Below are 47,953 nucleotides of genomic sequence, written 5' to 3'. Positions count from 1 at the left end.
AGTGAAGAAGCGCATACGGTGGATGCCTTGGCAGTCAGAGGCGATGAAAGACGTGGTAGCCTGCGAAAAGCTTTGGGGAGTCGGCAAACAGACTGTGATCCAGAGATCTCTGAATGGGGGAACCCAGCCAGCACAAGCTGGTTATCTTGTACTGAATACATAGGTGCAAGAGGCGAACCAGGGGAACTGAAACATCTAAGTACCCTGAGGAAAAGAAATCAACCGAGATTCCCTTAGTAGTGGCGAGCGAACGGGGACCAGCCCTTAAGTTGGTTTGAGATTAGTGGAACGCTCTGGAAAGTGCGGCCATAGTGGGTGATAGCCCCGTACACGAAAATCTCTTTCCAATGAAATCGAGTAGGACGGAGCACGAGAAACTTTGTCTGAACATGGGGGGACCATCCTCCAAGGCTAAATACTACTGACTGACCGATAGTGAACCAGTACCGTGAGGGAAAGGCGAAAAGAACCCCGGAGAGGGGAGTGAAATAGAACCTGAAACCGTATGCGTACAAGCAGTGGGAGCCTACTTTGTTAGGTGACTGCGTACCTTTTGTATAATGGGTCAGCGACTTATATTCAGTGGCGAGCTTAACCGAATAGGGGAGGCGTAGCGAAAGCGAGTCTTAATAGGGCGCTTTAGTCGCTGGGTATAGACCCGAAACCGGGCGATCTATCCATGGGCAGGTTGAAGGTTAGGTAACACTGACTGGAGGACCGAACCGACTACCGTTGAAAAGTTAGCGGATGACCTGTGGATCGGAGTGAAAGGCTAATCAAGCTCGGAGATAGCTGGTTCTCCTCGAAAGCTATTTAGGTAGCGCCTCATGTATCACTGCTGGGGGTAGAGCACTGTTTCGGCTAGGGGGTCATCCCGACTTACCAAACCGATGCAAACTCCGAATACCAGCAAGTGCCGAGCATGGGAGACACACGGCGGGTGCTAACGTCCGTCGTGAAAAGGGAAACAACCCAGACCGTCAGCTAAGGTCCCAAAGTCATGGTTAAGTGGGAAACGATGTGGGAAGGCTTAGACAGCTAGGAGGTTGGCTTAGAAGCAGCCACCCTTTAAAGAAAGCGTAATAGCTCACTAGTCGAGTCGGCCTGCGCGGAAGATGTAACGGGGCTCAAACCATGCACCGAAGCTACGGGTATCACCTCTGGTGATGCGGTAGAGGAGCGTTCTGTAAGCCTGTGAAGGTGAGTTGAGAAGCTTGCTGGAGGTATCAGAAGTGCGAATGCTGACATGAGTAACGACAATGCGAGTGAAAAACTCGCACGCCGAAAGACCAAGGTTTCCTGCGCAACGTTAATCGACGCAGGGTTAGTCGGTCCCTAAGGCGAGGCTGAAAAGCGTAGTCGATGGAAAACAGGTTAATATTCCTGTACTTCCAGTTATTGCGATGGAGGGACGGAGAAGGCTAGGCCAGCTTGGCGTTGGTTGTCCAAGTTTAAGGTGGTAGGCTGAGATCTTAGGCAAATCCGGGATCTCAAGGCCGAGAGCTGATGACGAGTGCTCTTTAGAGCGCGAAGTGGTTGATGCCATGCTTCCAAGAAAAGCTCCTAAGCTTCAGATAACTGGGAACCGTACCCCAAACCGACACAGGTGGTTAGGTAGAGAATACCAAGGCGCTTGAGAGAACTCGGGTGAAGGAACTAGGCAAAATGGCACCGTAACTTCGGGAGAAGGTGCGCCGGCGAGGGTGAAGGACTTGCTCCGTAAGCCCATGCCGGTCGAAGATACCAGGCCGCTGCGACTGTTTATTAAAAACACAGCACTCTGCAAACACGAAAGTGGACGTATAGGGTGTGACGCCTGCCCGGTGCCGGAAGGTTAATTGATGGGGTTAGCGCAAGCGAAGCTCTTGATCGAAGCCCCGGTAAACGGCGGCCGTAACTATAACGGTCCTAAGGTAGCGAAATTCCTTGTCGGGTAAGTTCCGACCTGCACGAATGGCGTAACGATGGCGGCGCTGTCTCCACCCGAGACTCAGTGAAATTGAAATCGCTGTGAAGATGCAGTGTATCCGCGGCTAGACGGAAAGACCCCGTGAACCTTTACTATAGCTTTGCACTGGACTTTGAGCTTGCTTGTGTAGGATAGGTGGGAGGCTTTGAAGTGGGGACGCCAGTTCTCATGGAGCCATCCTTGAAATACCACCCTGGCAACCTTGAGGTTCTAACTCAGGTCCGTGATCCGGATCGAGGACAGTGTATGGTGGGTAGTTTGACTGGGGCGGTCTCCTCCCAAAGAGTAACGGAGGAGTACGAAGGTGCGCTCAGACCGGTCGGAAATCGGTCGTAGAGTATAAAGGCAAAAGCGCGCTTGACTGCGAGACAGACACGTCGAGCAGGTACGAAAGTAGGTCTTAGTGATCCGGTGGTTCTGTATGGAAGGGCCATCGCTCAACGGATAAAAGGTACTCCGGGGATAACAGGCTGATACCGCCCAAGAGTTCATATCGACGGCGGTGTTTGGCACCTCGATGTCGGCTCATCACATCCTGGGGCTGAAGCCGGTCCCAAGGGTATGGCTGTTCGCCATTTAAAGTGGTACGCGAGCTGGGTTTAGAACGTCGTGAGACAGTTCGGTCCCTATCTGCCGTGGACGTTTGAGATTTGAGAGGGGCTGCTCCTAGTACGAGAGGACCGGAGTGGACGAACCTCTGGTGTTCCGGTTGTCACGCCAGTGGCATTGCCGGGTAGCTATGTTCGGAAGAGATAACCGCTGAAAGCATCTAAGCGGGAAACTTGCCTCAAGATGAGATCTCACTGGGATCTTGAATCCCCTAAAGGGCCGTCGAAGACTACGACGTTGATAGGTTGGGTGTGTAAGCGCTGTGAGGCGTTGAGCTAACCAATACTAATTGCCCGTGAGGCTTGACCATATAACACCCAAGCAATTTGAGCGCACGACGCCAAATTGTGGTGGTGAAGACGAAACAGCCGAAGATTCGTAGCCTCACAAATTCACATATCCGAATGCAGCCCAGCGTGTTCATTGAACAGGCCAGGCCACAGAATTTCTTGACGACCATAGAGCATTGGAACCACCTGATCCCATCCCGAACTCAGCAGTGAAACGATGCATCGCCGATGGTAGTGTGGGGTTTCCCCATGTGAGAGTAGGTCATCGTCAAGATTCATTTCGCAAAACCCCTATCTGCGCGAGCAGGTAGGGGTTTTGTCTTTTCCGGGGTACGGATTTCTTTCCCACAGAAGAATGCGCGCGGTCGCACAGTACCTCGCACTGCTGCCAAGCGATCCCCGTGATATGTTTCCCTCTCAGATCCAATCGCTTTCAGAGAGCGCGCAATGGCTTACAGCACTTCACTTCCCCCTGGCTTCATGATCGTCCACGGCAACCGCCTGGATGACCTGCGCAGCCTGGTAGTGAGTTGGATGCGACGCTACCCGTTGGCCCCCTTGGAGAGCGAAATCGCCCTCGTCCAGAGCAACGGTATTGCCCAGTGGTTGAAGCTGGCCTTGGCCGAAGATCCGCAGGAAGGCGACCAGGGTGGTTGCGGTATCGCTGCTGCCATCGATGTGCAGTTGCCTGGCAGTTTCCTGTGGCAGCTGTACCGGCGTGTGCTGGGGCGCGACGAAATTCCTGAAGTCTCTCTACTCGACAAGGCTCCGCTGACCTGGCGCTTGATGCGGCTGCTGCCTGAACTGATCGACCGCCCGCACTTCCAGCCCCTGAAGCGCTTTCTCACCGATGACAGCGACCTGCGCAAGCGTTACCAGCTCGCCGAGCGCTTGGCCGATCTGTTCGACCAATACCAGGTCTACCGCGCAGACTGGCTTAAGGACTGGGCAACCGGTGATCATGTGCTCAACACCGCCCGCAATGAGCGTAAACCACTGGCGCCTGACAACTGCTGGCAGGCTGAACTGTGGAAGGCATTGCTCGAGGACGTAGGCGAGGCCGGTATGGCGCAAAGCCGAGCAGGTGTGCACCAACGCTTCGTCGAGCGCATCGCCACCCTTGAACAGGCCCCATCAGGGCTGCCCTCGAGGGTTATCGTGTTCGGTATTTCTTCACTGCCGGCACAAGCCCTGGAAGCCCTGGCGGGCCTTGCTCGCTTCAGCCAAGTGTTGCTATGCGTGCACAACCCTTGCCGCCACCACTGGGCGGATATCGTCGCCGACAAAGATCTGCTCCGCCATCAGTACAAGCGTCAGCAACGCAAGCAAGGCATGCCCCTGCAGCTGGATGACGAGGCGATGCACCAACATGCCCACCCATTGCTCGCCGCCTGGGGCAAGCAGGGCCGTGACTACATTAACTTGCTCGACAGCTATGACGATCCGGATAGCTACAGCGGCGTCTTCAGCGACGGTCGCATCGATTATTTCAACAGCGAGACACCTGGCACGCTGCTCAACCAATTACAGGACGATATTCTCGAACTACGTCCTCTGTCGGAAACGCGTGAGCAATGGCCAATGGTCGACCCGACCAAGGACCGCTCGGTACGGTTCCACATCGCCCACAGCCCCCAGCGCGAAGTGGAGATTCTCCACGACCAATTGCTGGCCCGCTTCAGTGCCGACCCGACGCTTCGTCCTCGGGATGTCATCGTCATGCTTCCGGCGATCGACGACTACGCACCGCATATCCGCGCCGTATTCGGGCAGCTTGAACGTACGGACCCGCGCTACATCCCCTTCACCCTCACCGACCAGGGCCAGCGAGGTCGCGACCCGCTGCTGATTGCCCTGGAACATCTGCTCAAGCTGCCCGACAGCCGCTTCGCCGTCAGCGAAGTGCTCGACTTGCTGGACGTCCCTGCAATACGCGCTCGCTTCGCGATTCAAGAGAGCGACCTGCCAACCCTGCATCGCTGGATCGAAGGCGCCGGTATCCGTTGGGGGCTCAGTGCCGAACAACGTGCCAGCCTGTGCCTGCCAAAGGGGCTTGAGCAGAACAGTTGGCGTTTTGGCGTACGGCGCATGCTGCTCGGTTACGCAGTCGGCGTGGGTGAAGGCTACGACGACATCGAGCCCTACGATGAAATTGGTGGCCTAGACGCCGCGCTGATCGGCCCACTAGTGGCCCTGCTGGATGCGTTGGATATCGCCTGCCGGACGCTCGCACAACCTGCGACTGCCACTGAATGGGGCGCCCGTTTGCACGCGCTGCTACAGGTGTTTTTCCTGGCTGAAAGCGAGCACGACGAACTGCTTCTGGTGCAGTTGCAAGACTTGCGCGACACCTGGCTCGAAACCTGTGAAACCGTTGGTTTGCATGATCTGTTGCCGCTCACTGTGGTACGTGAAGCCTGGCTCGCGGGGCTTGATCAAGGCAAGTTGTCCCAGCGCTTCCTGGCCGGTTCGGTGAACTTCTGTACCCTCATGCCCATGCGTGCCATTCCGTTCCGCGTGGTATGCCTGCTGGGCATGAACGATGGCGATTACCCTCGCGCGCAACAACCCCTCGATTTCGACTTGATGGCCAGTGACTACCGCCCTGGCGATCGCTCTCGGCGTGAGGACGACCGTTACCTGTTGCTCGAGGCACTGCTGTCGGCACGTGACCAGCTGTATGTGAGCTGGGTTGGGCGAAGCATTCGAGACAACAGTGAGCGACCGGCTTCTGTACTGATCGGCCAATTGCGCGACCATCTGGCTAGCGGCTGGAAACTGCTGGGGGCCAAGGCTGGGCAGCGTGAGGATGCAGGCCAGCAACTGCTCCATGCCCTTACCCAGGAGCACCCCTTGCAACCGTTCAGCCAGCGTTATTTCCAGAAAGGTAGTGCGTTGTTCAGCTACGCCCATGAATGGCAGGTGTTGCATTTTCCTGCCGAGGCTGCACCTGTTGCTGCGGGCGACCTGGAGCCATATAGCAGCGATGAGCCCCTAAGCCTGAGCCAACTACAGGACTTCCTGCGTAATCCCGTCCGGCATTTCTTCACCCAGCGCCTGAAGGTGTTCTTCGAAACCCTGGAGGCTCCTACTCCCGACGAAGAACCCTTCGTGCTCGATGCCCTGCAACGCTACAGCCTGAGCGAACAACTGCTTACTGCCGCGCTGGCTGAGCCAGACAACGCCGAGCAAGCCTTGAGAGGACAGGCGCGTCGACTGCAGGCCTGTGGCCTGCTGCCCCTGGCGGGCTTCGGCGAGAGCCTGCAGATCGAGTTGACCCAGCCGCTACCCGATCTCCTACAGCGTCATCGCCAATTGCTGGCCCGTTGGCCGGAAGTGGTCGAGGGGGCGCTGCCGATACATTTCGAGCACGGCGCCTTGTGCCTCGAGGGTTGGTTGGGGCGTGTCCACCAAGGCGAAAGCCCGGGGCTGTTGAGTATTACCACGTTGCCCAACAGCCTTGGCGTCGGGCGCAACGGCCTCAAGTGGCACCGCCTGATTCCTGCCTGGGTGATGCACCTTGCGGCATGTGCATCAGGTTACCCATTGCACAGTGCCCTGGTGGCCAGCGACCTGACATTGCTGCTTGAGCCTTTGCCCCGGGACCAGGCAGGCGAGCTGCTGAAGGATCTGCTGGTGGCCCGCCACGCCGCGATGAACGCGCCATTACCGGTCGCTACCAAGACTGCATTCGCCTGGCTGGCACAGCAGGACCCGGAGAAGGCCATGGTCGCTGCGCAGCGCGCCTACGAAGGGGACGGGCAGAACAGCTTCGGTGAGCGCAGCGAAAGCCTGGCATTGGTCCGCCAATTTGGCGACTTCGCGGCCCTGGTTGCCGACGAAACCTTCGAAGGCTGGTGTGAAACCTTGTACCGCCCGCTGTTCGCCGCTCCCTGGCGAACCATCGCTAACCCGGAGGATGGGCAATGATCCAGGCTCGTCCCTTGGCGCTGCGCTTTCCCCTGCACGGCAGCCAGCTGATCGAGGCCAGTGCCGGTACTGGTAAGACCTTCACCATCTCGGCCCTTTATCTGCGTCTGATCCTCGGCCACGGAGGTGAGCAAGGCTTCTCTCGCGAGTTGTTGCCGCCGCAGATCCTGGTAGTGACCTTCACCGATGCTGCCACCAAAGAGCTGCGTGAACGCATCCGTGGGCGCCTCGCCGAGGCCGCGCGGTTCTTCCGGGGCGAACTGGACGACGCCGATCCGCTGTTGCACCTGTTGCGTGCCGATTACCCCGCCGAGCACTGGGCGCGCTGTGCAAGCCGCCTGGAAATTGCCGTGCAGTGGATGGACGAGGCGGCAGTGTCGACCATCCACGGCTGGTGCCAGCGCATGTTGCGCGAGCATGCTTTCGACAGCGGCAGCCTGTTTACCCAGACCCTGGAAACGGACCACAGCGAGCTGCTGGGCCAGGTCATGCGCGACTACTGGCGGCGCTTCTGCTACGGCATGCGTGGAGAGGCCTTGGCGTGGGTGCGTAGCCATTGGGTGAGCCCTGGTGCATTGCTGCCACGGATTCGACCGCTGTTTGGCCGGGTCGATGCCGCCCAGCACGAGGTCTCTCCTGATGCCCTGATCGATGAGGCCTTGCAGCAACGTGCCTCGCAACTTGAACAGCTCAAGGCGCCCTGGTCGCGATGGGCGGATGAGCTGCAGGGTATCTGCAACGCTGCCGTGGCCGCCAAGCAGGCCGATGGCCGCAAGCTTCAGGCGCGCTACTTCGAACCCTGGTTCGACAAACTGCGCGCATGGGCGAGCGACGAACAGGCCGTGGAGCTGGAGCTGGGCACTGGCTTCACACGCCTGACACCTAGCGGCATGGCTGAAGCCTGGAAGTTGGGAGCGCCACCAGACCACCCGGCCTTGGATGCCATGCAAGCCCTGCCGTCGCAGTTGAACAGCCTGCCAGGGCCCGATGTGCAGGTGCTCGAGCACGCCGCTGCCTGGGTGTCGGCTCGCTTCGAGGTGGAGAAACGTCGGCGCGCCGAGATGGGCTTCGATGACATGCTGCTGCGCCTGGAACACGCGTTGTCCGGTGAGGCCGGTGAGCGCCTGGCCGGGCTTATCCGTGAGCAGTTCCCGGTCGCATTGATCGATGAATTCCAGGATACCGACCCCGTCCAATACGGGATCTTCGAGCGCATCTACAAGATCACCGAGAACAACCCGCAAACCGGGCTGTTCATGATCGGCGACCCGAAGCAGGCGATCTACGCCTTCCGCGGGGCCGATATCTTCACCTACCTGGCGGCGCGGCGTGCCACCGCGGGGCGTTTGCACAGCCTGGATACCAACTATCGCTCCAGCCAGGCGATGGTCGAGGCCGTCAACCGGGTGTTCTTGCAAGCCGAGGCGCGTGCCGAAGGGCGGGGAGCCTTCCTGTTTCGCGAGGCGGGCGACAACCCGTTGCCGTTCGTCGACGTCCGGGCCAAGGGGCGCAGCGAACACCTGGTGGTCGACGGCCAGCCATGTGCTGCCTTGCAGTGCTGGCAGTTGCCCAGTGAAGAGCCGGTTTCCAGTACCCACTACCGTCAACAGATGGCCGCCAGCTGTGCAAGCCATATAGTGGCCTTGCTCAATGGTGGGCAGCGCCAGCTCACAGGTTTCAGCCGCGATGGTGTGCTCACTGCGTGCATGCCGTCGGACATTGCCATCCTCGTGCGCGACGGCCGTGAGGCCCAACTGGTTCGTGCCGAACTGACTGCGCGCGATGTCCGCAGCGTCTACCTGTCGGACAAGGATTCCGTGTTCGCTTCGCAGGAAGCCCACGACTTGCTGGCTTGGCTCAAGGCCTGCGCCGAACCGGACAACGAACGCCTGCTCAAGGCCGCCCTGGCCAGCCTGACCCTCGACCTGCCTTTGCTCGAATTGGAACGACTGAACCAGGATGAGAGGGTTTGGGAGGCGTGGGTCATGCGTTTCCGTCTGTACCGCGAGACCTGGCAGCGCCAAGGCGTATTGCCGATGCTGCGGCGCTTGCTGCACGACTTCCAGTTGCCACGCACGCTGATAGGCCGCAGCGATGGCGAGCGGGTGCTGACCAACCTGCTCCACCTGGCCGAACTGCTGCAACAAGCCGCTGGCGAGTTGGATGGCGAGCAGGCGTTGATCCGCCACCTGGCCGATCAGTTGGCTGGCTCCGGGCTGGCAGGGGACGAGCAAATCCTGCGCCTGGAAAGTGACGAGCAATTGGTTAAGGTGGTGACCATCCACAAGTCCAAGGGCCTGGAGTATCCGCTGGTCTACCTGCCATTCATCTGCACCAGCAAACCGGTGGATGGCCAGCGTCTGCCGCTGGCCTGGCATGACAGTGAGGGGCGCGCCCACCTGACTCTCACCCCAGGCGAAGAGGAAATCGCACGTGCCGACGATGAGCGCCTGGCCGAAGACCTGCGGCTACTCTACGTCGCTCTTACTCGGGCCAAGCATGCCTGCTGGTTGGGGGTCGCGGACCTCAAGCGGGGTAGCCAGAAGGTGTCTCAGTTGCACCGTAGCGCGCTGGGCTACCTGCTTGGCGGCGGTGAGCCGCTGGCGACATCCGGGCAACTCGCGCAATGGCTGCAAGCCCTGCGCGGCGACTACGACAGCATTGTGTGCATGGCTCTGCCAGAGGCCACCGCGCAGCGCTATATCGCAGCCGATGACGGCGCTGAGCTGTTACCTGCGCGCAAGCCTCGCCGTGCGGCATCGGAACAATGGTGGATCGCTTCGTACAGCGCCTTGCGCATTGGCGAGCAAACCCTCGGTGCCGACAGCTCCCAGGCCCAGCAACTGCTGGATGACGAGGGCCATGATGGCCAACTGGCGAGTGAGCGGGTGGCCCAGGGGGGGGATATCCATCGCTTTCCCCGTGGCCCAAACCCCGGCACCTTCCTCCATGGCCTGCTGGAGTGGGCGGGGCGTGAAGGTTTTGCCGAGGTGAGTGCGCAGCCCGCGCTGATCGAGCATACGATAGGCCAGCGTTGTAACCGCCGTGACTGGACCGGCTGGATTCCCGCCCTGACCCAATGGTTGCAGCAACTGCTGGACCAGCCCATGGCAGTGACTGCAGGGGGGCAGACGCTCAGGCTTACGCAGCTACGGCACTATCAGGTCGAGATGGAGTTCTGGTTCGCCAGCCACAAGGTGGATGCGGTGCGCCTCGATCAACTGGTCACCCGAGCGACACATGGCGGCGCAGCGCGGCCGGCGGCCCTGGCAACCCAGCTCAACGGCATGTTCAAGGGCTTCATCGACTTGGCTTTCGAGCTGGATGGCCGCTACTACGTGGCGGACTACAAGTCCAACTGGCTCGGCCCCGATGACCAGGCCTACAGTGCCCCGGCCATGGAGCAGGCGATCCTCGAGCATCGCTACGACCTGCAGTACGTGCTCTACCTGCTGGCCCTGCATCGCCAACTGCGTGCACGCCTACCCGATTACGACTACGACCGCCATATCGGCGGTGCCTTTTTCATATTCCTGCGGGGTATTGGCAGCGCAGGCCATGGCTTGACCTTCGCGAGGCCGCCACGGGCATTGATCGAGCAGCTCGATGCGCTGTTCCGGGGCGCGGCAGAGCCCGCACAGCAAGACCTGTTTGCCGGAGCCGCTCCATGAGCCGAAGCCTTGATGACCTGTTGCCCACCGCTTTGCAAGCCGAGCAGCTTGCAACCCTGGCACCGTTGCGTAGCAACCAGGACCTGCTGGTACTGCTCGACCGCTGGGTCGAGCGTGGCTGGCTGCGCGCGTTGGACCGTGCGTTCGTGAACTTCCTCGAGGAGCGAGTGCCGGGCAGCGACCCTTTGCTGTTGCTGGCCGCTGCCCTGGCCAGCCATCAGCTGGGCCATGGCCATGTCTGCCTGGACCTCGGGCAGACCCTGGCCGAGCCGGACTTCGCCTTGTCACTACCCCCGGAAGGTGATGCCTTGGCTGGGCCGTTATTATTGCCTTCGCAACTGCTCGTCGGCCTTGACCTCGAAACCTGGCGCCAGCGCATCGCGGGTAGCGCCCTGGTGGCCCTTGGCGATGCGCCGGGGCAGGGCGCACGCCCGCTGGTGCTCAGTGGCCTGCGTCTGTACCTGCGCCGCTACTGGCGTTACGAGCGACGTATCGACGCTATCTTGCACCAACGTCTGCAAACGCAGCAGGCGATCGGCGCCGACCTGTCGATGCGCTTGGTGCAGTTGTTCCAGGAAGGCGCCCCTGGCGACCAGATCGATTGGCAAAAGCTCGCCTGCGCCCTGGCCACCCGTGCGGCCTTCAGCATCGTCACGGGTGGCCCCGGCACTGGCAAGACCACTACCGTGGTGCGTTTGCTGGCCCTGTTGCAGGCACCGGCGGTTGAGCAAGGCCGCCCCTTGCGAATTCGCCTGGCAGCACCGACCGGCAAGGCTGCCGCGCGCTTGACCGAGTCCATTGGCCAGCAGGTCGAGCGCCTTCAGGTGGGTAGCGATGTCCGCGCGCAGATCCCTACTGAGGTCAGTACTGTTCACCGCTTGCTGGGCAGCCGCCCAGGGTCGCGGCATTTCCGTCATCATGCCGGTAACCCGCTGCCGTTGGATGTGCTGGTGGTGGACGAAGCGTCGATGATCGACCTGGAAATGATGGCCAACCTGCTAGACGCGCTGCCACCACGCGCGCGCCTGGTGCTTCTGGGCGATAAAGACCAGCTGGCTTCGGTAGAGGCCGGTGCGGTGCTCGGCGACCTGTGTCGCGATGCAGAGGAGGGCCGCTATTCACCGGCCACCCAGGCATGGCTCGAGCAGGTGGGCGGGCAATCGCTGTCGGCAAGTGGCCTGCAGCCCGGTGATGAGCGCCTCAACCCCTTGGCCCAGCAGGTGGTGATGCTGCGTCACTCGCGACGCTTCGGCGAGGGCAGTGGCATCGGCCAGCTGGCGCGGCTGGTCAATCGCCAGCAGGTCCAGGCCGCCCGTGACCTGCTCAGCCTCCCGCCCGCCGATGTGTTTGCGCTGTCGTTGCGTAACGAGCAGGACCGGGCGTTCGACCGCTTCCTGTTGGATGGCCTCAACCAAGGGCCTGAAGGGCCGCAAGGCTATCGCCATTACCTGCGCAGTATTGGCCGGTTGCGTCCGGCCCCGGGTACGCTTATCGACGACCCGCGCTGGGAGCAGTGGGCTGGCGAAGTGCTGCGTAGCTTCGAAGACTTCCAGTTGCTGTGCGCGGTGCGCAAGGGGCCTTGGGGCGTGGAAGGGTTGAACGAGCGCGTGGCGCGTGTGCTCGGCACCGCCGGGCTGATCGACGCCCAGCAGCCCTGGTACGAAGGGCGGCCGGTCCTGGTCACTCGCAATGATTACGGCTTGGGCTTGATGAACGGCGATATCGGGATTGCCCTGCGCTTGCCTGACGAGCAAGGCGAGCCGTTGCTGCGGGTTGCCTTTCCACGCAACGATGGCTCAGGCGGGGTACGTTTCGTCCTGCCCAGCAGACTGAGCGAGGTTGAAACGGTGTTCGCAATGACGGTGCACAAGTCCCAGGGCTCGGAGTTCAGCCATACCGCCTTGGTGCTGCCCGATGCGCTTAACCCGGTACTGACCAAGGAGTTGGTCTATACCGGCATCACCCGCGCCAAGCACTGTTTCAGCCTGATCGAACCTAGGGTTGGAGTGTTCGAGGAGGCGGTCTCGCGCAAGGTGCGACGGATTTCCGGCCTTATGCTTGAGTGCGGGAGATAAACGTCAATACCTTGGCAGTAAGGCCTTGTGCTATCGTGCGGAATATCTGAGCGTAAGTTGAGAGATTTCCCACATGACGGTGGCTGTCTCGCCTAAGCGGCGTAAAGCGGGCGGTATGCTTGCCCTGTGGCTGGCCGCCCTGTTGACCCTCGCCGGGCCCTCTTGGGCGAACGACCCCGTGAGTGCAGCCCAGGCCCAGGAGCGTGCCAAGGCCGTGACCCAGGTGGTGCTTGGCATCTTGAGTTATGCCCGCTGGCCTGTGGCGCCTGTGCCTTTGCGGCTATGCCTGGTAGGCCCCACCGAATATGCCGACGACCTGATCAAAGGCAACGTGCAGAGCTCCGGGCAGCCGTTGCAGGTGCGGCGGCTATTGGCTGACGATGGGCAACTGGTCGGAGCCTGCGATGCCGTCTATATCGGCAAGCTCGACCAAAGCCAGCGCGAGCGGCTGTTCCAGACGCTCAACGGGCACCCGGTGCTGAGCATCAGCGAGTCCGACGACCTCTGCACGGTCGGCAGCCTGTTCTGCCTGCGGGTTGCCGACCAGCAGGTGACCTTCGACGTGAACCTCGACTCGGTGGCGCGTAGCGGCGTGCGTATCCACCCCAGCGTGCTGCAGTTGTCGCGGCGCAGGGCGGTGCAGCCGTGAAGCTCACGGGTAAGCGCGTGGTGCGACCAACTTTGCGCAGCGTGCTCGGCAGCGGTCACTTGAGCGTGGCGTTGCTGGCCGCAGGCTTGGTAGGAATCTCCCTCACGCTGCTTGGCGTACTGGCGTTGCGGGCGTACGCCAACCAGAACCTGGACCTGATCGCCCGCTCCATCACCTATACCGTCGAGGCGGCGGTGGTATTCGACGACAGCCCGGCGGCCAACGAGGTGTTGGCGCTGATAGCCGCCAGGGAAGAAGTTGCCGACGCCAAGGTGTTCAATAACGACGGCGAGCAGTTGGCGCACTGGCAGCGTAACGACACTGGCCTGTTCGCACCGCTGCAGGCGCACTTGGCCAGTGCCCTGTTGGCCGAGCCGATCAATCTGCCAATTCTTCATCAACAGCAGCAGGTCGGGCATATCGAACTGGTAGGCCAAGGCGGCAGCCTGCTGCGGTTCCTGCTCAGTGGGGTGGCGGGTGTGCTGCTGTGCACCCTGCTTAGCGCCGCGGTGGCGCTGTACCTGTCGCGGCGATTGTTCGGCGATATCGTACGTCCCTTGCGCAGCCTGGCCAGCGTCGCCCATGCTGCGCGCCGCGAGCGCAGCTTTGACCGGCGAGTGCCGCAAGCCCGTATCGCCGAGCTCAACGAGCTGGGCAACGACTTCAATGCCCTGCTCGATGAACTGGAGGTGTGGCAAAGCCACCTGGAGAGCGAGAACGCCACCCTGGCGCACCAGGCCAGCCACGACAGCCTTACCGGCCTGCCCAACCGTGCGTTCTTCGAGGGGCGGCTAAACCGCAGCCTACGTAATGCCGCCCGGCAGCAGGACCAACTGGCCTTGCTGTTCCTCGACAGCGATCACTTCAAACAGGTCAACGACACCTATGGTCACGCCGTGGGTGATGAAGTGCTGATCAACGTTGCCAGTCGTATTCGCGCACAGTTGCGCGAGCACGACCTGGTGGCGCGCCTGGGTGGCGACGAGTTCGCCGTACTGCTCACCCCCTTGCATGCACGGGAAGATGCCCAGCGTATTGCCGAGAAGATCGTCGCCAGCATGAAGCTGCCGATAACCCTGGACGATGGCAGCACCCTGAAGACCTCGCTAAGTGTCGGGGTCGCCTATTACCCAGACGATGGCCATGACTCAGCCAGTCTGTTCAATGCCGCCGACGCGGCGATGTACCAGGCCAAGCGCAAGCGCCGTGGCCATTGGCAAATGGCACAGCCGGAGCGCTTTGCCACAAATAAAAGCGAAGGAGCTGAACCGTGATACACCTTTTTCCCCGCCTGCGTTTCCCGCTGTTGACCTTGCTACTGGCCCTGCTGGTCCTGGGTGGCTGCCAAAGCGTGCCGCCCAAGGGGCTGACTGCCGAGCAGATTGCCGTGCTCAAGCGCGAAGGCTTCACTGCGAACGATGAGGGCTGGGCATTCGACCTGTCTGGCAAGGTGCTGTTCGGCAGCGACCTGGACAGCCTGAACGGTGAGAGCCAAGCCATCGTCGAACGTATCGGCAAGGCCTTGCTGTCGGTGAACATCCAGCAGGTGCGGGTGGATGGTCACACTGATGCCTCGGGCAAGGCGAGCTACAACCAGCAGCTCTCCGAGCGCCGGGCGCAGAGTGTGGCCCAGGCCTTGATCGGTGTCGGCATGCAACCCCAGAACATCCACACCCGCGGGCTGGGCAGCAGCAAGCCAGTGGCGGACAACCGCACCAGCGCCGGGCGCACGGAAAACCGTCGGGTGTCGATCGTGGTGGCGTCGAGCTGACCTACGCCCTCAGTCTCCCGAAAAGCGCATCGTGCGGCTCTGCCCCATCAACAACGGCGCATTCGCCTCGGTCACGTCGCGAATGTAGTCCCACAGCAAAGTGATGCGCTTGAGTTTGCGCAGGTCTTCGCGGCAGTACATCCAGAACTGCCGCGTCACCTCCACCTGCTCGGGCAGCACCGTCACCAGCCGCTCATCCTGCGCCGCCAGGAAGCACGGCAATATTGCCAGCCCACGCCCCTGCAAGGCCGCCGTGTACTGGGCGATCACGCTGGTGCTGCGCAGGTGGGCGTTGGCGTTGGGGATGAGGTTGGCCAGATATAAAAGCTCGGAACTGAACGCCAGGTCGTCGACATAGCTGATGAAGGGGTGGCGCACCAGGTCGGCTACTTCGCGGATCGGCTCGTGGCTGTCGAGGTAGTCCTGGGTCGCATACAACCGCAGGCGGTAGTCGCACAGCTTGCAGCACACATAAGGCCCATGCTCGGGGCGCTCCAGAGCGATGACGATGTCTGCCTCGCGCTTGGACAGGCTGATGAAGTGCGGCAGCGGCAGGATATCGACGGAAATCGCCGGGTAGGCGTCGACGAAGTGGCTCAGTTGCGGGGTGACGAAAAAGCTGCCGAAGCCCTCGGTGCACCCCATGCGCACATGCCCCGACAGCGCCACGCCAGAGCCTGAAACCTGCTCGCAGGCCATGTGCAGGGTGCTTTCGATCGACTCGGCATAGCCCAGCAGGCGCTGCCCCTCGGCGGTCAGTACGAAACCGTTGGTCCGGGATTTTTCGAACAGCAATGTGCCTAGCGCGCTTTCCAGCGAGCTGATGCGTCGCGACACCGTGGTGTAGTCCACCGCCAGGCGCTTGGCCGCGCTGCTGGCCTTGCGGGTGCGGGCCACTTCGAGGAAGAACTTCAGGTCGTCCCAGTTCAGCGAGCCGAGGGAGGGCAGGTCTTTTTGCATGTTGATCCGGTTTTTTTGTGCGTTCTTGTTGGATGTTTGCATATCTATACTCGAAGCAAGCCCCAAGGCGCCAGCCATGGCGCCGTTCGCGTCCCGACAATAATTCCAAGGAGAACGCAGATGAACGCACCCCACACCCCCGACCAGGCCAAGGTCGAGCAGGTCAAGCTGCTGATCGACGGCCAGTGGGTCGAGTCCCAGACCACCGAATGGCGCGACATCGTCAACCCGGCCACCCAGCAGGTGCTGGCGCGGGTGCCCTTCGCCACCGTCGAGGAAGTGGATGCCGCCGTGGCTGCCGCCCAGCGCGCCTTCAAGACCTGGCGTGACACCCCGATCGGCGCGCGCATGCGCATCATGCTCAAGCTCCAGGCGTTGATCCGCGAACACACCAAGCGCATCGCCCAGACCCTCAGCGCCGAACAGGGCAAGACCCTGGCCGATGCCGAAGGGGATATTTTCCGCGGCCTGGAAGTGGTCGAGCATGCCGCCTCCATCGGCACCCTGCAGATGGGCGAGTTCGCCGAGAACGTCGCCGGTGGCGTCGATACCTACACCCTGCGCCAGCCGATCGGCGTATGCGCCGGCATCACCCCGTTCAACTTCCCGGCGATGATCCCGCTGTGGATGTTCCCGATGGCCATCGTCACCGGCAACACCTTCGTATTGAAACCTTCGGAGCAGGACCCACTGTCCACCATGATGCTGGTGGAGCTGGCGCTGGAAGCCGGCGTTCCGGCCGGCGTGCTCAACGTGGTACATGGCGGCAAGCAGGTGGTCGATGCCATCTGCACCCACCAGGACATCAAGGCGATTTCCTTCGTCGGCTCCACTGAAGTGGGCACCCACGTCTATAACCTGGCCAGCCAGCACGGCAAGCGCGTGCAGTCGATGATGGGCGCGAAAAACCACGCCGTGGTGCTGCCGGACGCCAACCGCACGCAAACCGTCAACGCCCTGGTCGGTGCCGCTTTCGGCGCGGCCGGTCAGCGCTGCATGGCCACCTCGGTGGCGGTGCTGGTGGGCAAGGCCCGCGAATGGCTGCCGGATATCAAGGAAGCGGCTAGTAAGCTCAAGGTGAACGCGGGTAGCGAGCCGGGCACCGATGTGGGCCCGGTGGTTTCCAAACGCGCCAAGGAGCGTGTGCTGGGGCTGATCGAAAGCGGCATCAAGGAAGGCGCCAAGCTCGAACTGGACGGCCGTGACGTGAAAGTGCCGGGCTACGAGCAAGGCAACTTCGTCGGCCCGACCCTGTTCTCGGGCGTGACCACCGACATGCAGGTGTATACCCAGGAAATCTTCGGCCCGGTGCTGGTGACTCTGGAAGTCGACACCCTCGACGAGGCCATCGCCCTGGTCAACGCCAACCCGTTCGGCAATGGCACCGGCCTGTTCACCCAAAGCGGCGCGGCGGCACGCAAGTTCCAGAGCGAAATCGACATTGGCCAGGTGGGTATCAACATTCCGATCCCGGTGCCGGTGCCGTTCTTCAGCTTCACCGGCTCCCGTGGCTCCAAGCTCGGCGACCTTGGCCCATACGGCAAGCAGGTGGTGCAGTTCTACACCCAGACCAAGACCGTCACTGCCCGCTGGTTCGACGACGAAAGCGTGAACGATGGCGTGAACACCACCATCAGCCTGCGCTAAGGAGACCGCCATGCGAATCGCATTCATCGGCCTGGGCAACATGGGCGCACCCATGGCCCGCAACCTGATCAAGGCCGGTCACCAACTGAACCTGTTCGACCTGAACAAAACCGTGTTGGCCGAGCTCGCCGAACTGGGCGGGCAGGTCAGCACCTCGCCCAGGGACGCGGCGGCCAACAGCGAGCTGGTGATCACCATGCTGCCGGCGGCAGCCCATGTGCGTGGCGTGTACCTAGACGAAGAAACCGGCGTGCTGGCGGGTATCCGCCCCGGCACCCCGACCGTGGATTGCAGCACCATCGACCCGCAGACCGCGTGCGAGGTGTCCAAGGCTGCTGCGGCCAAGGGTGTGGATATGGGCGATGCGCCGGTGTCCGGGGGGACCGGCGGCGCGGCGGCGGGCACCCTGACCTTCATGGTCGGCGCCAGTGCCGAGCTGTTCGCGGCGTTGAAGCCGGTGCTCGAGCAGATGGGCCGCAACATCGTGCATTGCGGCGAGGTGGGTACTGGGCAGATCGCCAAGATCTGCAACAACCTGCTGCTGGGGATCTCGATGATCGGTGTGTCCGAGGCCATGGCCCTGGGCAATGCACTGGGCATCGACACCAAGGTGCTGGCGGGCATCATCAACAGCTCGACCGGGCGTTGCTGGAGTTCGGACACCTACAACCCGTGGCCGGGCATCATCGAGACTGCTCCCGCATCGCGTGGGTATACCGGTGGGTTTGGCGCCGAGTTGATGCTCAAAGACCTGGGGCTGGCTACTGAGGCGGCGCGTCAGGCGCACCAGCCGGTGATCTTGGGGGCCGTGGCCCAGCAGCTGTACCAGGCCATGAGCCTGCGTGGTGATGGCGGCAAGGATTTCTCGGCGATCGTCGAGGGTTACTGCAAGAAGGATTGACGAGCGAGGACTTCATCGCGGGGCGGGCGGCCTTTCCTCTGTAACTGCGCACCAGAAGAGAAGGGCGCCCGTACTGCGATGTTTTTTGAGCGTTAGGTAGGCAAAGGGGGGAGGTAATGCATGAAAATACCTAATCCTAAAAGGCCGATGAACAATGTAATGTGCGCAATGCCTAGGGTAATGAGTATCCGCCTGAGGTTTAAAGGTAAGCTATTGATTTCATTAACGTCTATTAGTTTTCTTCGGGCGTAAAGCCTAGGGGTTATGACTGCGGCTGAAATGTTGTTTAGTCGCAATACTTTTCCGATCAAGCCAGCGTGCAGCCATAGCCTTTTCTCACCCGTTATCATTTCGCAATTTGGTAGCAAGCTTTCGATGTGCTCGACTTTACGGTGGGCTGTATATATCGTTATTGCCAAGTCCAAGTACATTAAGATCGTGAGGGACAAGCCGTACACTAAAAATATTAAATGCACGGTTGTCATTTTCTTACTGCCTCATAGAGAAGCTCTCCAACTATAGATCCTCCTTCACTCCCCAGTTTGCCGCCTACCACACCCCCTGCTGTACCGCCGAATATCCCGCAAGCGAGTGCTCCGGGTCCTCCCGTTGCTACGCCAAAAACCACACTGCAGGCTCCACCCAATAAAAGTTTTCCAACGAATGCCCCAGCAGTTGAACTTACTATGCCCACGGATAATGAGCCAATCTCGACGTACTGTGTCTTTTTGCATTCCTCCTCGCGTCCGAGCGCACAAGCCTTATGAATTTCTAAACCCGTAGCTGCCACGTCTAATGCGATCCCTACATACGTTCCGTTCTTGATCAGGTTAGCAGCCTTCGCCACCCCGGAAACCTTGTTGGAATACCCTGCAATCTCACCCGTATGCAAATAGCTCTTCGTGGAGATCCCTAACGTCCTTTTGATCGAACCCTTGTTTCTTAGACCGGAACCGTACGCCGCCATCTTGCCCAGTTGCTCGTCCAGCCTCATGAACAAAGCTGAGCGCTTGGCATAGAACTGATCCCGGCTACCGGTCGCCCCCGATCCAAGATACTGCTGATGCAGTTTCTCGATATCCATCAGCGTCGCTTCGATCGCCTTCAGATGCGTGCTCCACCCTTCACTGACCACGCCCGCGCCCATGGATGCATGCGCAATCAGGCTTTTCAGGGTTTCGAAGTTATCCAGGAAAAAGTTATCCACACCCTGGCCGTTACGCATCAGCCCCATGTGCACGATGGTCGCCTGCCTCATCATCCAGGCCTCCTGGCTGGTGCAGGACGCCGTGGTGGGGTCGCCGAGGATGATGAGTTCACCGCTACGGACTACCGTATTGGCAATGTGCGCATTCAGCACATCGAATTTTTCCAGCGCGTGACCGGTGAGCGCCAGGTCAGATTTCAGCCGGTGATAGTTTTGCAGCTTGAGGTTGAGGTATGCGCGGGCTTCAGACATGGCAGCATCCTCACGCGTACTTTCTATTGCCAATTCGGTCCCAGCCGCCGGCAATATGGCCGCCGCCACTGCCATCGAGGCGCCGCTGCTGGGTGTAAATGGTCTTGATCCGGCCGTAGTTGAGTTGCACCACTTCCAGCGGTACTCCTGTGTCCACGCTCTGCGAGTACTCGGCGATGATCACTTCTTCAAGGGTGACTTCGAAGTATTTGAGTTTTTCACCGCCTGCGCGGCAGAGGGCGAGTTTCACCTCTTTCAGATGTAGGCCCGTGCAGCTGGCCTCCATCAGTTTGCAACTTGCACTGTCGAGGTATTTGGTGAACGTGAAGTTGGTCACTGAGGTGCGGCCTGATGTCGCCCCGCCTGCGGAACTTGCCGTAGCAGAGGTGCTTTGGCTGACGCCAAAGTCGTAACCCAGCACTTCAATCCATTGAGTGTATTTTTCGTCCAGTGCTTCGCCTGGAATACTGTCGATCTGAATGTACGCGTCGAAAGCCATGCTTATCTTTCCCTGACAATTGTTCTGGTGGGGCAACGCTGCCCGACGATTCGGTCGAGCGGTGCAGCCTAGGTCTGGGAAAGTGTTGGGGCAATACGTTATGGAGCGAGGAGCGCAATTCAGAAGCGGACTACAAGAGGAGGTATTAAAGCTGAAATTATCTGTTTCAGAAGATGTAACTGTGGGGTGAAAAATTGATGGTTTTTTTGATCTTTGGCTATCTGCACCAAACACTATGTTCAAGAAGATTAAGACCCTGCGGGAAGCTTCGTGTTCTCACAGGGCTTATATCGTGGTGCACAAAAAATCAGGCGAAGACGAAGTACTTGCGCACGGTCTCGACCACTTCCCAGGTGCCCTTCATCCCCGGCTCTATCACGAACACATCGCCGCCTTTGAGGTGCTTCGGCTCCTCGCCTTCCGGGGTGATGATGCAGTAACCCTCGAGGAAGTGGCAGAACTCCCACTTCTCGTAGTTGACCTCGAACTTGCCTGGGGTGCAGATCCAGGTGCCCATGATCTTGCTGCCGTCGGCCGACAGGTAGGCGTTGAGGTTGACCGTGTGCGGGTCGCCGCCGATGCGCTTCCATTTGGTGGCGTCGACCACCGGGGTCGGGCAGGTTTCACGCAGGACGGTGATGAAATCGGACATGGCAGGGCTCCAGTGGTGGGCTGTTTGACCTGTCACCTTAGGGGCTTGGCCCAGGTGGGAGTTGCCTGGGCTCGACGTCCATGTGCCTGAGCGCGCTATGCCAGGCCATTCACTTCCACGGTTGCATGGGCCAGTTCCTCATGCACCGCCAGCGCCTGGCGTACATGGTCGGCGTTCAGCTCTGCGGTGGTGGCGAGGCTGAGGATGCAGGCGTACTGGTCCTTGCCGACGCGCCACACGTGCAGGTCGGTGATTTCAGCAGGCACTGGCAGCTGCGCCACCACCTCGCGGATCTCCTCGACCACTGGCGCGTCCATTTCGGCGTCCAGCAGTACGCGGCTGGTGTCGCGCAGCAGGCCCTTGGCCCAGATCGCCACCAGCAATGCGCCAAGCAGGCCCATCACCGGGTCGAGCCAGTCTGCGCCCCACACCTTGCCCGCGACCAGGGCGACGATCGCCAGCAGCGATGTCGCGGCGTCGGCGAGCACGTGCAGGTAGGCCGAGCGCAGGTTCAGGTCCTGGTGGTGGGCGTGGTCGTGGCCATGTGCGTGACCATGGGAGTGGCTGTGATCGTGCGTGTGCTCGCCGCGCAGCAACCAGGCGCAGACGAGGTTTACCGCAAGGCCGATCACGGCGATGAGAATAGCCTCGTCATAGTGGATCGGCCCAGGCGCCAGCAGCCTTTGCACCGACTGGAAGGCCATGAGCCCGGCGACGCCGAGCAGCAACAGGGCACTCGAGTAGCCACCCAGGATCTCGACCTTCCAGGTGCCGAAGGCGAAGCGGCGGTCCTGCGCGTAGCGCCGTGCGGCGGCATAGGCCAGCAGCGACAGGCCCAGCGCCAGGGCATGGGAGCTCATGTGCCAGCCGTCGGCGAGCAGGGCCATGGAGTTGTATAACCAGCCGCCCGCGATTTCCGCCACCATCATCACCGCTGTGAGCACGACGGCCAGGCGTGTCTTGCGCTCCGCACCCAGGTTGCTGGTGTGGAATTCATGGCTGTGCAGCCATTTCTCAGGGGTGGCGGCTGTCATGGTTTATCATGCTCTTGTACGCATCGAAAATATACTATACCCCAGTATACCTATTGTCGTGAGAGGCGCCATGGCTCATACCCTGAAAAACAAGAAACCGCTGCTGACCCGGGTACGCAAGATCAAGGGCCAGGCCGCTGCACTGGAGACCGCGCTGGAGCAGGAAAAGGACTGCCTGGCGATTCTTCAGCAGATCGCCGCCGTGCGTGGTGCGGTCAACGGGCTGATGGCCGAGGTGATGGAAGGGCATGTGCGTGAGCACTTGGTTGCCGAGGGCCTGAGCCTGGAAGAGCGGCAGGAAGAGGCGGACAAGGTGGCGGCGTTGTTGCGCTCTTACCTGAAGTAGGCGGGTATACCCCTCCCCAGTACTTCATCCCCGAGTCTGCACTGGACCGTCGACATCGCCAGCGTGGCGAAACCATGGCGTTGACTGTCGTTACTCTCTGCCGGCATGGCACGGGCAATCCGTGCCTGAATGGGCGTAACTATTCCCACATATCGATCAGATTCGTCATGCGCGCGAAATTGAGCGGTCCGCTCGTCGCTTTGGTGTGGATAGTGTGTATTGCGTTCTGTTCTTTCACTTATTGGTGTGTACCATACACATTATCTGCCAAAGGATGGACCAATGCGCAGTAAGGACGTGATTCAGATGATCCGGGCCGAGGGTTGGTATGAGGTGGATGTGAAGGGAAGCCATCATCAATTCAAACATCCTTGGAGAAGGGGGAGGGTTACAGTCCCCCATCCTAAAAGTGAGCTGCCCAAGGGCACTGTGCATAGCATCTTGAAACAAGCCGGTTTGCGGTGATCGCACAGCTCACCCGCCAGCCTGGCAATCCATGGAGACAGTCAATGAAATTTCCCGTTGTGTTGCATAAAGACGCCGACTCGGACTACGGCGTGACCGTTCCTGATGTACCGGGTTGTTTCTCCGCCGGCGCAAGCGTCAGCCAGGCGCTGGAGAACGTACAGGAGGCGTTGGCGCTGCACTTCGAGGGCTTGGTGGCCGACTGCGAAGCGCTGCCGCAGGCTCATGAAGTGGATGTGCATGTGGCCAACCCTGATTTCGCCGGAGGTATCTGGGCCGTGGTGGATTTCGACGTGACGCCGTACCTCGGCAAGGCCGTGCGCTTCAATGCCACGTTGCCGGAGAACCTGTTGCAGCGGATCGACGAGAAGGTGAAACGCGATCATCGTTATGCCTCTCGTTCAGGGTTTCTGGCGTCGGCGGCGTTGCGGGAGTTGGCAATTGCGCATTGAAGTGATTTCCCGTCCCGCGGGGTTGTGAGCACGACGCCTACCACTGTGAGCGGGCTTGCCCGCGAAACGAACACCGCAGTGTATGACCAGGGCTTTGCCCTGGTTCGCGGGCAAGTCCGCTCCTACAGGTTCGTCGGCGGGGTACCTGTTACAGCGCATGCCGCGCCTTCCCTCGGTACACCCTCAGCACATCCGCCATCACCGCCAGCGCAATCTCCGCTGGCGACTTGCTACCCAGGTCCAGCCCGATGGGCATGTGCAGCCGCTCGATCTGCGCATCGTTCAGCCCACCGATGCGCCTCAGCCGCTCGGCACGGCGGGTGGAGGTGGTGGTCGAGCCCATCGCGCCGATATAGAACGCTGGGGTATGCACGGCCTCCATCAACGCCAGGTCGTCGATCTTCGGGTCGTGGGTCAATGCCACCACTGCCGTCGCCGCGTGGCAACCGCCAGCGGCGATGAACATCGACGGCAGCACGCGGTGCATCTGCACGCCGTCGAGGCTGATGTGCGCCATTTCCTCGCGTGGGTCGCAGGCGATCACCTCGCAGCCCAGGGTGCGGGCGATGTCGGCGCAGGCCTCGGCTACCGGCGATAGCCCTGCCAGCACCAGACGCAGGGCAGGGCCGATGTCGATGTGCACGGCGTCGTCCTGCTGGCGCACCCGGGCGCTACCCTGGTGGCTCTCGTGCAGGGCCAGTGCGCCGCTGCGTAGGCACACTCGGCGGGTCACCCGTTGCTGGCCGAGCAGGGCGGCGCGCAGCGCCTGGAGGTGTTCGAACCAGGCTGCGCTGGGTTGCCGATGCTCCACCAGCACCACCAATACCCCGCCACACGGCAGGCGCAGGCGTCGGCTCTGTTCCTGCCCGTCGCCGTAGCGCACCAATTGCGCGGCCTCACCGAACTCGCCACGGGCGAGGCTCTCCAGAAACTCCTCCTCCACACAGCCCCCCGACAACGAACCGACATACCCCTCGCTACCTCGGCTGACCAGCATCGCCCCCGGCGAGCGCGGCGCCGAGCCATAGGTGGACAGCACCGTGCATAACCAGATGGCCTGCCCGGCAGCGGCCCACTCCAGCGCCTTGTCGATCACTTGCAGGTCCAGGTGCCGCATGTTCGTTACCTCGCTCCAATCACATCGCCAACGCGCCTGCGCTGTGGCAGTGTTGCGCTATCAAGGGGGACCACCATGCAGACTCGCAAAACCGGCGTGCGCGCCCAGCAGGCCGACCGCACCAAGGACAGCATCCTCAAAGCCGCGGTGAAGATCTTCGCCAAGCACGGCTTCAGCGGCGGGCGGGTGGAGCAGATCTCCAAGCTGGCCAAGTCCAACGACCGGATGATCTATTACTACTTCGGCAGCAAGGAAAAGCTGTTCATCAGCGTGCTGGAGCACATCTACGCCAGCTTCAACCAGGCCGAGAGCAAGCTGCGCCTGGACCTCGCCGACCCTGAAGCCGCGCTGCGCCAGCTGGTGGCGTTCATCTGGGATTACTACGTGCGTCACCCGGAGTTCGTCACCCTGCTGTCCACCGAAAACCTGCACCAGGGCCAGCACGCGAAGAAGTCGCTGAACCTGCAAGCCTTGTCGGGCGAGGCGGTCGGCGTGTTGCGGCCGATCATCAAGGCGGGCCAGGCCCAGGGCCTTTTCCGCGATGACATCGACATCAAGCACGCCTATTTGATGATCGCCTCGCTCTGCTACTTCTATAACTCCAACCGCTACACCCTGAGCTCCTTCCTCGCCGAAGACCTGGGCAACCAGCGCGCCAAGGACGACTGGCTGCACTTCATCAGCGACCTGGTACTGCGCGGCCTGCGCCGCTGAGGCTCAATGGCTGCCAGGGTTGGCGCGCACCTGGGCGGCCTTGGCTTGCAGCCCTTGCCAGGCCGGCTGGTCGCTGGCGAAGCGCTGGCGCAGGTAGGCGGCAAGGTCGGCTACCTGGCGGTCCGACAGGCTGTCCTTGAAGCCGGGCATGTAGCCCAGGTCACGGGTCGCTGGGGTCGGGATGCCATGCAGCACTACGCGCAACAGGTTGTCTGGCAGGTCACTGTGCACGTTGCTGTTCACCGCCATCGACGGGCTCACGCCGAACAGCTTCGGCCCCGTGCCATCGCTGTGGCAGGCCTGGCAGGCGCCCTTGAACACTCGTTCGCCATTGCTGATCGACACCAGGGTATCCACCTGCGGCGCAGGCTTGCTGGCGAGCGTCTGTGGCTGGCCATCGAGGGACGTTAGGTAGTGGGCGATGGCGCGCACGTCGCTTTCCGGCAAGGTGGCCAGTTCGCTGACCACCGGGCCCATGGGGCCTGCGGCGACGCCGTGCTTGTCGGAGAAACCGGTGCTCAGGTAGGTGAACAGCTCGCTTTCGCTCCAGGGCGTGGCGGACTTGCCCAGGGCATTGAGCGCTGGCGCTTCCCAGCCATCTACCATGCCGCCGGCCAGGTAACTCTTGCCGGCTTTTTCGGCGCCCATCAGGTTGCGTGGCGAGTGGCAGGCAGTGCAGTGGCCCAGGCCATCGACCAGGTAGGCGCCGCGGTTCCATTGCTCGCTACGCTGCGGGTCGGGCTGGTACTCGCCCTGCTTGAGAAACAGCGCGTTCCAGCCCGCCATCAGCGGGCGCTGGTTGAACGGGAAGCTCATCTGGTTGGCCGGGGCCTCCTGGCGCACCGGGGTTTGCGACATCAGGTAGGCGTACAGCGCTTGCATGTCGCCATCGTTGATGTTGCGAAACGAGGTGTAGGGAAACGCGGGGTACAGGTGCTTGCCGTCGCGGCTGATGCCCTGGCGCATGGCGCGCTCGAAGGCGGCGAACGACCAGCGACCGATGCCGGTTTCCGGGTCGGGGGTGATGTTGGTGCTGTACAGCGTGCCGAATGGCGTTTCCATTGCCAGGCCGCCAGCGTTGACCTTGCCGCCGCTGACCGTGTGGCACACCGCGCAGTCGCCTGCCGCCGCCACCTGGCGCCCGCGTTCGAGCATCGCCGCCGACCAACTGTCTGCGCCGGGCGGGGTCACCGGGGCGATTTCAGCACGCCAGGGCAGGGCGGTGGCGGCCATGCCCAGCGCTGCACCGAACACCCCGGCCAGTGAGCCAAACCACCATTTCGAACGCTTGGGCTTGGCGTCTTCCGGCGGCGTCGTGCCGCCACTCGAGCCATTGCCACCGAGCGCCTCGCGCACCCGCTCGGCGGTAATCGGCAGCTCGCGAAAACGTATGCCGGTGGCGTCGAAGATGGCGTTGGCGATAGCCGCCGCGCTGGGCACCGAGGCCGACTCGCCGCTGCCCATCGGGGGCTCTTGCTGGCGCGGCAGCATGAGCACGTCGATATCCGGTACCTCGGGGAAGGTGAGGATCGGGTAGCCACCCCACTCTTGGCTGGCCACCTTGGACTCCTCGAAGCTCACCTGCTCCTTCAGCACGCGGCTGGTGGACTGGATCACGTTGCCGTGGATCTGGTGACGCACGCCTTCGGGGTTCACCATCATGCCCGCGTCATGGCCGATCACCACGCGGGTGACGGCCACCTCGCCGGTGCGTCGGTCCACTGCAACGTCCGCTACCCACGCGGCCCACGCTGCGCCGAAACCGGGGAACTTGCTATGGATGTAGCGCGCGTAGGCGAAGCCCCGGCCACGCAATACGTCGCCTTCAGCGGGTGCTTGCATGGGCTCGTTGTGCGGCTGCCAGCCGGCGCGTTCGGCGGTGGCTTTCACCAGGTCGATGGCGCGTGGGTCGCTGAGGTGCTTGAGGCGGTATTCCACTGGGTCCACGCCTGCCGCGAAGGCCAGCTCGTCGATGTACGACTCGTGGGCGAAGCTGTTGGGTAGGGCCGAGACGCCGCGCATCCACGAGGCCCGCACCAGCGGGGTCATGTCGTTGATGGTGACGCGCATGTGCTCGTAGTCGTAGGGCGGGATGGAGGTGCGGTCGCCCATCTCGAACAGGGCGGGCACTGGCTCCACTGCGCCGGTCAGCAGCAGCGCCAGGGTAGGGGCGCCGTTGGACGGGTAGCTGGTCTGGAAGTCGTAGGCAGCGACGGTGCCATCGGCGTTCAGCCCACCGTCGATCTCCATCAGTTGCGCGGTGCCCTTGGGCTCCCACACGTGCTCTTGCTCGCGGGTCAGTTGCACGCGGACCGGGCGTTGCACGGCGCGTGATAGCAGCAGCGCGTCGGCGCACACGTCGTCGGCGCAGTTGCGGCCATAGCAGCCAGCCGCTTCCATGCGGATGATCTCGATGCGCTCTTCCGGGCATTCCAGCAGCCAGGCGAGGTCGGCGCGCAGCAGGTGCGGGTTTTGCGTGCCGGACCAGACGCGGATTGGCCCGTCGGTGTAATCGGCCAGTGCGCAGGACGGGCCGATGGAGGCGTGCAACTGGTACGGCCACAGGTAGCTGCGGCTCAGGCGCTGGTTGGCGTTGGCGATGCCGGCGTCGACATCGCCCTGGTCCAGCACGGTGCGCTGGATGCGTGGGTTGTCGCGAATGGCCTGGGCCACGTCGGTGAGGTCGGGGAGCTTCGCAGTCCAGGGCCTCCAAGTGATTTTCAGTTCATGGGCGGCGCGAATGGCCTGCTCTTCGCGCTGGGCCACCACGCCGACGAAGTCGCGGATCACCACGACTGCGACGATGCCGGGAATGTGAGCGATAGAAGACTCATCCACAGCCAGCAAACTGTTGCCGACGAACTCGCCGCTGTCATGGCCCGCATAGGGCGGGCGGATCACCCGGCCATGCAGCATGTCGGGCAGGCGCATGTCGTGCACGTAGGTGAGCTCGCCGGTGGCCTTGCCGGGAATGTCCACACGCGCGGCGCTGCGGCCCACCAGGCGGTAGTCTTCGATGGCCTTGAGCGGGGCATCGCCGCTGATGCGCAGTTGGTAGCGCTCGCCACGCACCAAGTCGGCGAAGGGCAGGGCGCGACCATCACGGCTGCGCACGACGCCTTCTTCTATATGCAGTTCATCGCTGCCCAGGCGTTGCGCGGCCTGTTGCAGGAGGAAGCGACGGGCTTCGGCAGCGGCGTTGCGCAGGGGCACGGCGGAAATCTGCAAGGTGGCGCTGGCGATGGTCGCGCCCTGGTTTGGGGCGCGCTCGGTGTCGCCCAGCACCATGTGCACCTGGTCCATGCGCAGGTCCAGTTCTTCGGCGACGATCTGCGCGAGCGAGGTGCGGATGCCGGTGCCTAGGTCGACGTGGCCGTTGAAGGCATATACCTGGCCGTCGTCGTCGATCGCCAGGAACAGCGCCAGCTCCTTGTCTTTCACCACCGGGGTGACGCCCTTGGCCACGGGGCCGGAGGGTGGGGTGATGTCGTCGACGATAAGCAGCACGCCGGTCTTGGCCAGCAACTGGTCGCGGGTGGGAACCTGTTGAGAGTGGTTCATGCTTGTCTCCGGTACTCAGGCCTGGCGGCCAGCCGCGCGGCGCACGGCGCGCAGGATTTCGACGTGGGTGCCGCAGCGGCACAGGTTGCCCGACAGTTCGTTGCGGATCTGTTCGTCACTGGGGGTGGGAATGCGGTCGAGCAGGGCCTTGGCGGTCATGATCATGCCGTTCATGCAGTAGCCGCACTGCGCCGCCTGCTCATCGATGAACGCCTGTTGCACCGGGTGTGGCGCGGCCTTGCAGCCCAGGCCTTCGAGGGTGGTCACCTCGCGGCCCAGGGCGCCGGCCAGTGGGATCACGCAGGAACGCGCGGCCACGCCATCGATGATCACTGTGCAGGCGCCGCATTCGCCCAGGCCGCAGCCATATTTCGGGCCGTTCAGGCACAGGTCGTTGCGCAGCACCAGCAGCAGCGGGGTGTCGGGTTCGGCATCGACCGTGACGGTCTGGCCGTTGATTCGCAGGGTGAGGTCTTCTTGCATGGCTTGCTCATCTCCGGGGGCGCTACCAAAAGACTCAATCGGTGCGTCTTTTTCGGTAAGTGCTCACTACATGAAATGAGTAGGCAAGAAGCAGGCCAGGGGGATTTTGAGGAAAGCTTGGGGCCGCTACGCGCCCCCAGGGGGCAATCAGCCGGCAGCTTCGTCGCTGTCGATCATCTTGCGCAGCAGGAACAGGATCGCCACGCGCTCCCCGGCATTCAGGCTGCCCATGCTCAGTTCGCTGATCTGCCGGGCACAGGGAATCATCGCATCGAGCAATGCACCGCCCTCGGGCGTGAGCTCGACGATCACCTTGCGCCGGTCATCCGGGTCGGGCGAAAGCTGGATCAAGCCACGGGCCTTGAGGCGTTCGACGATGCCGCGAATGGTCGCCTGGTCCACCGCCGTGGCCTTGATCAGCTCGGCCTGGGAGCTCGGCCCATGGTCGCGCAGGGCGCACAGGGTGACGAACTGGATCGAGGTGAGCTGCGGGTCACAGGCCTGCTGCTGGAAGATCGCCGTGTGCCGCTGGTAGGCCTTGCGCAACAAGTGGCCGATCTGTTCGGTAACGTCGTAGGGCGTGGTGTCGAGTGGGGCGGGGGTAGGTTTTTTCGGCATGGGAGGGCTTGGGCTGTGTGGGTTGGGCTGGCCGGCCCCCGGTTGTGGAGCGCCCGGCCAGTATAACCAAGCCACGTTTCAGTGCTAGCGAGCTTTGGAAGCCTCGGGGAAGACCACGTCGCCGGCCATGACCACGGCCTGGTCGTCGAGGTAGATGTCGCAGTTGCGCAGCGGGATGTCCAGGTGGCATGGGGTTTTGCGCTTGCCGCCGACCTCGGTGTTGGGGCCGGTGGAGAACAGGAAGTTGCCGTAGAACGCACGGGCGTCCATGCACATGCCGTCGTTGCGGTCGTGCAGGCCCATGGCGGTCCACTGCGCGCGCGGTTGCAGGCCCCAGCCGATGTGCGAGATGCCGTACACCTCGGGGTCGTTGAAATACTTCATGTAGTCGCGCAGGTACTCGGCCTCGAAGCCGCCGTGAATGCCGGTGATGAAGCCCTTTTCGATCTCCAGGGTGATGCGCTCGCGGCAGTAGTTCTTGAACGGCAGCACGATATCGCCCACGTCCAGCACCAGCGTGCCTTCGGCGCTGTCTTCGTTCGGCCAGGTGAACAAGAAACCGCTGGGCCAGTGGTCCCAACGGCCCGGCTCGTCGGCGTAACCGTACTCGGTAACCGCTGGGTACTGGCCCAGCGGGGCGTGGAAGTCGCTGCCGGCCTTGGAGCGCACGTGCATGCTGCGGGCTTGCTTGAGCAGCACTTCAGACGCCAGCACGCGGCGCTTGTCGTCCTCGGTCGGCAGCATGCGCGCCAGCACTTCCGGGGGCTCCACCGCCAGCAGGATGCGCGTGCCGGTCTTGAGGATCTGCTCCTGCTCGGGGGAGTGCAGCAGCATCATGGTGTCGACGACCAGGTCGGCTGCCTCCAGCGCACGCTGTGCAGCGAGGTTGCCGGTGAGCGCAGTGTCGCCGCAGTAGGCGGTCATGTCGTTGCCCATGGCGGTGGGGTGGTTGAACGATGGCAGCTCCACGGCATAGACCTTGGCCTTCAGGCGCTGCGCGGCTTCCATGGCGGCACTCACCGTGCGCGGGTCGGAATAGTGGCTCTTGAGCACGGCCACGCTCTGGGTTTCGTCCACGCGGGACAGCTTGAGCACGTGCTCGAACATCTGGGTCAGTTCTGCGTTGCTAACCGGCATCGGTTCTCTCCTGAGCGCTGCACCACGGCGGTGCCTTGCGCTTCGTCTTGGTGCGAAGTAATAGTGTGTACACCCTATTTGTAGAATAAAAGCGCATCCATAAGCGGAGCGCAAGCACCGTCTTCAAACGTTACCCATCAACACATATGCCAAGAAATACGGTAACGGTAGGCCGTTCGTCGAGTTCAATCGGTTGTTTGAAAATATCTTAACCAAGGATCTTCACTTTAAAAAAATACAGTGCATACACTATAAAAACGTCGAGCGGGACCGCCGCTTGCGATCCGTCAGAACAAGAGGAGACACGCCCATGCGGGGTAAGCAGAAAATCGCGATCGTCGGTGCAGGGCTGGGTGGTGCCGCCGCCGCGACGTTGTTGCAGCAGGCAGGCTTCGATGTCGAAGTGTTCGAACAGGCGCCGGAGTTCACCCGGCTGGGCGCGGGCATTCACATCGGCCCGAACGTGATGAAGATCTTCCGGCGCATGGGCCTGGAGCAGAAGCTGGAGCTGATGAGCTCGCACCCAGACTTCTGGTTCAGCCGCGACGGCCAGACCGGCGACTACCTGTCGCGCATCCCGCTGGGCGAGTTCGCCCGCCGCGAGTACGGCGCCTCGTACATCACCATCCACCGCGGCGACCTGCATGCGTTGCAGATCGAGGCGATCAAGCCGGGCACCGTGCACTTCGGCAAGCGCCTGGAGAAGATCGTCGACGAGGGCGACCAGGTGCGCCTGGACTTCGCCGACGGCACCCACACCGTGGCCGATATCGTCATCGGCGCCGATGGCATCCATTCGAAAATTCGCGAAGAGCTGCTGGGCGTCGAAGCGCCTATCTACAGCGGCTGGGTCGCCCACCGCGCACTGATTCGCGGCGAGCAATTGAGGCAGCACGCCGATGTGTTCGAGGACTGCGTGAAGTGGTGGACGGACGATCGCCACATGATGGTCTACTACACCACCGGCAAGCGCGACGAGTACTACTTCGTCACCGGTGTACCCCACGAAGCCTGGGACTTCCAAGGTCCTTACGTGGACAGCAACCAGGAAGAAATGCGGGCGGCCTTCGAGGGCTACCACCCCACCGTACAGAAGCTGATTGGCGCCACCGAGTCCATCACCAAGTGGCCGCTGCGCAACCGCAACCCGCTGCCGCTGTGGAGCCGTGGCCGCCTGGTGCTGCTGGGCGATGCCTGCCACCCGATGAAGCCGCACATGGCCCAGGGCGCGTGCATGGCCATCGAAGACGCCGCCATGCTCACCCGCTGCTTGCAGGAAGTCGGGCTGTCCGACCACCGCACTGCCTTCGCGCTCTATGAAGCCAACCGCAAGGAACGCGCCTCGCGGGTGCAGGCGGTGTCCAACGCCAACACCTTCCTCTACACCCAGGAAGACCCGGCCTGGGTCTACGGCTACGACTTGTACGGCCAGGAGCTGAAAAGCGGGGAGGCGGCATGAGCACCTTCGTCGAAGGGGGCAACGTCAACGCCAATGGCATCCGCCAGCACTACCTGCGCTATGGCGGCAAAGGCCCGGCGCTGATCCTGGTGCCGGGCATCACCAGCCCGGCGATCACCTGGGGCTTCGTCGCCGAGCGCCTGGGCCGTCACTTCGACACCTATGTGCTGGACGTGCGTGGCCGCGGCCTGTCGTCCACCGGCCCTGAACTGGACTACGGCACCGATGCCTGCGCAGCCGACATCCCGGCGTTCGCCCAGGCCCTGGGCCTCGAGGCCTATGACCTGGTCGGCCATTCGATGGGCGCGCGCTTCGCCATTCGCGCAGCCGCCCAAGGCGCGCCTGGCCTGAAACGCCTGGTGCTGGTGGACCCACCAGTGTCCGGCCCGGGCCGCCGTGAGTACCCCAGCAAGCTGCCGTGGTACGTCGACTCGATCCGCCAGGCCACTGTCGGCATGACCGGCGACGACATGCGCGCCTTCTGCGCGAGCTGGAGCGACGAGCAACTGCAACTGCGCGCCGAGTGGCTGCACACCTGCTATGAGCCGGCCATCGTGCGTGCTTTCGAGGACTTCCACACGGTGGACATCCACCAGTACCTGCCCGCCGTACGCCAGCCGGCGCTGCTGATGGTGGCTGGGCGCGGCGGGGTGATCCAGGCCCAGGACGTGGCCGAGATCCGCGAGCTGAAGCCGGATATCCAGGTCGTCCACGTCGACGACGCCGGCCACATGATTCCCTGGGATGACCTGGAAGGTTTCTTCGCCGCATTCGGCGATTTCCTCGGCCAACCCCTCGTTTGAAGGAGCGCAACATGACCAAGCTTTACCGTATCGGCCAGATCGTGCCGAGCTCGAACACCACCATGGAAACCGAGATCCCGGCGATGCTCACCGCACGCCAGGCCATTCGTCCCGAGCGTTTCACCTTCCACTCCGCGCGCATGCGCATGAAGCAGGTGAAGAAGGAAGAACTGGCGGCGATGGATGCCGAGTCCGACCGCTGCGCAGTGGAGCTGTCCGACGCCAAGGTCGATGTGCTGGGCTATGCCTGCCTGGTGGCGATCATGGCCATGGGGCTGGGCTACCACCGCCAATCGGAAAAACGCCTTCAGAAAGCCACCGCCGACAACGACGCCCTGGCCCCGGTGATCACCAGTGCCGGTGCCCTGGTAGAAGCCTTGCACGTGATGAAGGCCAAGCGCATCGCCATCGTCGCGCCGTACATGAAGCCGCTGACGGAGCTGGTGGTGAACTACATCCGCGAGGAAGGCTTCGAGGTGCAGGACTGGCGCGCTCTGGAAATTCCCGACAACCTCGCCGTGGCCCGCCATGACCCGGCCAACCTGCCTGCCATCGTGGCCGGCATGAACCTCGAAGGCGTCGATGTGATCGTGCTGTCGGCGTGCGTGCAGATGCAGTCGCTGCCCGCGGTCGCCAAGGTCGAGGCGCTGACCGGCAAGCCGGTGGTCACCGCAGCGATTGCCACCACCTACGCCATGCTCAAGGCGCTGGACCTGGAACCGGTCGTACCCGGTGCCGGTGCCCTGCTGTCGGGCGCGTACTGAAAAGCGGAGGTGAACATGAGCGACGCACAGAGCGCCAGCGACAACTACCAGGGCGTGTGGGGCCAGCGCATCGGCTTCGGCAAGAAGCCCGCCTTGCTGATGATCGACTTCATGAAGGGCTACACCACCCCCGGCGCGCCGTTGTACGCCGAAGGCGTGGTGACGGCCGTCGAACAGGCCGCCGGCCTGCTGGCACAAGCCCGCGAAAGCGGTACCCTGGTGGTGCACACCAACATTCGCTACCAGCCCGGGCATTTCGCCGATGGCGGCGTATGGGTACGCAAGGCGCCGGTCATGAAAGACATGGTCGAAGGCAACCCGCTGGCGGCTTTCTGTGCCGACGTGGCGCCCCGTACCGAGGAGACGGTCATCAGCAAGCAGTACGCCAGTGCGTTCTTCGGCACCAGCCTGGCCTCGCTGCTGCATGCCCAAGGTGTGGATACCGTGGTGTTGGCCGGCTGCTCCACCAGTGGCTGCATTCGCGCCACTGCGGTAGATGCCGTGCAGCATGGGTTCCGGACCATCGTGGTGCGCGAGTGCGTGGGTGACCGACACCACGCCCCGCACGAAGCCAACCTGTTCGACATCGACAGCAAGTACGGCGATGTCGTCAGCCGGCAGGAAGCCATGCAACACCTGGTGCGCCTGGCCGACTGAGCCTGCCACCTGCTGTACCCATAACTATCGAGGAACGGCGCGGGAAGCCCGTTCCCATCACCGCCCGCAGTAGGGGGCGGAACCACCCCGCAGGAGCGCTCGGGGTCTTGTGACGCTGCCCTGGATAGCCGCCTGTAGTTCATGGCGCTCCTGGAGCGTCGGAAACTGCTGGCCTAAAAACAACCACAAAGTCGCCGCCAGGAGACACACAATGCCAATTGCGAATGCAACCACGGTCCACAGCGATACCGACCATGGTACTCAAGCGCTTTACCGCAAGATCACATGGAGGCTCATTCCCTTCCTGTGCTTCTGCTACCTCGCAGCTTATCTGGACCGCATCAACGTGGGCTTTGCCAAGTTGCAGATGCTCGAGGACCTGCAGTTCAGCACCGCGGCCTATGGCCTGGGTGCGGGGCTGTTCTTCGTCGGCTATATCATCTTCGAGGTGCCCAGCAACCTGATCCTGGAGCGTGTCGGCGCGAAGATCTGGATCGCCCGCATCATGATCACCTGGGGCCTGCTGTCGGCCTGCACCATGTTCGTCACCAGCACCACCCAGTTCTACATCCTGCGCTTCTTGCTGGGCGCCGCCGAGGCGGGCTTCCTGCCGGGCGTGCTGTACTACCTGACCATGTGGTACCCCACCTATCGACGTGGGCGCATCATTGCCCTGTTCATGATCGGGCTGCCGCTGTCGAGCGTGATCGGCGGGCCGATTTCCGGCTGGATCATGAGCCACTTCGACCAGGTCAGCGGCCTGCATGGTTGGCAGTGGCTGTTCCTGCTGGAAGCCATCCCCAGCGTGCTGTTGGGCATCCTGACCTTCTGGGCGCTGCCCAACCGCTTCCAGGAAGCCAAGTGGCTGAACGATGACGAGAAAGCGCACCTGGCCAGCGACCTGGCTGCCGACGATGCCGAAGGCAAGGGCAGCAAGCACAGCTTCCGCGACGGCTTCTTCAACCTGAAGGTGTGGATGCTCGGTGGCATCGACTTCTCGATCCTGCTCAGCGCCTACGCCATGGGCTTCTGGATGCCGACCTTCATTCGCGATGCCGGGGTCAGCGACACCTTCCACATTGGTTTGCTCACCGCCATTCCAAGCCTGGCCGCGCTGGCCGGCATGCTGATGATCGGCGCCAGTTCCGACCGTCACCGCGAACGCCGCTGGCACATCATCGTGCCGTTCATCATCGGCGCTATCGCCATGGCATCGAGCACCTTGTTCAGCCAGAACCTGGTGATGACCGTGACCCTGTTCGCCATCGCCTCGGCGGCGATCATCGGAGCGGTGCCGGTGTTCTTCAGCTTGCCGGCCACGTTCCTGAAAGGCACCGCAGCAGCCACCGGTTTCGCCCTGGCTTGTTCGCTGGCCAACATCGCGGGCCTGGTGAGCAACTCGCTGATGGGTATCGTCACCGACCTGACCGGCACCTCGCATGCGGCGCTGTGGGCGTTCGCAGGCTGCCTGATTCTTAGCTGCTTCCTGGTGATCGCGTTGCCGGCCAAGCTGGTCAACCGCTAAGCGCGCGACCGGCTTTTCGCAACGGCAGCGCAGGCGGGCCCTGAGCCCGCTTGCCGATCCCTCTTCAACTGCATCCGCCCCGTGGATGGCCCAAGGCCCCCGCGACGGATCGCTGTTGCCCGAATTTCAGGAGCAGTGTCATGAGTGTGCAGATTCAACAGCGTTTCAATTCGGTGGCGTGCCTGGCCAGCGGCTGTGTCGCCGCCGCCCTGTGTGGTGAGGCCAAGGCCGAGGAGGCGGGTTTCATCGAGGGTGCCCGCGCTACCTTGCAGGCGCGAAATTATTACTTCAGCCGCGATTACTCGGATATTCGCGGGGGTAGCACCCAGTCCAAGACCGAGGAGTGGGCCCAGGGCTTCATCCTCAATGCCAGTTCCGGCTACACCCAAGGCCCGGTCGGGGTGGGCGTGGATGTGATCGGCCTGCTCGGCATCAAGCTCGACAGCAGCCGCGACCGCGCCAAGTCCGGGCTGCTACCCACCCACGCCAACGGCGAGTCGGCGGATGAATACAGCCGCCTGGGCGGGGCGATCAAGTTAAAGGTGTCCAAGACCGAACTGAAGGTGGGCGAGCTGATGCCCAACCTGCCGGTGCTGACCTTCAGCGACCTGCGCTTGCTGCCGCCCACTTACCAGGGCGCGATGATCGAGTCCCGCGAGTTGCCGGGGCTGACGCTGAACGCCGGCCAGTTCCGCTCCACGCGCCTGCGTGACTCGTCCAATGGCCAGGACATGTACGCGCTGGTCAACGACCCGATCAACCCGAATCGCCTGGCGCGTTTTACCAGCGACCGCTTCAACTACGCTGGCGCCGAGTATGCGTTCAACAGCAACCGCACTAGCGTGGCGCTGTGGCAGGCGCAGCTGGAGGACATCTACCAGCAGCGTTTCTACAACCTCAAGCACGCCGAGCCTGTGGGCAAATGGACGCTGGGGGTCAATGCCGGCTATTTCGATGCCAAGGAAGATGGCCGCAAGATCGCCGGTAACTACGACAACAATGCTTTCTACAGCCTGTTCTCGGCCAAGCATGGCGGGCATACGTTCTATGTGGGTTACCAGCAGATCGGTGGCGACGATGGCTTCATCCAGGTCGGCGCCAACACCAACCCGATGGGCAACACGCTGCCTACCTACGAGTTCGCTGCACCCGGCGAGCGTTCGTGGCAGGTGCGCCATGACTACAACTTCGTGGCGCTGGGGATTCCGGGGCTGACCTCGACCCTGCGCTACGTGAAGGGACGTGACGTGGACACCGGGCTGGGCTTCGAGGGGCGTGACTGGGAGCGCGACCTGGACCTGGCCTATGTGGTGCAGAGCGGTCTGTTCGAGGGGGTTGGGGTGCGTATTCGCAACGTGGTTGCGCGGTCGAACTACCGGACGGATATCGATGAGAACCGGTTGATCCTGAGCTATACGATCAAGCTGTTCTGATGGGGTGACAGTACCGGCCCTTTCGCGGCGGTTCGGCGCCCCGACAAGCCCGCTCCTACAGAGGGCGATGTGATCCTTGTAGGAGCGGGCTTGCCCGCGAATAGGGCGCTACTGCCTCAGCTGGAACCTGGCTCCAACCACTCGACCAACGCCGCCGCATACCCCGGCAACGCCGCAAAATCCCTGGCGCACAACTGCAACCTGCGCCGCGCCCAATCCTCCTCCAGCGCCACCCACCGCAACCCCAGCACCCCCTCCCAGCGCCGCACCGACGCCAACGGCACCACCCCAACCCCCGCCCCACCGGCGACCATGCGAATCACCCCATCGAACCCCTCGGCCCGCACCCGCACCTGCATCCGACGGCCCATGCGCAGCGCCTGTTCCTCGAGGTGCAAGGCCAGCGCACTATCGGCGCCAAGCCCGACATAACCATGGGCAAGGCTGTCGACGAAGCTCGGCGCTGGGTGCGTGGCCAGCGCATGGTTGGCGGGCATCACCAGCACCAGCGGGTCGTCGCGAAACGGCCGCACTTGCAGATGCTCGCTGGGCGCCGCGCTGGAAATGATGCCCAGGTCGGCCATGCCCTGGGTGACCGACTGCACGATGCGCAGGCTCGGCAACTCCTGCACGTCGACACTCACCGCCGGGTGCGCTGACAGGTAGCCTGCCAACAGCTCCGGCAGGTACTCGGTGAGCGCTGCGGTATTGCACAGCAGGCGTACCTGGCCGTGCTGGCCCTGGGCGTACTGCGCGAGGTCGAATTGCAGGCGCTCGACCTGCTGGCCGATCAGCCGTGCGTGTTGCAGCAGGGCCTGCCCGGCGGGTGTCGCCTGCACGCCACGGCGGTTGCGCTCGAGCAGCGCGATACCCAGCGAGGCCTCCATCGCCCGGATGCGTGCGCTGGCGGCAGGCAGCGACAGGTGGCTGCGGCGCGCGCCCGCAGTGATGTTGCCGCACTCCAGGGTGTGGCGGAACAGGGTGAGGTCGGTCAGGTCGAAATGCATCAGCCTCTGTCCTGGTAAGAGTCTGGGTGAGTATATGGCAGATTTTCATTGCGCCGCGCCAGGCGCAGGATGGCGCCATGGATACCTTTATCGCGATGTACCAGAACCTCGGCCCGGCACTCTCGTTGCTGGTGCTCTTCACCTTCCTGCTGGCGGGCGCGGTCAAGGGCGTGATCGGCCTTGGTCTGCCGACCATCGCCATGGGCTTGCTGGGTCTGGCTCTGCCTCCGGCGCAGGCTGCCGCTTTGCTGATCGTCCCCTCGACCCTCACCAACCTGTGGCAGCTGGCAACGGGCGGGCACTTGCTGGGGTTGCTGCGGCGCCTGGCGGGCATGTTGCTGATGATCTTCGTGGGCACGCTTGTGGGGAGCGCCTGGTTGGGCATCGACAGCGGGCCATGGGCTGTTCACGCGCTGGGTGGTGCGCTGCTGGTGTACGCGCTGTATGGCCTGGCGGGCCCTGGTTTGCGCGTGGCTGCTCGCTGGGAGTGGTGGCTCGGCCCGCTGTGTGGCTTGCTGACCGGCGTGGTCACGGCGGCCACCGGGGTGTTCGTGATGCCGGCCGTGCCTTACTTACAAAGCCTGGGGTTGAGCCGCGACGAGATGGTCCAGGCGTTGGGCTTGTCGTTCACCGTCTCGACGCTCGCCCTGGCGCTAGGCCTGGCCGGGCAGGACGCCCTCGGCAGCCAGGCCCTGGGTGCCTCAATGCTGATGCTGGCGCCTGCGCTGCTGGGCATGTTCTTTGGCCAATGGCTGCGCCAGCGCATCAGCGCGGCGCTGTTCAAGCGCTGCTTCTTCATTGGCCTGGCGTTACTCGGTGGGCACTTGTTGATCAACGGTTAGGTTGTAGGAAGATTCGGTTGCAATAATTGGCGTCATATTCGTGCTTTATACGCAAAGGTCATTTGCTTGCTCCACGCTTTTTCCCATGCCCGCAAGTGCTTAATCTGCTGCCATTCCTTTTTGGCTTGGTCTGCGGACCGGCAGCACACTTGCGAGGCTTCCCATGAAAAAGATTCTCCTGATCAACGGTGGCAAACAGTTCGCTCACTCCGACGGCCGCCTGAACGCCACCCTGCACGACGCCGCCATGGCGTACCTGGACCGCGCCGGCTTCGATGTGCAGCAAACCTTCATCGACGGCGGCTACGACGTGCAGGAAGAAGTGCAGAAGTACCTGTGGGCAGACGTGGTGATCTACCAGATGCCCGGCTGGTGGATGGGCGCGCCCTACACCGTCAAGCAATACCTCGATGAGGTGTTCACCGCCGGCCACGGCAGCCTGTACGCCAACGATGGCCGCACTCGCTCGGACGCTTCGCAGAAGTACGGCAGCGGTGGCTTGATCCACGGCAAGCAGTACATGATTTCGGCCACCTGGAACGCACCGCAGCAGGCCTTCGACGACCCGACCGACTTCTTCGAAGGCAAGGGCGTGGATGCGGTGTACTTCCCGTTCCACAAGGCCAACCAGTTCCTCGGCATGACCGGCCTGCCGACCTTCCTGGCCGTGGACGTGATGAAGCGCCCGGACGTGCCAGCGACCGTGGCGGCCTATGAGGCGCACCTGAGCGAAGTGTTCGGCAAGGCCGAGTGATCCGGCTACCATCAGCAAACCCGACCCGCCAAGGCCACCCCGCGTGAAAACCCGATCCGAAGAGCTCCAGGTGTTCGTTGCGGTGATCGACTGCGGCTCGATCTCCGCCGCCGCCGAGCAGATGGGACAGACCCCATCTGCCGTCAGCCGCACGCTGTCGCGCCTGGAAGGCAAGCTGGGAACCACGCTGGTCAACCGCACCACGCGGCGAATGGACCTCACCGAGGAAGGTCGCTTCTTCCTCGAGCGCGCCCGGGCGGTGCTCGAACAGATGGACGACATGGAAGAGCGCCTGTCGATGAACCGTCAGACCCCCTCCGGTCGCCTGCGCATCAACGCCGCGGCTCCGTTCATGCTGCATGCCATCCTGCCGTGGATCGGCGAATTCCGTGAGCAGTACCCGCAGATCGAGCTGGAGCTGAACACCGACGACCTGATCATCGACCTGCTCGAGCAAAGCACCGACGTGGCCATTCGCATCGGTGAGCTGGCCGACTCCAGCCTGCATGCCCGCCACCTGGGGTGCAGCCCGGTGCAGGTGCTGGCCAGCCCCGAGTACCTGGCGCGCCGCGGGGTGCCGGAAAGGGTCGAGGCGCTTGCCGAACATACCCTGCTCGGCTTCAGCGCGGTGGAGTCGCTCAACCAGTGGCCGTTGCGCCATGCCCACGGTGACCGCTGGAGCATTCGCCCAGCCCTGACCGCCTCCAGCGGCGAAACCCTGCGCCAGCTGGCCCTGGCCGGGGAGGGCATCGTCAGCCTGTCGCACTTCATGACCCACGAAGACATCCGCGCCGGGCGTTTGCAGGTGGTGCTGGGCGAGGCCCACAACGGCTATCGCCAGCCGATCCATGCGGTGTACTACCGCAACACGCAATTGGCGCTGCGCATCCAGTGCTTCCTCGATTTCATTCAGCGCAAGCTGTCGATGTACGCCTATTGAGTTATCTGCCTGCGACAGATCCTACAAATTGCGTAGTAATTTCCTCGGTTCGTTTGCGTAGTTGCAGCCCTTCGTCCTTAATGGGTGCTCAACAAAAACAACACCAAGGAAGTGTCCATGCGTATCGTCCTGTTCCAGTCTGCGGCCCTGGCGGCCTCTATTCTGAGCGTTTCGCAGGTTTTTGCTGTCACCCTTGAAGGTGGCGCGGTGGCTGCTCCCGATCAATATGGCGCACAGGTCGCTGCCGATATCCTGAAGAAGGGCGGCAATGCGGTGGATGCCGCCGTCGCCACCGCCTTCACCCTGGCGGTGACCTACCCCGAGGCCGGCAACATCGGCGGTGGCGGGTTCATGACCCTGTTCGTCGACGGCAAGCCGTATTTCCTCGACTACCGCGAAGTGGCGCCGAAGGCGGCGACCAAGACCATGTACCTGGACGACAAGGGCGAGGTGATCGAGAACCTCAGCCTGGTTGGCGCCCGCGCGGCCGGTGTGCCGGGCACGGTCATGGGGCTGTGGGAGGCGCACCAGAAGTTCGGCAAGCTCAAGTGGAGCGAGCTGCTGACCCCGGCCATCGGCTATGCGCAGAATGGCTTCAAGGTGGCGCAGAAGCAGTACCAGTACCGCGATGACGCCCAGGGCCTGTTCAAGACCGTCACCAACTTCAACGACTATTTCGGCGCCATGCAGGTAGGCGAGCTGTTCAAGCAGCCGGAGCTGGCGCAAACCCTGGAGCGCATTGCCGACAAGGGCGTGAGCGAGTTCTACCAGGGCAAGACCGCCGACCTGCTGGTGGCGCAGATGCAGGCCGACAAGGGCCTGATCAGCAAGGACGACCTCAAGGACTACAAGGCCCTGTGGCGCGACCCGATCGCCATCGACTGGCGCGGCAACGTGGTCTACACCGCACCGCCGCCCAGCTCAGGCGGCGTGGCCCTGACCCAGTTGCTGGGCATCAAGGAAAACCGCGCGGACGACTTCAAGGGCGTGGCGCACAACTCGGCGAAATACATCCACCTGCTGGCCGAGATCGAGAAGCGCGTATTCGCCGACCGCGCCGACTATCTCGGTGACCCGGCCTTCACCCAGGTGCCAGTCGACAAGCTGGTGGCCAAGGACTACCTGGCCACGCGTGCCGCCCAGGTCAACCCCAACGCCATTTCCGAAACCGACAAGGTCAGGCCGGGGCTGGAGCCACACCAGACCACGCATTTCTCGATCATCGACAAGCAAGGCAATGCGGTGAGCAACACCTACACCCTGAACCTCGACTACGGCAGTGGCGTGGTGGTCAAGGGCGCGGGCTTCTTGCTCAACGATGAGATGGACGACTTCAGCGCCAAACCCGGTGCGGCCAACGCCTTTGGTGTAGTGGGTGGCGATGCCAACGCCATCGCCCCCGGCAAGCGCATGTTGTCATCCATGAGCCCAAGCCTGATGACCCGCGACGGCAAGGTGGTGCTGGTGGTAGGTACGCCGGGTGGCTCGCGGATCTTCACGTCGATCTTCCAGGTCATCAACAACCTGTACGACTTCGGCATGCCGCTTGAGAAAGCGGTGGCGGCGCAGCGTGTGCACCATCAGCTGCTGCCCAAGGACACGATCTACTACGACAGCTATGCGCCGTTGACCGGGCCGGTGGCCGATGAGCTGAAGAAGATGGGCTATGTGCTGGAGGATCAGGGTTGGGAGATGGGCGATATCCAGGCGATTCGCGTGACGGGGGAGAAGGTGGAGACGGCGTCTGACCCGCGTGGGCGGGGGGTGGTCGATCCTGGCCAAGGTCACCCGTGACCGGGAGATGAGCGCATTCGAGCTGATCTACCCAGGCTATGGCATCGGCGGGCACAAAGGCTACCCGACGCCCGTGCACCTGGAGGCCCTGGCGCGTCTTGGGCCTACGCCCATCCACCGCCGCTCGTTTGCGCCGGTGCGCGCAGCCTGGGAGGCCCGCGCGGGGGCTGCCGGTTCGCTCATCTGATGAATGGGGCCGCCAAGCGGCCCATTCTTTTTGCAGCCGTTAAAGCCCGCCTATTTACGCTACAATCCCGCCCTTGTCGTTCAGCGCTACAGGATCTCCCATGTCGGTTTCCTTCGTTCACCTTCGCGTGCATTCCGAATTCTCCCTGGTCGACGGCCTGGTGCGGATCAAGCCGCTGGCCAAGGCCTTGGCCGGGATGAACATGCCGGCGGTGGCGATCACCGACCAGAGCAACATGTGCTCGCTGGTGAAGTTCTACAAGACCGCCATGGGCGCCGGGGTCAAGCCGATCTGCGGTGCCGACCTGTGGCTGGCCGGTGCCGACCCCGAGGCGCCGTTGGCGCGTATCTGTTTCCTGGCCATGAGCCCCAAGGGCTATCGCAACCTCACCGAGCTGATCTCGCGTGGCTGGACAGACGGCCAGCGCAATGGCCTGGTGATCATCCAGCGCGAGTGGATCGCCCCGGCCAGCGAGGGGCTGATCGGTCTGTCGGCAGGGCGCGAAGGTGACATCGGCATGGCCCTGCTGGCGGGCAAGGCCGACGAGGCCGAGGCACTGCTGCGCGACTGGATGCAGATCCTTCCCGGGCGCTTCTATGTCGAGCTGCAACGCACCAACCGCGCCGGTGACGAAGAATACGTACATGCCGCCGTGGCCCTGGCCGACCAGGTCGGTGCGCCGCTGGTGGCGACCAACGATGTGCGTTTCATCAAGCAGTCGGACTTCGACGCCCACGAAACCCGCGTCTGCATCGGTGAGGGCTGGACCCTCGACGACCCGCGCCGCCCGCGCCAGTACAGCGACCAGCAGTACCTCAAGAGCGCGCAGGAAATGGCCGAGCTGTTCAGCGACCTGCCCGATGCCATCGCCAACACCGTGGAAATCGCCAAGCGCTGCAACATCACTGTGCAGTTGGGCAAACACTTCCTGCCCGACTTCCCCACGCCCAACGGCATGGGCATCGATGACTACCTGCGTCATGTGTCCCATGAAGGCCTGGAAGAGCGCCTGGCCGTGCTGTGGCCGAAGGACACCACGCCCAATTACGAAGAGAAGCGCCAGGTCTACCTGGACCGTCTGAAGTTCGAGCTGGATATCATCATTCAGATGGGCTTCCCCGGTTACTTCCTGATCGTTATGGACTTCATCAAGTGGGCCAAGAACAACGGCGTGCCGGTAGGCCCTGGCCGAGGGTCGGGCGCCGGCTCGCTGGTGGCCTACGTGCTGAAGATCACCGACCTCGACCCGCTGGCCTACGACCTGCTGTTCGAGCGCTTCCTCAACCCTGAGCGGGTTTCCATGCCCGACTTCGACGTCGACTTCTGCATGGATGGTCGCGACCGGGTCATCGAATACGTGGCCGATGCCTACGGGCGCAACGCGGTCAGCCAGATCATCACCTTCGGCACCATGGCCGCCAAGGCGGTGGTGCGTGACGTGGCGCGGGTTCAGGGCAAGTCCTACGGCCTGGCCGACCGGCTGTCGAAGATGATCCCGTTCGAAGTGGGCATGACCCTGGAGAAGGCCTACGAGCAGGAAGAAATGCTCCGTGACTTCCTCAAGAGCGACGAGGATGGCCGCGAGATCTGGGACATGGCCCTGAAGCTCGAAGGCGTCACTCGCGGCACCGGCAAGCACGCCGGTGGCGTGGTGATCGCGCCGACCAAGCTCACCGACTTCTCGCCGATCGCCTGTGACGAAGAAGGTGGCGGCCTGGTGACCCAGTTCGACAAGGACGACGTCGAGGCCGCGGGCCTGGTGAAGTTCGACTTCCTCGGCCTGCGTACCCTGACCATCATCAAGTGGGCGATGGAGACGATCAACCGCGAGCAGGCCAAGAAAGACCTGCCGGACGTCAACATCGACTTCATCCCATTGGATGACAAGAAAACCTACGAACTGCTGCAAAAGGCCGAAACCACGGCGGTGTTCCAGCTTGAATCGCGCGGCATGAAGGAGCTGATCAAGAAGCTCAAGCCCGACTGCCTGGAAGACCTCATCGCACTGGTGGCCCTGTTCCGCCCCGGCCCTCTGCAATCGGGCATGGTGGATGACTTCATCAACCGCAAGCACGGCCGCGCCGAGTTGGCCTACCCGCACCCGGACTACCAGTACGATGGCCTGCAACCGGTGCTGGCACCGACCTACGGCATCATCCTGTACCAGGAACAGGTGATGCAGATCGCCCAGGTCATGGCCGGCTACACCCTGGGCGGCGCCGACATGCTGCGCCGGGCCATGGGCAAGAAAAAGCCCGAGGAGATGGCCAAGCAGCGCGGCGGCTTCATCGAAGGTTGTGCCAGCAACGGGATCGATGGCGATCTTGCGGGCAACATCTTCGACTTGGTAGAGAAGTTCGCAGGCTACGGCTTCAACAAGTCGCACTCCGCCGCCTACGGCCTGGTGTCGTACCAGACCGCCTGGTTGAAGACCCACCACCCGGCGCCGTTCATGGCGGCGGTGCTGTCGGCGGATATGCACAACACCGACAAGGTGGTGGTGCTGATCGAGGAAGTGCGCAGCATGAAGCTGCGCCTCGACGCGCCGGATGTGAACAGCTCCGACTTCAAGTTCACGGTCAACGACGATGGCCGTATCGTCTATGGCCTGGGTGCGATCAAGGGGGTGGGCGAGGGGCCGGTGGAGGCGATCGTCGAGGCGCGTGCCGAGGGCGGGCCGTTCAAGGACCTGTTCGACTTCTGCGAGCGCGTTGACTTGAAACGCATCAACAAACGCACCCTCGATGCGCTGATCCGCAGCGGCGCCCTGGACCGTCTCGGCCCGCACTTCCACGACGAGATCAAGGCCTACCACGCCAATATCGACCGCAACCGCGCGCTGTTGCTGTCGGCGCTGGAAGAGGCGATCAAGGCTGCCGAGCAGACCGCGCGTACCGCCGACAGTGGCCACGTCGACCTGTTCGGTGGGCTGTTCGTCGAGGAAGACTCGGACGTCTACGCCAACCACCACAAGGTGCGCGAGCTGACCCTCAAAGAGCGCTTGAAGGGTGAGAAGGACACCCTCGGTCTGTATCTGACCGGCCACCCGATCGACGAGTACGAGACCGAGATTCGCCGTTTCGCCCGCCAGCGCATCATCGACCTCAAGCCGTCGCGTGAAACCCAGACCGTGGCCGGCATGATCATTGCCTTGCGGGTGATGAAGAACAAGAAGGGCGACAAGATGGGCTTCGTCACCCTGGATGACCGCTCCGGGCGCATCGAGGCGTCGCTGTTTGCCGATGCTTTCATGGCCGCCCAAGCCCTGCTGCAGACCGACGCCATGGTGGTGGTGGAAGGGGAGGTGAGCAACGATGACTTCTCTGGTGGCCTGCGCCTGCGGGTCAAGCAGGTGATGACCATGGAGGATGCGCGCACCAAGCTGGCCGAGAGCCTGCGCCTGAAAGTCGCGCACGATGCGCTCAAGGGCGACCGCCTGGCCTGGTTGGGCGAATTGATCACCCGTCACCGTGGCGGCTGCCCGATCACCCTGGAGTACACCGGCAGCGATGCCAAGGCCATGTTGCAGTTCGGCGAGCAGTGGGCCATCGACCCTGCCGACGGCCTGATTCAAGCGCTGCGTGACCAGTTCGGGCGTGAGAACGTCTTCCTGCAATATCGCTGAAGCGACGAATTTAATCTCGACCTGAACGCGCCACTCCCTTAAGGTATGGCGCCAAACGGATCAACCGGCCGGCCGCCTGGCCGTAGACCCTAGACGGATGCTTATGAACCCGAATTTCCTCGATTTCGAACAGCCGATTGCCGACCTGCAAGCCAAGATCGAAGAGCTGCGCCTGGTCGGTAACGACAACTCGCTGAACATCAGCGATGAAATTGCCCGTCTGCAAGACAAGAGCAGCACCCTGACCGAAAGCATCTTCGGCAACCTGACCAGCTGGCAGATCGCCCGCCTGGCGCGTCACCCGCGTCGTCCGTACACCCTGGACTACATCGACCACATCTTCAGCGAATTCGAAGAACTGCACGGCGACCGTCACTTCTCCGATGACGCGGCGATCGTGGGGGGGACCGCCCGCCTGGATGGCAAGCCGGTAATGATCATCGGCCACCAGAAGGGCCGTGAAGTGCGCGAGAAGGTACGCCGCAACTTCGGCATGCCGCGTCCGGAAGGCTACCGCAAGGCGTGCCGCCTGATGGAAATGGCCGAGCGCTTCAAGATGCCGATCCTGACCTTCATCGATACCCCGGGCGCTTACCCAGGCATCGACGCCGAAGAGCGCAACCAGAGTGAGGCCATCGCCTGGAACCTGCGCGTGATGGCGCGCCTGAAGACGCCGATCATCGCTACCGTGATCGGCGAGGGCGGTTCCGGCGGTGCGCTGGCAATCGGTGTGTGCGACCAGCTGAACATGCTGCAGTACTCCACCTATTCGGTGATCTCGCCAGAAGGCTGCGCCTCGATCCTGTGGAAAACCGCCGACCGCGCGGCCGATGCCGCCGAAGCCATGGGTGTGACCGCCGAGCGCCTGAAGAGCCTGAATATCGTCGACAAGGTCATCGGCGAGCCACTGGGTGGCGCGCACCGTGACCCTGCGACGATGTCTGCAAGCATTCGTGCCGACCTGATCGAGCAGTTGGACATGCTCGGCAAGCTCGACAACGATGCGCTGCTCAAGCGCCGTTACGATCGCCTGATGAGCTACGGCGTCTGATAAATCCAGGGGCTGCGTTGCAGCCCAATCGCGGGGCAAGCCCGCTCCCACAGGTACAGCGTGGTCCTCGAAAGCGACGCTAACCTTGTGGGAGCGGGCTTGC

The 47,953-nt window shown here is 62.6% G+C and carries 35 protein-coding genes, 2 rRNA genes and 1 pseudogene; 27 read left to right on the top strand and 11 right to left on the bottom strand.

Features of this window, described 5'->3' with window-relative positions:
- The 8 genes from ACQKPE_RS12675 to ACQKPE_RS12640 all read left to right on the top strand — a co-directional run.
- Window positions 1-2,888: ribosomal RNA gene (locus ACQKPE_RS12675) — 23S ribosomal RNA — on the top strand; the annotation flags it as partial.
- Between the two features lie 138 nt (window positions 2,889-3,026).
- Window positions 3,027-3,142, top strand: a 5S ribosomal RNA gene (gene rrf / locus ACQKPE_RS12670).
- Between the two features lie 173 nt (window positions 3,143-3,315).
- Window positions 3,316-6,798 carry an exodeoxyribonuclease V subunit gamma gene (gene recC, locus ACQKPE_RS12665; RefSeq protein ID WP_427666269.1) on the top strand — a complete coding sequence of 1,161 codons (3,483 nt, stop codon included), beginning with the start codon at window positions 3,316-3,318 and terminating at the stop codon, window positions 6,796-6,798.
- Window positions 6,795-10,469, top strand: coding sequence for an exodeoxyribonuclease V subunit beta (gene recB, locus ACQKPE_RS12660; protein WP_427666267.1), 3,675 nt, complete (start codon window positions 6,795-6,797; stop codon window positions 10,467-10,469). Before recC ends, recB begins: the two co-directional genes overlap by 4 nt.
- Complete coding sequence (recD, locus tag ACQKPE_RS12655) at window positions 10,466-12,544, top strand: exodeoxyribonuclease V subunit alpha (RefSeq protein ID WP_427666266.1); 2,079 nt, start codon at window positions 10,466-10,468, stop codon at window positions 12,542-12,544. Before recB ends, recD begins: the two co-directional genes overlap by 4 nt.
- Window positions 12,545-12,659: 115 nt before the next feature.
- Window positions 12,660-13,193, top strand: a complete 534-nt coding sequence (locus tag ACQKPE_RS12650) for a YfiR family protein (protein WP_427666264.1) — start codon at window positions 12,660-12,662, stop codon at window positions 13,191-13,193.
- Window positions 13,190-14,467, top strand: coding sequence for a diguanylate cyclase domain-containing protein (locus ACQKPE_RS12645; RefSeq protein WP_427666262.1), 1,278 nt, complete (start codon window positions 13,190-13,192; stop codon window positions 14,465-14,467). The genes ACQKPE_RS12650 and ACQKPE_RS12645 overlap by 4 nt, the downstream gene beginning before the upstream one ends.
- On the top strand, window positions 14,464-14,964 hold the full coding sequence (locus tag ACQKPE_RS12640) for an OmpA family protein (protein ID WP_427666260.1): 501 nt from the start codon (window positions 14,464-14,466) through the stop codon (window positions 14,962-14,964). Before ACQKPE_RS12645 ends, ACQKPE_RS12640 begins: the two co-directional genes overlap by 4 nt.
- A 9-nt stretch (window positions 14,965-14,973) precedes the next feature.
- On the opposite strand, the gene ACQKPE_RS12635 is transcribed toward ACQKPE_RS12640, so the two are convergent.
- A complete protein-coding gene (locus tag ACQKPE_RS12635) occupies window positions 14,974-15,924 on the bottom strand; it encodes a LysR family transcriptional regulator (protein WP_427666258.1) in 951 nt (316 codons plus the stop codon).
- 120 nt (window positions 15,925-16,044) lie between these two features.
- Here ACQKPE_RS12635 and ACQKPE_RS12630 point away from each other — a divergent pair, with 120 nt between their 5' ends.
- Window positions 16,045-17,571: a CoA-acylating methylmalonate-semialdehyde dehydrogenase gene (locus tag ACQKPE_RS12630; RefSeq protein WP_427666256.1), complete on the top strand. Its 1,527-nt coding sequence runs from the start codon at window positions 16,045-16,047 to the stop codon at window positions 17,569-17,571.
- A 10-nt stretch (window positions 17,572-17,581) separates the two neighbouring features.
- On the top strand, window positions 17,582-18,472 hold the full coding sequence (gene mmsB, locus ACQKPE_RS12625; RefSeq protein ID WP_427666255.1) for a 3-hydroxyisobutyrate dehydrogenase: 891 nt from the start codon (window positions 17,582-17,584) through the stop codon (window positions 18,470-18,472).
- A 481-nt stretch (window positions 18,473-18,953) separates the two neighbouring features.
- Here the strand turns inward: mmsB and ACQKPE_RS12620 are convergent, their stop codons facing one another.
- From ACQKPE_RS12620 to dmeF, 4 genes are all read right to left on the bottom strand, one after another.
- Window positions 18,954-19,931 (bottom strand): hypothetical protein, encoded by a 978-nt coding sequence (locus ACQKPE_RS12620; RefSeq protein ID WP_427666254.1) that lies wholly within the window; start codon window positions 19,929-19,931, stop codon window positions 18,954-18,956.
- Window positions 19,932-19,941: 10 nt separating this feature from the next.
- A complete protein-coding gene (locus tag ACQKPE_RS12615; protein WP_427666271.1) occupies window positions 19,942-20,436 on the bottom strand; it encodes an Hcp family type VI secretion system effector in 495 nt (164 codons plus the stop codon).
- Window positions 20,437-20,737: 301 nt separating this feature from the next.
- Entirely contained in the window at window positions 20,738-21,082 is a 345-nt protein-coding gene (locus ACQKPE_RS12610) for a cupin domain-containing protein (protein ID WP_063542660.1), read from the bottom strand.
- Window positions 21,083-21,177: 95 nt separating this feature from the next.
- A complete protein-coding gene (dmeF, locus tag ACQKPE_RS12605) occupies window positions 21,178-22,116 on the bottom strand; it encodes a CDF family Co(II)/Ni(II) efflux transporter DmeF (protein ID WP_427666252.1) in 939 nt (312 codons plus the stop codon).
- A gap of 70 nt (window positions 22,117-22,186) precedes the next feature.
- Between dmeF and ACQKPE_RS12600 the strand changes: the two genes are divergently transcribed.
- The 3 genes from ACQKPE_RS12600 to ACQKPE_RS12590 all read left to right on the top strand — a co-directional run bounded on the left by ACQKPE_RS12600 (window position 22,187) and on the right by ACQKPE_RS12590 (window position 23,379).
- Window positions 22,187-22,462, top strand: a complete 276-nt coding sequence (locus ACQKPE_RS12600) for a metal/formaldehyde-sensitive transcriptional repressor (protein ID WP_427666250.1) — start codon at window positions 22,187-22,189, stop codon at window positions 22,460-22,462.
- Window positions 22,463-22,744: 282 nt separating this feature from the next.
- Complete coding sequence (locus ACQKPE_RS12595) at window positions 22,745-22,927, top strand: type II toxin-antitoxin system HicA family toxin (protein WP_427666249.1); 183 nt, start codon at window positions 22,745-22,747, stop codon at window positions 22,925-22,927.
- Window positions 22,928-22,971: 44 nt separating this feature from the next.
- Window positions 22,972-23,379, top strand: a complete 408-nt coding sequence (locus tag ACQKPE_RS12590) for a type II toxin-antitoxin system HicB family antitoxin (protein WP_427666247.1) — start codon at window positions 22,972-22,974, stop codon at window positions 23,377-23,379.
- Between the two features lie 148 nt (window positions 23,380-23,527).
- Here ACQKPE_RS12590 and ACQKPE_RS12585 read toward each other — a convergent pair whose 3' ends face one another.
- A complete protein-coding gene (locus tag ACQKPE_RS12585) occupies window positions 23,528-24,496 on the bottom strand; it encodes an XdhC family protein (protein ID WP_427666245.1) in 969 nt (322 codons plus the stop codon).
- Window positions 24,497-24,571: 75 nt separating this feature from the next.
- Here ACQKPE_RS12585 and ACQKPE_RS12580 point away from each other — a divergent pair, with 75 nt between their 5' ends.
- Window positions 24,572-25,210, top strand: a complete 639-nt coding sequence (locus tag ACQKPE_RS12580) for a TetR/AcrR family transcriptional regulator (RefSeq protein ID WP_427666244.1) — start codon at window positions 24,572-24,574, stop codon at window positions 25,208-25,210.
- A 3-nt stretch (window positions 25,211-25,213) separates the two neighbouring features.
- On the opposite strand, the gene ACQKPE_RS12575 is transcribed toward ACQKPE_RS12580, so the two are convergent.
- The 4 genes from ACQKPE_RS12575 to ACQKPE_RS12560 all read right to left on the bottom strand — a co-directional run bounded on the left by ACQKPE_RS12575 (window position 25,214) and on the right by ACQKPE_RS12560 (window position 31,009).
- Entirely contained in the window at window positions 25,214-28,771 is a 3,558-nt protein-coding gene (locus ACQKPE_RS12575) for a molybdopterin cofactor-binding domain-containing protein (RefSeq protein ID WP_427666242.1), read from the bottom strand.
- Window positions 28,772-28,786: 15 nt separating this feature from the next.
- Window positions 28,787-29,254 (bottom strand): (2Fe-2S)-binding protein, encoded by a 468-nt coding sequence (locus tag ACQKPE_RS12570; RefSeq protein ID WP_427666241.1) that lies wholly within the window; start codon window positions 29,252-29,254, stop codon window positions 28,787-28,789.
- A gap of 147 nt (window positions 29,255-29,401) precedes the next feature.
- The gene (locus ACQKPE_RS12565) at window positions 29,402-29,872 is read right to left on the bottom strand and encodes a MarR family winged helix-turn-helix transcriptional regulator (RefSeq protein ID WP_427666239.1); all 471 of its coding nucleotides are present in this window, start codon (window positions 29,870-29,872) and stop codon (window positions 29,402-29,404) included.
- 84 nt (window positions 29,873-29,956) lie between these two features.
- Window positions 29,957-31,009 carry a 2,5-dihydroxypyridine 5,6-dioxygenase gene (locus ACQKPE_RS12560; protein ID WP_427666237.1) on the bottom strand — a complete coding sequence of 351 codons (1,053 nt, stop codon included), beginning with the start codon at window positions 31,007-31,009 and terminating at the stop codon, window positions 29,957-29,959.
- A 310-nt stretch (window positions 31,010-31,319) separates the two neighbouring features.
- On the opposite strand from ACQKPE_RS12560, the gene ACQKPE_RS12555 reads away from it, so the two are divergent.
- The 6 genes from ACQKPE_RS12555 (at window position 31,320) to ACQKPE_RS12530 (ending at window position 37,650) form a co-directional block, all read left to right on the top strand.
- Window positions 31,320-32,468, top strand: a complete 1,149-nt coding sequence (locus ACQKPE_RS12555; protein WP_427666235.1) for an FAD-dependent monooxygenase — start codon at window positions 31,320-31,322, stop codon at window positions 32,466-32,468.
- On the top strand, window positions 32,465-33,271 hold the full coding sequence (gene nicD / locus ACQKPE_RS12550) for an N-formylmaleamate deformylase (protein WP_427666233.1): 807 nt from the start codon (window positions 32,465-32,467) through the stop codon (window positions 33,269-33,271). The genes ACQKPE_RS12555 and nicD overlap by 4 nt, the downstream gene beginning before the upstream one ends.
- An 11-nt stretch (window positions 33,272-33,282) precedes the next feature.
- A complete protein-coding gene (locus tag ACQKPE_RS12545; RefSeq protein ID WP_427666231.1) occupies window positions 33,283-34,035 on the top strand; it encodes a maleate cis-trans isomerase family protein in 753 nt (250 codons plus the stop codon).
- A gap of 15 nt (window positions 34,036-34,050) precedes the next feature.
- Window positions 34,051-34,692, top strand: a complete 642-nt coding sequence (locus ACQKPE_RS12540) for an N-carbamoylsarcosine amidohydrolase (RefSeq protein WP_427666229.1) — start codon at window positions 34,051-34,053, stop codon at window positions 34,690-34,692.
- Window positions 34,693-34,903: 211 nt separating this feature from the next.
- Entirely contained in the window at window positions 34,904-36,217 is a 1,314-nt protein-coding gene (locus ACQKPE_RS12535) for an MFS transporter (protein ID WP_427666227.1), read from the top strand.
- Window positions 36,218-36,357: 140 nt separating this feature from the next.
- Window positions 36,358-37,650, top strand: coding sequence for an OprD family porin (locus ACQKPE_RS12530; protein ID WP_427666225.1), 1,293 nt, complete (start codon window positions 36,358-36,360; stop codon window positions 37,648-37,650).
- Window positions 37,651-37,766: 116 nt separating this feature from the next.
- Here the strand turns inward: ACQKPE_RS12530 and ACQKPE_RS12525 are convergent, their stop codons facing one another.
- Complete coding sequence (locus tag ACQKPE_RS12525) at window positions 37,767-38,657, bottom strand: LysR substrate-binding domain-containing protein (protein WP_427666223.1); 891 nt, start codon at window positions 38,655-38,657, stop codon at window positions 37,767-37,769.
- A 77-nt stretch (window positions 38,658-38,734) separates the two neighbouring features.
- Between ACQKPE_RS12525 and ACQKPE_RS12520 the strand changes: the two genes are divergently transcribed.
- The 7 genes and pseudogenes from ACQKPE_RS12520 to ACQKPE_RS12490 all read left to right on the top strand — a co-directional run bounded on the left by ACQKPE_RS12520 (window position 38,735) and on the right by ACQKPE_RS12490 (window position 47,850).
- Window positions 38,735-39,499, top strand: a complete 765-nt coding sequence (locus tag ACQKPE_RS12520; RefSeq protein WP_427666221.1) for a sulfite exporter TauE/SafE family protein — start codon at window positions 38,735-38,737, stop codon at window positions 39,497-39,499.
- A gap of 163 nt (window positions 39,500-39,662) precedes the next feature.
- A complete protein-coding gene (locus tag ACQKPE_RS12515) occupies window positions 39,663-40,253 on the top strand; it encodes an NAD(P)H-dependent oxidoreductase (protein ID WP_427666219.1) in 591 nt (196 codons plus the stop codon).
- 43 nt (window positions 40,254-40,296) lie between these two features.
- Window positions 40,297-41,193 carry a LysR family transcriptional regulator gene (locus tag ACQKPE_RS12510; protein WP_427666217.1) on the top strand — a complete coding sequence of 299 codons (897 nt, stop codon included), beginning with the start codon at window positions 40,297-40,299 and terminating at the stop codon, window positions 41,191-41,193.
- A gap of 117 nt (window positions 41,194-41,310) precedes the next feature.
- Window positions 41,311-42,987 (top strand): gamma-glutamyltransferase, encoded by a 1,677-nt coding sequence (ggt, locus tag ACQKPE_RS12505; protein WP_427666215.1) that lies wholly within the window; start codon window positions 41,311-41,313, stop codon window positions 42,985-42,987.
- Window positions 42,962-43,174: pseudogene (locus tag ACQKPE_RS12500) on the top strand (ribonuclease HII); the annotation flags it as partial. The gene ggt and the pseudogene ACQKPE_RS12500, both read left to right, overlap by 26 nt.
- Window positions 43,175-43,274: 100 nt before the next feature.
- The gene (gene dnaE / locus ACQKPE_RS12495; RefSeq protein WP_427666213.1) at window positions 43,275-46,799 is read left to right on the top strand and encodes a DNA polymerase III subunit alpha; all 3,525 of its coding nucleotides are present in this window, start codon (window positions 43,275-43,277) and stop codon (window positions 46,797-46,799) included.
- A gap of 103 nt (window positions 46,800-46,902) precedes the next feature.
- On the top strand, window positions 46,903-47,850 hold the full coding sequence (locus ACQKPE_RS12490) for an acetyl-CoA carboxylase carboxyltransferase subunit alpha (protein WP_427666211.1): 948 nt from the start codon (window positions 46,903-46,905) through the stop codon (window positions 47,848-47,850).
- The last annotated feature ends 103 nt before the right edge of the window (window positions 47,851-47,953 follow it).

Source organism: Pseudomonas sp. NPDC089554 (genome assembly GCF_050280645.1).
Classification (GTDB): Bacteria; Pseudomonadota; Gammaproteobacteria; order Pseudomonadales; family Pseudomonadaceae; genus Aquipseudomonas.
Note: the sequence above shows the minus strand (reverse complement) of the source record. Positions and strands in the feature narration are given on the sequence as shown.

Excerpts from the sequence above, each read along its gene's own strand:
- ACQKPE_RS12530 (WP_427666225.1), top strand. The coding sequence starts at position 36,358 with ATGAGTGTGCAGATTCAACAGCGTTTCAATTCGGTGGCGTGCCTGGCC.
- ACQKPE_RS12620 (WP_427666254.1), bottom strand. The coding sequence starts at position 19,931 with ATGTCTGAAGCCCGCGCATACCTCAACCTCAAGCTGCAAAACTATCAC.
- ACQKPE_RS12600 (WP_427666250.1), top strand. The coding sequence starts at position 22,187 with ATGGCTCATACCCTGAAAAACAAGAAACCGCTGCTGACCCGGGTACGC.
- ACQKPE_RS12580 (WP_427666244.1), top strand. The coding sequence starts at position 24,572 with ATGCAGACTCGCAAAACCGGCGTGCGCGCCCAGCAGGCCGACCGCACC.
- recC (WP_427666269.1), top strand. The coding sequence starts at position 3,316 with ATGGCTTACAGCACTTCACTTCCCCCTGGCTTCATGATCGTCCACGGC.
- ACQKPE_RS12520 (WP_427666221.1), top strand. The coding sequence starts at position 38,735 with ATGGATACCTTTATCGCGATGTACCAGAACCTCGGCCCGGCACTCTCG.
- ACQKPE_RS12635 (WP_427666258.1), bottom strand. The coding sequence starts at position 15,924 with ATGCAAAAAGACCTGCCCTCCCTCGGCTCGCTGAACTGGGACGACCTG.
- dmeF (WP_427666252.1), bottom strand. The coding sequence starts at position 22,116 with ATGACAGCCGCCACCCCTGAGAAATGGCTGCACAGCCATGAATTCCAC.
- ACQKPE_RS12610 (WP_063542660.1), bottom strand. The coding sequence starts at position 21,082 with ATGTCCGATTTCATCACCGTCCTGCGTGAAACCTGCCCGACCCCGGTG.
- ggt (WP_427666215.1), top strand. The coding sequence starts at position 41,311 with ATGCGTATCGTCCTGTTCCAGTCTGCGGCCCTGGCGGCCTCTATTCTG.
- ACQKPE_RS12650 (WP_427666264.1), top strand. The coding sequence starts at position 12,660 with ATGCTTGCCCTGTGGCTGGCCGCCCTGTTGACCCTCGCCGGGCCCTCT.
- ACQKPE_RS12565 (WP_427666239.1), bottom strand. The coding sequence starts at position 29,872 with ATGCCGAAAAAACCTACCCCCGCCCCACTCGACACCACGCCCTACGAC.
- ACQKPE_RS12525 (WP_427666223.1), bottom strand. The coding sequence starts at position 38,657 with ATGCATTTCGACCTGACCGACCTCACCCTGTTCCGCCACACCCTGGAG.
- ACQKPE_RS12555 (WP_427666235.1), top strand. The coding sequence starts at position 31,320 with ATGCGGGGTAAGCAGAAAATCGCGATCGTCGGTGCAGGGCTGGGTGGT.
- recB (WP_427666267.1), top strand. The coding sequence starts at position 6,795 with ATGATCCAGGCTCGTCCCTTGGCGCTGCGCTTTCCCCTGCACGGCAGC.
- ACQKPE_RS12515 (WP_427666219.1), top strand. The coding sequence starts at position 39,663 with ATGAAAAAGATTCTCCTGATCAACGGTGGCAAACAGTTCGCTCACTCC.
- dnaE (WP_427666213.1), top strand. The coding sequence starts at position 43,275 with ATGTCGGTTTCCTTCGTTCACCTTCGCGTGCATTCCGAATTCTCCCTG.
- ACQKPE_RS12540 (WP_427666229.1), top strand. The coding sequence starts at position 34,051 with ATGAGCGACGCACAGAGCGCCAGCGACAACTACCAGGGCGTGTGGGGC.
- nicD (WP_427666233.1), top strand. The coding sequence starts at position 32,465 with ATGAGCACCTTCGTCGAAGGGGGCAACGTCAACGCCAATGGCATCCGC.
- ACQKPE_RS12570 (WP_427666241.1), bottom strand. The coding sequence starts at position 29,254 with ATGCAAGAAGACCTCACCCTGCGAATCAACGGCCAGACCGTCACGGTC.
- recD (WP_427666266.1), top strand. The coding sequence starts at position 10,466 with ATGAGCCGAAGCCTTGATGACCTGTTGCCCACCGCTTTGCAAGCCGAG.
- ACQKPE_RS12585 (WP_427666245.1), bottom strand. The coding sequence starts at position 24,496 with ATGCGGCACCTGGACCTGCAAGTGATCGACAAGGCGCTGGAGTGGGCC.
- mmsB (WP_427666255.1), top strand. The coding sequence starts at position 17,582 with ATGCGAATCGCATTCATCGGCCTGGGCAACATGGGCGCACCCATGGCC.
- ACQKPE_RS12545 (WP_427666231.1), top strand. The coding sequence starts at position 33,283 with ATGACCAAGCTTTACCGTATCGGCCAGATCGTGCCGAGCTCGAACACC.
- ACQKPE_RS12630 (WP_427666256.1), top strand. The coding sequence starts at position 16,045 with ATGAACGCACCCCACACCCCCGACCAGGCCAAGGTCGAGCAGGTCAAG.
- ACQKPE_RS12590 (WP_427666247.1), top strand. The coding sequence starts at position 22,972 with ATGAAATTTCCCGTTGTGTTGCATAAAGACGCCGACTCGGACTACGGC.
- ACQKPE_RS12560 (WP_427666237.1), bottom strand. The coding sequence starts at position 31,009 with ATGCCGGTTAGCAACGCAGAACTGACCCAGATGTTCGAGCACGTGCTC.
- ACQKPE_RS12595 (WP_427666249.1), top strand. The coding sequence starts at position 22,745 with ATGCGCAGTAAGGACGTGATTCAGATGATCCGGGCCGAGGGTTGGTAT.
- ACQKPE_RS12490 (WP_427666211.1), top strand. The coding sequence starts at position 46,903 with ATGAACCCGAATTTCCTCGATTTCGAACAGCCGATTGCCGACCTGCAA.
- ACQKPE_RS12575 (WP_427666242.1), bottom strand. The coding sequence starts at position 28,771 with ATGAACCACTCTCAACAGGTTCCCACCCGCGACCAGTTGCTGGCCAAG.
- ACQKPE_RS12535 (WP_427666227.1), top strand. The coding sequence starts at position 34,904 with ATGCCAATTGCGAATGCAACCACGGTCCACAGCGATACCGACCATGGT.